The organism is Thiobacillus denitrificans DSM 12475, from assembly GCF_000376425.1.
GTDB classification, from domain to species: domain Bacteria; phylum Pseudomonadota; class Gammaproteobacteria; order Burkholderiales; family Thiobacillaceae; genus Thiobacillus; species Thiobacillus denitrificans.
In genome coordinates this window covers 109,990-164,146 of the sequence record NZ_AQWL01000005.1, presented here as the reverse complement: position 1 = coordinate 164,146, position 54,157 = coordinate 109,990, and the positions used below count along the sequence as shown (strand labels likewise).

General features: G+C 63.2%; 65 protein-coding genes and 1 pseudogene (2 of these 66 running past the window's edge). 41 read left to right on the top strand and 25 right to left on the bottom strand.

The window, feature by feature from the left end:
* Positions 1-1,018: the 5' portion of a hemolysin family protein gene (locus B059_RS0109670; RefSeq protein WP_018078049.1), read on the bottom strand. 314 nt of this gene lie to the left of the window's left edge; the window shows 1,018 of its 1,332 coding nt (coding positions 1-1,018); its start codon is at positions 1,016-1,018; its stop codon lies beyond the left edge, outside the window.
* A gap of 410 nt (positions 1,019-1,428) precedes the next feature.
* On the opposite strand from B059_RS0109670, the gene B059_RS0109665 reads away from it, so the two are divergent.
* From B059_RS0109665 to nirD, 3 genes are all read left to right on the top strand, one after another.
* Complete coding sequence (locus tag B059_RS0109665; protein ID WP_018078048.1) at positions 1,429-4,110, top strand: nitrate reductase; 2,682 nt, start codon at positions 1,429-1,431, stop codon at positions 4,108-4,110.
* 223 nt (positions 4,111-4,333) lie between these two features.
* Complete coding sequence (gene nirB / locus B059_RS0109660) at positions 4,334-6,790, top strand: nitrite reductase large subunit NirB (protein WP_018078047.1); 2,457 nt, start codon at positions 4,334-4,336, stop codon at positions 6,788-6,790.
* 9 nt (positions 6,791-6,799) lie between these two features.
* Positions 6,800-7,132, top strand: a complete 333-nt coding sequence (nirD, locus tag B059_RS0109655) for a nitrite reductase small subunit NirD (RefSeq protein ID WP_018078046.1) — start codon at positions 6,800-6,802, stop codon at positions 7,130-7,132.
* A gap of 48 nt (positions 7,133-7,180) precedes the next feature.
* Here the strand turns inward: nirD and B059_RS0109650 are convergent, their stop codons facing one another.
* Positions 7,181-8,170, bottom strand: a complete 990-nt coding sequence (locus B059_RS0109650) for a universal stress protein (protein WP_169333076.1) — start codon at positions 8,168-8,170, stop codon at positions 7,181-7,183.
* Positions 8,171-8,336: 166 nt separating this feature from the next.
* Here B059_RS0109650 and B059_RS21105 point away from each other — a divergent pair, with 166 nt between their 5' ends.
* The 4 genes from B059_RS21105 to B059_RS0109630 all read left to right on the top strand — a co-directional run bounded on the left by B059_RS21105 (position 8,337) and on the right by B059_RS0109630 (position 11,417).
* Positions 8,337-8,525: a DUF2238 domain-containing protein gene (locus B059_RS21105; RefSeq protein ID WP_169333075.1), complete on the top strand. Its 189-nt coding sequence runs from the start codon at positions 8,337-8,339 to the stop codon at positions 8,523-8,525.
* Positions 8,526-8,586: 61 nt separating this feature from the next.
* On the top strand, positions 8,587-8,739 hold the full coding sequence (locus B059_RS20790) for a hypothetical protein (RefSeq protein ID WP_018078043.1): 153 nt from the start codon (positions 8,587-8,589) through the stop codon (positions 8,737-8,739).
* 480 nt (positions 8,740-9,219) lie between these two features.
* The gene (locus B059_RS0109635; RefSeq protein ID WP_157273664.1) at positions 9,220-9,744 is read left to right on the top strand and encodes a gluconate 2-dehydrogenase subunit 3 family protein; all 525 of its coding nucleotides are present in this window, start codon (positions 9,220-9,222) and stop codon (positions 9,742-9,744) included.
* On the top strand, positions 9,741-11,417 hold the full coding sequence (locus B059_RS0109630) for a GMC family oxidoreductase (protein ID WP_038058485.1): 1,677 nt from the start codon (positions 9,741-9,743) through the stop codon (positions 11,415-11,417). The genes B059_RS0109635 and B059_RS0109630 overlap by 4 nt, the downstream gene beginning before the upstream one ends.
* 46 nt (positions 11,418-11,463) lie before the next feature.
* Here the strand turns inward: B059_RS0109630 and B059_RS20335 are convergent, their stop codons facing one another.
* On the bottom strand, positions 11,464-11,619 hold the full coding sequence (locus tag B059_RS20335) for a PEP-CTERM sorting domain-containing protein (protein WP_081601602.1): 156 nt from the start codon (positions 11,617-11,619) through the stop codon (positions 11,464-11,466).
* Between the two features lie 300 nt (positions 11,620-11,919).
* Here B059_RS20335 and B059_RS0109625 point away from each other — a divergent pair, with 300 nt between their 5' ends.
* From B059_RS0109625 to B059_RS0109565, 13 genes are all read left to right on the top strand, one after another.
* Entirely contained in the window at positions 11,920-12,216 is a 297-nt protein-coding gene (locus tag B059_RS0109625; protein WP_018078040.1) for a transposase, read from the top strand.
* Entirely contained in the window at positions 12,213-13,067 is an 855-nt protein-coding gene (locus B059_RS0109620) for an IS3 family transposase (protein ID WP_018078039.1), read from the top strand. The genes B059_RS0109625 and B059_RS0109620 overlap by 4 nt, the downstream gene beginning before the upstream one ends.
* A gap of 400 nt (positions 13,068-13,467) precedes the next feature.
* Positions 13,468-13,899: a YciI family protein gene (locus tag B059_RS0109615; protein ID WP_018078038.1), complete on the top strand. Its 432-nt coding sequence runs from the start codon at positions 13,468-13,470 to the stop codon at positions 13,897-13,899.
* A 25-nt stretch (positions 13,900-13,924) separates the two neighbouring features.
* On the top strand, positions 13,925-14,305 hold the full coding sequence (locus B059_RS0109610) for a VOC family protein (protein WP_018078037.1): 381 nt from the start codon (positions 13,925-13,927) through the stop codon (positions 14,303-14,305).
* 7 nt (positions 14,306-14,312) lie between these two features.
* Positions 14,313-14,711 carry a YciI family protein gene (locus B059_RS0109605; RefSeq protein WP_018078036.1) on the top strand — a complete coding sequence of 133 codons (399 nt, stop codon included), beginning with the start codon at positions 14,313-14,315 and terminating at the stop codon, positions 14,709-14,711.
* Between the two features lie 70 nt (positions 14,712-14,781).
* Positions 14,782-15,267: a VOC family protein gene (locus B059_RS0109600; protein WP_018078035.1), complete on the top strand. Its 486-nt coding sequence runs from the start codon at positions 14,782-14,784 to the stop codon at positions 15,265-15,267.
* 64 nt (positions 15,268-15,331) lie between these two features.
* Positions 15,332-15,736 (top strand): SRPBCC family protein, encoded by a 405-nt coding sequence (locus tag B059_RS0109595; protein WP_018078034.1) that lies wholly within the window; start codon positions 15,332-15,334, stop codon positions 15,734-15,736.
* Positions 15,737-15,754: 18 nt separating this feature from the next.
* Positions 15,755-16,867 (top strand): WD40/YVTN/BNR-like repeat-containing protein, encoded by a 1,113-nt coding sequence (locus B059_RS0109590; RefSeq protein ID WP_018078033.1) that lies wholly within the window; start codon positions 15,755-15,757, stop codon positions 16,865-16,867.
* Positions 16,868-16,869: 2 nt separating this feature from the next.
* The gene (locus tag B059_RS0109585) at positions 16,870-17,172 is read left to right on the top strand and encodes a MoaD/ThiS family protein (protein WP_018078032.1); all 303 of its coding nucleotides are present in this window, start codon (positions 16,870-16,872) and stop codon (positions 17,170-17,172) included.
* A 137-nt stretch (positions 17,173-17,309) separates the two neighbouring features.
* The gene (locus B059_RS0109580; RefSeq protein WP_018078031.1) at positions 17,310-17,684 is read left to right on the top strand and encodes a YciI family protein; all 375 of its coding nucleotides are present in this window, start codon (positions 17,310-17,312) and stop codon (positions 17,682-17,684) included.
* 116 nt (positions 17,685-17,800) lie between these two features.
* Positions 17,801-18,289: a VOC family protein gene (locus B059_RS0109575; protein WP_018078030.1), complete on the top strand. Its 489-nt coding sequence runs from the start codon at positions 17,801-17,803 to the stop codon at positions 18,287-18,289.
* Positions 18,290-18,308: 19 nt separating this feature from the next.
* The gene (locus tag B059_RS0109570; RefSeq protein WP_018078029.1) at positions 18,309-18,710 is read left to right on the top strand and encodes a VOC family protein; all 402 of its coding nucleotides are present in this window, start codon (positions 18,309-18,311) and stop codon (positions 18,708-18,710) included.
* 100 nt (positions 18,711-18,810) lie between these two features.
* Positions 18,811-20,097 (top strand): RNA polymerase sigma factor, encoded by a 1,287-nt coding sequence (locus B059_RS0109565; protein WP_018078028.1) that lies wholly within the window; start codon positions 18,811-18,813, stop codon positions 20,095-20,097.
* A 259-nt stretch (positions 20,098-20,356) separates the two neighbouring features.
* On the opposite strand, the gene minE is transcribed toward B059_RS0109565, so the two are convergent.
* The 9 genes from minE to B059_RS0109515 form a co-directional block, all read right to left on the bottom strand.
* Positions 20,357-20,611 (bottom strand): cell division topological specificity factor MinE, encoded by a 255-nt coding sequence (gene minE, locus B059_RS0109560; protein WP_018078027.1) that lies wholly within the window; start codon positions 20,609-20,611, stop codon positions 20,357-20,359.
* A gap of 1 nt (position 20,612) precedes the next feature.
* Positions 20,613-21,428, bottom strand: a complete 816-nt coding sequence (gene minD / locus B059_RS0109555; RefSeq protein ID WP_018078026.1) for a septum site-determining protein MinD — start codon at positions 21,426-21,428, stop codon at positions 20,613-20,615.
* A gap of 24 nt (positions 21,429-21,452) precedes the next feature.
* Entirely contained in the window at positions 21,453-22,202 is a 750-nt protein-coding gene (gene minC / locus B059_RS0109550; protein ID WP_018078025.1) for a septum site-determining protein MinC, read from the bottom strand.
* 148 nt (positions 22,203-22,350) lie between these two features.
* Entirely contained in the window at positions 22,351-22,914 is a 564-nt protein-coding gene (locus tag B059_RS0109545) for a universal stress protein (protein ID WP_245538770.1), read from the bottom strand.
* Between the two features lie 79 nt (positions 22,915-22,993).
* Entirely contained in the window at positions 22,994-23,791 is a 798-nt protein-coding gene (locus tag B059_RS0109540) for an ABC transporter ATP-binding protein (protein WP_018078023.1), read from the bottom strand.
* Between the two features lie 82 nt (positions 23,792-23,873).
* On the bottom strand, positions 23,874-24,779 hold the full coding sequence (ntrB, locus tag B059_RS0109535; RefSeq protein WP_038058482.1) for a nitrate ABC transporter permease: 906 nt from the start codon (positions 24,777-24,779) through the stop codon (positions 23,874-23,876).
* A gap of 45 nt (positions 24,780-24,824) precedes the next feature.
* Entirely contained in the window at positions 24,825-26,042 is a 1,218-nt protein-coding gene (locus B059_RS0109530) for a CmpA/NrtA family ABC transporter substrate-binding protein (protein WP_211206895.1), read from the bottom strand.
* A 308-nt stretch (positions 26,043-26,350) separates the two neighbouring features.
* Complete coding sequence (locus tag B059_RS0109520; RefSeq protein ID WP_018078019.1) at positions 26,351-26,935, bottom strand: ANTAR domain-containing response regulator; 585 nt, start codon at positions 26,933-26,935, stop codon at positions 26,351-26,353.
* Between the two features lie 442 nt (positions 26,936-27,377).
* Positions 27,378-28,172, bottom strand: coding sequence for a dienelactone hydrolase family protein (locus B059_RS0109515; protein WP_018078018.1), 795 nt, complete (start codon positions 28,170-28,172; stop codon positions 27,378-27,380).
* Between the two features lie 141 nt (positions 28,173-28,313).
* On the opposite strand from B059_RS0109515, the gene B059_RS0109510 reads away from it, so the two are divergent.
* Positions 28,314-29,066, top strand: coding sequence for an energy transducer TonB (locus tag B059_RS0109510; protein ID WP_018078017.1), 753 nt, complete (start codon positions 28,314-28,316; stop codon positions 29,064-29,066).
* Between the two features lie 17 nt (positions 29,067-29,083).
* Here the strand turns inward: B059_RS0109510 and cueR are convergent, their stop codons facing one another.
* The 3 genes from cueR to B059_RS0109495 form a co-directional block, all read right to left on the bottom strand.
* Positions 29,084-29,476: a Cu(I)-responsive transcriptional regulator gene (gene cueR, locus B059_RS0109505; RefSeq protein WP_018078016.1), complete on the bottom strand. Its 393-nt coding sequence runs from the start codon at positions 29,474-29,476 to the stop codon at positions 29,084-29,086.
* On the bottom strand, positions 29,473-31,860 hold the full coding sequence (locus B059_RS0109500; protein ID WP_018078015.1) for a heavy metal translocating P-type ATPase: 2,388 nt from the start codon (positions 31,858-31,860) through the stop codon (positions 29,473-29,475). Before B059_RS0109500 ends, cueR begins: the two co-directional genes overlap by 4 nt.
* Before the next feature lie 174 nt (positions 31,861-32,034).
* On the bottom strand, positions 32,035-32,769 hold the full coding sequence (locus B059_RS0109495; protein ID WP_018078014.1) for a Crp/Fnr family transcriptional regulator: 735 nt from the start codon (positions 32,767-32,769) through the stop codon (positions 32,035-32,037).
* Between the two features lie 124 nt (positions 32,770-32,893).
* Between B059_RS0109495 and B059_RS0109490 the strand changes: the two genes are divergently transcribed.
* The 4 genes from B059_RS0109490 to B059_RS0109475 all read left to right on the top strand — a co-directional run bounded on the left by B059_RS0109490 (position 32,894) and on the right by B059_RS0109475 (position 35,039).
* Positions 32,894-33,310: a BLUF domain-containing protein gene (locus B059_RS0109490; protein ID WP_018078013.1), complete on the top strand. Its 417-nt coding sequence runs from the start codon at positions 32,894-32,896 to the stop codon at positions 33,308-33,310.
* A gap of 199 nt (positions 33,311-33,509) precedes the next feature.
* Complete coding sequence (locus B059_RS0109485) at positions 33,510-33,824, top strand: hypothetical protein (RefSeq protein ID WP_018078012.1); 315 nt, start codon at positions 33,510-33,512, stop codon at positions 33,822-33,824.
* A 68-nt stretch (positions 33,825-33,892) separates the two neighbouring features.
* On the top strand, positions 33,893-34,255 hold the full coding sequence (locus B059_RS0109480; RefSeq protein ID WP_018078011.1) for a PRC-barrel domain-containing protein: 363 nt from the start codon (positions 33,893-33,895) through the stop codon (positions 34,253-34,255).
* A gap of 355 nt (positions 34,256-34,610) precedes the next feature.
* Positions 34,611-35,039 carry a hypothetical protein gene (locus tag B059_RS0109475; protein ID WP_018078009.1) on the top strand — a complete coding sequence of 143 codons (429 nt, stop codon included), beginning with the start codon at positions 34,611-34,613 and terminating at the stop codon, positions 35,037-35,039.
* A 292-nt stretch (positions 35,040-35,331) separates the two neighbouring features.
* On the opposite strand, the gene B059_RS21435 is transcribed toward B059_RS0109475, so the two are convergent.
* Positions 35,332-35,586: a BON domain-containing protein gene (locus B059_RS21435; RefSeq protein ID WP_018078008.1), complete on the bottom strand. Its 255-nt coding sequence runs from the start codon at positions 35,584-35,586 to the stop codon at positions 35,332-35,334.
* A gap of 15 nt (positions 35,587-35,601) precedes the next feature.
* Entirely contained in the window at positions 35,602-35,742 is a 141-nt protein-coding gene (locus B059_RS21430) for a hypothetical protein (RefSeq protein ID WP_018078007.1), read from the bottom strand.
* A gap of 545 nt (positions 35,743-36,287) precedes the next feature.
* Between B059_RS21430 and B059_RS0109460 the strand changes: the two genes are divergently transcribed.
* The 11 genes and pseudogenes from B059_RS0109460 (at position 36,288) to B059_RS0109415 (ending at position 45,983) form a co-directional block, all read left to right on the top strand.
* Positions 36,288-36,680, top strand: a complete 393-nt coding sequence (locus B059_RS0109460; RefSeq protein ID WP_018078006.1) for a hypothetical protein — start codon at positions 36,288-36,290, stop codon at positions 36,678-36,680.
* 149 nt (positions 36,681-36,829) lie between these two features.
* Positions 36,830-38,080: pseudogene (locus B059_RS21425) on the top strand (catalase); the annotation flags it as partial.
* Positions 38,081-38,185: 105 nt separating this feature from the next.
* Entirely contained in the window at positions 38,186-38,923 is a 738-nt protein-coding gene (locus tag B059_RS21420; RefSeq protein WP_272867462.1) for a catalase-related domain-containing protein, read from the top strand.
* Between the two features lie 150 nt (positions 38,924-39,073).
* Positions 39,074-39,457, top strand: a complete 384-nt coding sequence (locus B059_RS0109450; RefSeq protein WP_018078003.1) for a hypothetical protein — start codon at positions 39,074-39,076, stop codon at positions 39,455-39,457.
* 40 nt (positions 39,458-39,497) lie between these two features.
* Positions 39,498-41,423 (top strand): AsmA family protein, encoded by a 1,926-nt coding sequence (locus tag B059_RS0109445; protein WP_018078002.1) that lies wholly within the window; start codon positions 39,498-39,500, stop codon positions 41,421-41,423.
* 179 nt (positions 41,424-41,602) lie between these two features.
* Positions 41,603-42,703: an AI-2E family transporter gene (locus B059_RS0109440; RefSeq protein ID WP_245538769.1), complete on the top strand. Its 1,101-nt coding sequence runs from the start codon at positions 41,603-41,605 to the stop codon at positions 42,701-42,703.
* A 271-nt stretch (positions 42,704-42,974) separates the two neighbouring features.
* Positions 42,975-43,289, top strand: a complete 315-nt coding sequence (locus B059_RS0109435) for a BON domain-containing protein (protein ID WP_026177417.1) — start codon at positions 42,975-42,977, stop codon at positions 43,287-43,289.
* A gap of 74 nt (positions 43,290-43,363) precedes the next feature.
* Positions 43,364-43,579, top strand: a complete 216-nt coding sequence (locus B059_RS0109430) for a CsbD family protein (protein WP_018077999.1) — start codon at positions 43,364-43,366, stop codon at positions 43,577-43,579.
* Positions 43,580-43,708: 129 nt separating this feature from the next.
* The gene (locus B059_RS0109425) at positions 43,709-44,779 is read left to right on the top strand and encodes a flavodoxin family protein (RefSeq protein ID WP_018077998.1); all 1,071 of its coding nucleotides are present in this window, start codon (positions 43,709-43,711) and stop codon (positions 44,777-44,779) included.
* A gap of 86 nt (positions 44,780-44,865) precedes the next feature.
* Positions 44,866-45,417, top strand: a complete 552-nt coding sequence (locus tag B059_RS0109420; RefSeq protein WP_018077997.1) for a hypothetical protein — start codon at positions 44,866-44,868, stop codon at positions 45,415-45,417.
* Between the two features lie 59 nt (positions 45,418-45,476).
* On the top strand, positions 45,477-45,983 hold the full coding sequence (locus B059_RS0109415) for a DUF421 domain-containing protein (RefSeq protein WP_038058479.1): 507 nt from the start codon (positions 45,477-45,479) through the stop codon (positions 45,981-45,983).
* Between the two features lie 146 nt (positions 45,984-46,129).
* On the opposite strand, the gene B059_RS21235 is transcribed toward B059_RS0109415, so the two are convergent.
* From B059_RS21235 to B059_RS0109390, 6 genes are all read right to left on the bottom strand, one after another.
* Entirely contained in the window at positions 46,130-46,447 is a 318-nt protein-coding gene (locus tag B059_RS21235; protein ID WP_018077995.1) for a hypothetical protein, read from the bottom strand.
* A 38-nt stretch (positions 46,448-46,485) separates the two neighbouring features.
* Positions 46,486-46,782 carry a hypothetical protein gene (locus tag B059_RS21230; protein ID WP_018077994.1) on the bottom strand — a complete coding sequence of 99 codons (297 nt, stop codon included), beginning with the start codon at positions 46,780-46,782 and terminating at the stop codon, positions 46,486-46,488.
* Positions 46,783-46,833: 51 nt separating this feature from the next.
* A complete protein-coding gene (locus B059_RS0109405) occupies positions 46,834-48,114 on the bottom strand; it encodes a phospholipase D-like domain-containing protein (protein ID WP_018077993.1) in 1,281 nt (426 codons plus the stop codon).
* Between the two features lie 211 nt (positions 48,115-48,325).
* Positions 48,326-48,712, bottom strand: coding sequence for a hypothetical protein (locus B059_RS0109400; RefSeq protein WP_157273662.1), 387 nt, complete (start codon positions 48,710-48,712; stop codon positions 48,326-48,328).
* The gene (locus tag B059_RS0109395; RefSeq protein WP_018077991.1) at positions 48,696-49,085 is read right to left on the bottom strand and encodes a hypothetical protein; all 390 of its coding nucleotides are present in this window, start codon (positions 49,083-49,085) and stop codon (positions 48,696-48,698) included. Before B059_RS0109395 ends, B059_RS0109400 begins: the two co-directional genes overlap by 17 nt.
* Before the next feature lie 39 nt (positions 49,086-49,124).
* On the bottom strand, positions 49,125-49,418 hold the full coding sequence (locus B059_RS0109390; protein WP_018077990.1) for a hypothetical protein: 294 nt from the start codon (positions 49,416-49,418) through the stop codon (positions 49,125-49,127).
* Positions 49,419-49,861: 443 nt separating this feature from the next.
* Here B059_RS0109390 and B059_RS20325 point away from each other — a divergent pair, with 443 nt between their 5' ends.
* From B059_RS20325 to B059_RS0109365, 4 genes are all read left to right on the top strand, one after another.
* Positions 49,862-50,035, top strand: coding sequence for a DUF1328 family protein (locus B059_RS20325; RefSeq protein ID WP_018077989.1), 174 nt, complete (start codon positions 49,862-49,864; stop codon positions 50,033-50,035).
* A gap of 139 nt (positions 50,036-50,174) precedes the next feature.
* Positions 50,175-50,339 carry a DUF1328 domain-containing protein gene (locus B059_RS20320; protein ID WP_018077988.1) on the top strand — a complete coding sequence of 55 codons (165 nt, stop codon included), beginning with the start codon at positions 50,175-50,177 and terminating at the stop codon, positions 50,337-50,339.
* Between the two features lie 49 nt (positions 50,340-50,388).
* Positions 50,389-51,024 carry a response regulator gene (locus tag B059_RS0109370; protein WP_018077987.1) on the top strand — a complete coding sequence of 212 codons (636 nt, stop codon included), beginning with the start codon at positions 50,389-50,391 and terminating at the stop codon, positions 51,022-51,024.
* Positions 50,993-51,460, top strand: coding sequence for a response regulator (locus B059_RS0109365; protein WP_245538768.1), 468 nt, complete (start codon positions 50,993-50,995; stop codon positions 51,458-51,460). Before B059_RS0109370 ends, B059_RS0109365 begins: the two co-directional genes overlap by 32 nt.
* Before the next feature lie 32 nt (positions 51,461-51,492).
* On the opposite strand, the gene B059_RS0109360 is transcribed toward B059_RS0109365, so the two are convergent.
* Complete coding sequence (locus tag B059_RS0109360; protein WP_038058476.1) at positions 51,493-52,869, bottom strand: sensor histidine kinase; 1,377 nt, start codon at positions 52,867-52,869, stop codon at positions 51,493-51,495.
* Positions 52,870-53,047: 178 nt separating this feature from the next.
* Here B059_RS0109360 and B059_RS0109355 point away from each other — a divergent pair, with 178 nt between their 5' ends.
* Positions 53,048-53,191, top strand: a complete 144-nt coding sequence (locus B059_RS0109355) for an entericidin A/B family lipoprotein (protein WP_018077984.1) — start codon at positions 53,048-53,050, stop codon at positions 53,189-53,191.
* Between the two features lie 228 nt (positions 53,192-53,419).
* Here B059_RS0109355 and mltA read toward each other — a convergent pair whose 3' ends face one another.
* On the bottom strand, positions 53,420-54,157 hold the 3' portion of the coding sequence (gene mltA, locus B059_RS18895) for a murein transglycosylase A (RefSeq protein ID WP_018077982.1). 522 nt of this gene lie beyond the right edge of the window; 738 of the gene's 1,260 nt are visible here — the last part of the coding sequence; its start codon lies beyond the right edge, outside the window; it ends in the stop codon at positions 53,420-53,422.

Sequence of the window (54,157 nt, the reverse complement as noted above, 5' to 3'; positions counted from 1 at the left end):
CGGCCTGATTGCGCGGCTTGAATTCGCCGGTCACCGCTTCCAGTACGTCCTGCATGGTGACCAGGCCATTGATCTCGCCGTATTCGTCGATCACCAGCACCATGTAGGTGTCCGACGCGCGGAACTGTTCCAGCAGATCCATGCCGGTCAGGCTTTCCGGCACGTACACCACCGGCATCAGCTGCGCGGCGAGGTCGGGGCGGCCGCCCCGTAGCGTCTGGTTGAGCAGCTGCTTGGCGCCGACGATGCCGAGCACCTCGTCGAGCCCGCCCCTGCAGACCGGAAAGCGCGAGTGTTCCGATTCGGTCAGGCGGCGCAGGTTTTCCTCCGGCGGCAGCGTGATATCGAGATAGATGATGTCGGCGCGCGGGATCATCAGCGAATGGATGTGGCGTTCGTCGAGGCGGAACACGTTGCGCACCATCTCGCGTTCCTGCTGCTCGATCACGCCGCTCTCCGAGCCTTCCTCCAGCAAGGCGTGGATTTCCTCCTCGATCACGCCTTCCTGACTGGACGGCTGCTTGCCCAGCAAGCGCAGGATCGCGTCGGTCGACCCCGCCAGCAGGCGCACGAAGGGGCGCGCCAGAATCGCCAGCAGATGCATCGGGCGCGCCACCCGGCGGGCGATGCCCTCGGGGTTGAACTGGCCGATGCGCTTCGGCACCAGTTCGCCGACGACGATCGAGACATAGGTGATGACGATGACCACCAATGCGGTCGCGGCGATGTGGCTGGTTTCCGTTTCCAGCCCGAGCGACTGCAGCCACTGCGCCAGCGGCTGCGCCAGCGCCGCTTCGCCGACGATCCCGCTGAGAATGCCGATCGAGGTGATGCCGATCTGCACCGTCGACAAAAAACGCGTCGGGTCGTCGTGCAGTTTCATCGCGACCGCTGCCGAGGCGTCGCCGTCCTCGGCCAGCCGTGCCAGGCGGGCGCGGCGCGCCGTCACCAGGGCGATTTCCGACATGGCGAACATGCCGTTGAGAATGATCAGAGCGGTCAAGAACAGGATTTCCATGGATGATCCAGTGGGGTTTGACGGGCCGGGCCGGCCGGAGCGGAAAAATCAGGCCGGGCTGCGCAGATGCGGTTCATTCAGGGGCGTCCAGATTTCTTCGGGTATCCGCTGTTGGTTCGGATTGGCGCCGTTGCGCCCATTTTAAATGAATTGACGTTAATCGGCCCCGGCTGCGCCGCCATGCCTCAGCGCGCACATTTCCTTTCATTGCCGGCCGGTTTTCCTGGCAATGGTCCGGCTGTCCTCGCGGGTTGAGCGCTGCACCAAATTGCAGCACCGCATCCCTCCCGTGCACCTAGGTTGCGCGCATCTCCGGCTTCGCGCGCCTCATCGCCCCGCCAACCGATTGAATTCATTACGTCGATACGCACTGGCACAGACCCTGCTGACAGACCAGGAAAGGAGCCATCATGTCCGATGTTTCATCTGTCTGCTGTTATTGCGGCACCGGCTGCGGGGTGCTGATCGAGGCCGGCGCCGGGAAGATCGCCGGCGTGCGCGGCGATCCGGCGCACCCGGCCAACCGCGGCAAGTTATGCACCAAGGGCGCGACGCTGGCGCTGTCGGCGCAGGCATCGGGACGCGCCCTGCATCCCGCGCTGCGTAGCGGCAAGGCCTTGCCGCGCCAGCGCGTGAGCTGGGATGTGGCGCTCGATCATGTCGCCGGGAAATTCGGCGCTGTCATGCGCGAACACGGTCCCGACGCGGTGGCGTTCTACCTGTCCGGCCAGCTCACCACCGAGGCCTATTACGTCTTCAACAAGCTGGCCCGGGGGCTGATCGGCACCAACAACATCGACACCAATTCGCGCCTCTGCATGTCGTCGGCGGTGGCTGGCTACAAGGCCACGTTGGGCGCCGATTCGCCGCCGGGCTGCTACGACGATATCGATCACGCCGGGACGATTTTCATCGCCGGCTCGAACACGGCGTATGCGCACCCGGTCCTGTTCCGCCGCATCGAGGCTGCGCGCCGCGCCAATCCGGATCTGAAGCTCGTCGTGGTCGATCCGCGCCGCACCGACACGGCGACGGATGCCGACCTGCATCTCGCCCTCCTGCCCGGCACCGACGTCGCGCTGTATCACGCCATGCTCAATGTGATGCTGTGGGAGGAACTGATCGACCGCGCGGCCATCGCCGCGCACACCGAAGGCTGGGAGGCGCTGCGCGACCTGGTGCGCGACTACACGCCGGAAAAGGTGGCGCCGATCTGCGGCGTGGCGGCGACCGACATCGTGCAGGCGGCGCGCTGGTTCGCCGCCGGGCCGACGCTGTCGCTGTATTGCCAGGGGCTGAATCAATCCACCTGCGGTGTCGACAAGAACACCGCGCTGATCAACCTGCATCTGGCCACGGGGCAGATCGGCAGGCCGGGTGCCGCGCCGCTGTCGCTTACCGGCCAGCCCAATGCGATGGGCGGGCGCGAGGTCGGCGGACTGGCGAATCTGCTGTCGGCGCACCGCGATCTGGCCAACTCCGAACACCGCGCCGAGGTGGCGCGGCTGTGGGGGGTGGACACCGTGCCGGCGACGCCAGGCAAGACCGCGGTGGAAATGTTCGAGGCGGTGCGGCGCGGCGAAATCAAGGCGATCTGGATCGCCTGCACCAACCCCGCGCAATCGCTGCCTGACCAGAACAAGGTTCAGGAAGCGCTGCTGGCGGCCGAATGCGTGGTCCTGCAAGAGGCCTTCGCCGACACCGAAACCGCGGCCTTCGCCGACGTGCTGCTGCCGGCCGCCAGCTGGGGCGAGACCGACGGCACGATGACCAACTCCGAGCGCCGCATTTCGCGCGTGCGCGCGGCGGTGCCGCCGCCAGGCGAGGCGCGCGCCGACTGGGATATCGTGTGCGACTTCGCCCGGCGGCTGCTGCCGGAGCCGGGTGCGCGCCTGTTTCCCTATGCCGGCGCCGAGGAAATATTCAACGAGCACCGCGAGACCACGCGCGGGCGCGATCTCGACATCACCGGCCTGAGCTACGCGCGGCTCGATGCCAGCCCGCAGCAATGGCCGTTTCCAGAGGGCGCGGCGACGGGCACTGCGCGCCTGTATGTCGACGGCATCTATCCCACCGCCAGCGGCCGCGCGCGCTTCCATGTCGCACCCTACCGCCCGCTGGCCGAGGCGATCGACGCGCGTTACCCGCTGCATCTCAACACCGGCCGCCTGCGTGACCAGTGGCACGCGATGAGCCGCAGCGGCCGCGTGGCGCGGCTGTTTGCGCACGCCGACACCCCGGCGCTGGCGATGAACGTACGCGATCTCGAATTGCGGCGACTGAAAGCCGGCGACCTGGTGCGCGTGAAAAGCCGCCGTGGCGAGGTGATCGTCGCGGCCGAGGCGAGCGACAGCGTGCGTCCCGGCCAGTGTTTCCTGCCAATGCACTGGGGCGCGCGCTTCATGGCGGGGCGCGGGATCAACGCGTTGACCCTGCCGCTGTTCGACGCGGTGTCGAAGCAGCCCGAGCTCAAGCATGCCGCGGTACAGGTGACCCGGGCCGAGCTGCCGTGGCGCATGGCCGTGCTGGCAACGGGCGACGGCACGCTGCTGCTCGATACGGTACAGCCCTTGCTGCGGGCGTGCGACTACGCCGCAGCCGGGCTGGCCGGGCGCGACCGCGATGTACTGACGCTGCGCCTGGCCCATGCGCAGGCGTTGCCCGAACCCTTGCTGGCGGCGCTCGACGCCGCGCTGGGGCTCGACGATCCGCTCGCGGTGATGCATTACCAGGACAGTCCGCGCGGCATCTCCAAGCGCGTGCGGGTCGATGCCGGCAAGGTGACCGCGGTGCGGCTTAGCGGTGAAACGGCAGCCTTCGAGTGGCTGCGCGACGCCATGGTCGAGGGCGTGGGGGTGGCCGCGCTGCGCAGCTGGATGCTGGCGCCGGTGACGCGCCCGCCGGCAGACGGGGCGGGGCGCGGCCGTATCGTGTGCAATTGCCTGAATGTGGCCGAGCCCGCCATCGTCGCCGCGATTGCATCGGGTGCCGGTCTGGCCGCGCTGCAATCGAACTTGAAGTGCGGCAGCGAATGCGGTTCCTGCATCCCGGAACTGAAGCGGTTGATCGCCGGGAGCCGGGCGGCGGCGTAGGTCTGGTGCGTCGCGGCACCGCAGTGGTGCGTACGCGCAGGGTGGCGTTCCGGGCGGAGGAATCAAAGGCAATGAAAACAGGGCGTTGCGGCGATCGGGCTGGATGGCATGGTGCTTGCTGAACCTGACAATGAGGACGCCGTCATTGCGGCGAAGCGTGGCACCGGGCAATAGCGGCCGGCACTTCGTTCCTCGCATTGGGTCTTTCGTTTGGAGTGGTGAGATGGATATGAGTACGCCCGTGGGCCGCGGCCCCAAGATGAAGCTCGTGATGATCGGCAACGGCATGGCCGGGGTGCGCACGCTGGAGGAACTGCTGAAACTCGCACCCGATCTCTACGACATCACCGTGTTCGGTGCCGAACCGCACCCCAATTACAACCGCATCCTGCTGTCGCCGGTGCTGGCCGGAGAGCAGACGGTCGACGATATCGTGCTGAATCCGCTCGACTGGTACGCGGACCACGGCATCACCTTGCACCTGGGCAAAAAGGTGGTGAAGATCGACCGCAGCGCACGCGAGGTGGAGGCCGAAGACGGCACCCGCGCCGGCTATGACCGCCTGCTGCTCGCCACCGGCTCGAATCCCTTCATCCTGCCGGTGCCGGGTGCCGACCTGCCCGGTGTCATCAGCTTTCGCGACATCGCCGACGTCGACGCGATGATCCGCGCGTCCAGCCAGTACCGCCACGCCGTCGTCGTCGGCGGCGGCCTGCTGGGCCTGGAGGCCGCCAACGGCCTGATGAAGCGCGGCATGGACGTGACCGTCGTGCACCTCGCGCCGTGGCTGATGGAGCGCCAACTCGACGAACCCGCTGCGCGCCTGCTGCAGCAGAGCCTCGAAGAAAAAGGCATGCGGTTCCTGCTGCAGAAGCAGACCGCAGAACTCATGCAGGGTGGCAGCGGGCGCGTCGCCGCGGTTAAGTTCGCCGATGGCGAAATCATCCCTGCCGACCTCGTCGTGATGGCGGTCGGCATCCGCCCCAACACCGAACTCGCCGAATCCACCGGGCTGCACTGCAAGCGCGGCATTGTCGTCAACGACACGATGCAGACCTTCGACCCGCGCATCTATTCCATCGGCGAATGCGCCGCGCACCGCGGCGTCGCCTATGGACTGGTCGCGCCCCTGTTCGAGCAGGCCCGCGTGTGCGCCAACCATCTGGCGCATTACGGCATCGGTCGCTACCTGGGGTCGGTGACCTCGACCAAGCTCAAGGTCACCGGCATTGACCTGTTTTCCGCCGGCGACTTCAGCGGCGGCGAGGGCAGCGAATCGATCCTCTATTCCGACCCCATCGGCGGCGTCTACAAGAGGCTCGTCATCAAGGACAACAAGCTGGTCGGCGGCGTGATGATCGGCGACACCGTCGACGGCGCCTGGTATTTCTCGCTGCTGCGCGACGGCAAGGACGTGTCCGAATTGCGCGACCACCTGATGTTCGGCCAGGACCACTGCGGCAACCTCGGCCACCAGGGACACAACCGCGCCACGACGATGACCGACGACATGGAGGTGTGCGGCTGCAACGGCGTGTGCAAGGGCGACATCGTCAAGGCGATCCGCGAGAAGGGCCTGTTCACGCTGGAGGATGTGCGCAGGCACACCAAGGCGTCCGCCTCGTGCGGCTCGTGCACCGGCCTGGTCGAACAGATTCTCGCGGTGACCGCGGGCGGCGATTACTCCGACGCGCCGAAGGCCCGATCGGTATGCGGCTGCACCGACTACACCCATGAAGCCGTGCGGGCGGCGATCCGGCAGAACAGGCTGCTGACGATTCCGCAGGTGATGGCCTTCATGGAATGGCGCACGCCCAATGGCTGCGCCTCCTGCCGCCCGGCGCTCAACTATTACCTGATCTCGACCTGGCCGGGCGAAGCGGAGGACGATCCGCAGTCGCGCTTCATCAACGAGCGCGCCCACGCCAACATCCAGAAGGACGGCAGCTATTCGGTGATCCCGCGCATGTGGGGCGGGCAGACCACGCCGGCCGAGCTGCGCCGCATCGCCGACGTTGCCGAGAAATACGCCATTCCCTCGGTGAAGGTCACCGGCGGCCAGCGCATCGACCTGCTGGGGGTGAAAAAAGACGATCTGCCGAAAGTGTGGGCCGACCTCGACATGCCGTCGGGGCACGCCTATGGCAAGGCGCTGCGCACGGTGAAGACCTGCGTCGGCTCCGAGTGGTGCCGCTTCGGCACCCAGGACTCGACGCAGATGGGCATCGACCTCGAGAAGGTGTTCTTCAAGATGTGGGCGCCGCACAAGGTCAAGCTCGCGGTATCGGGTTGCCCGCGCAACTGCGCCGAGGTCGCGATCAAGGACGTCGGCATCATCGGCGTCGATTCCGGCTGGGAGATCTATGTCGGCGGCAACGGCGGCATCAGGACCGAGGTCGCGCAGTTCCTGGTCAAGGTGAAAACCGCCGACGAAGTGCTCGAATACACGGGGGCGTTCCTGCAGCTGTATCGCGAGGAGGCGCGCTATCTCGACCGCACCGTGCACTACATCGAGCGCGTCGGCCTCGACACGGTGAAAAAGAAAATCCTCGATGACGCCGAAGGCCGGCGCGCGCTGTACGAACGCCTGCTGTTCGCACTGTCGGTCGAGCGCGACCCGTGGGTCGAGCGCGCCAGGGAAGGCAAGCTGAAGCATGAATTCGAAACCGTCGCTGCATAAGGAGCCGACATGAACCAATGGACCGACATCCTGGATGTGAACGACATCCCCAAACTCGGCGCGCGCGTGGTGCGCCATGGCAGCCTCGACATCGCGGTGTTCCGCACCGCCGACGATGAAGTCTTCGCGCTCGAAGACCGCTGCCCGCACAGGGGCGGGCCGCTGTCGCAGGGCATCGTGCACGGCAGGCGGGTGGCCTGCCCGATGCACGGCTGGAACGTCGAACTGGATTCCGGCTGTGCGGTAGCGCCGGATCAAGGCTGCGCGCGCGAGTTCCCGGTCAGGGTCGAGGGCGGCCGGGTGTGGCTGGAGCGGGCGGCCGTCGGCCTCGCCGCTGTCTGACCGCGCCTGCCGGCCTGGCGGCGCCCGCTTGCAGCGATGAAACGTCGCTCACCCGATCATGATGACGTCGCAAACGCTGTTGCGCAGGGCGTGCCGGGCCACGCTGCCCAGTCGGCCGCCGTTCTTTCCCATCACGATGAGATCGAAATGGAGCTTCTCCGTCCATCTTCGTATCATGGCCGGCGGGTAATCCATTTCGACCGCCCGCGAAATGCGGCCGTCTTTCCATTCGGCGACCAGCTTGTCGATTTCCCTGACGGCGTGGTCGTGAAAGTCTGAACGCAAACGCCTGATTTGTTCCTCAGGCACACCGAGTTGCCGGAGTCGATCGTGATCCGGCACCTGGAATGCATGCAACAGAAGGATCGTCGCATTGGGTGCCAGCGCGCTTGCCTCGCGAACCGTGGCGGCTGACCGCTCGGTCAAATCAACGGCGACACCGATCTTGCCATAGGGCGCGTCGGCTTTCTGCTTGACGATCAAAACCGGCCGCTTTCCCCTGGCGAGGACGTTTTCCGCCGTGGTGCCGACAAACAGTTCATCGGCAAAATGTTCGCCGTGGCTTCCGAGAACAATCAGATCCGCATCGTACGACTCCGCCGCTTCGATGATGCCGGCCTCGACTTCGGCGATCTGGACACGGGGCCGGATCGTGATGGACGGCGCCGGCTCCAGCCGATCGACAAAATCGTAAAGCTGCGAAAAAAAGGAATTGATGAGATTTTCTTCGACGACGGGCCGGGGATCGGGCAGGAGCGCGCAGAGTGCGTCCACTGATGCTGGGGTGATGACATGCAGGATATCGAGTGCCGCCTGATGTTCAGTGGCCAGCAGAACGGCCCGGTCGAGCGCCTGGGTCGCATATTGAGAGAAGTCTGTTGCCACCAAAATCTGTTTCATTTTCTGATGACCCATTTCCTCACGTCGAATGGCGGGCGGTCGCGGATGCGCCCGCCTGACGTACAAGGCGAGTATGGAATGATTGCGCAGATCCGGCAACCCGCAATGCGGCAAACCCACTGGCCAGGGTTGCAGCATCGTGATTGCCGATACACCATCGCGGCTTGACCGGGTTGCGGATTTTCGCGACTCGCAGAAATCACGGCGAACAGGTAACGAGCAGAATGGACAGCAGTTCCCGCTCCCCAGCCCCCGAGAAAAACACGGCCGATCTGGCCACCCGCGTCCAATCGTCTGAACCACCATGCAAAAGCCCATGCTCGGCGATCCATCGGGGCTGACCGACACGATGTGGGACATGATCGTCAATGCGCTGGGTGCCCTGACCCTCAGCGCGCTGGGCGGGTGGTATATGAAGCGGCGCGAGCGCTCTTTCATCGAAGCCTGGATTCGAAGGCTCATCGAACGCCCTCCGCGCCTGTTCCGCCATTGACTCCTTCACCGGCCTGGCCACCCTGCGCGACCCCGCGCAACACTTCGAAACCGCCGAGGAAATGCTGCTCGCGCTGGAGCGCGGCGAAGCCAGCCCGCTGCTGCGCCGCCGCGCGCCGCTGATTGAACGTTCTCCAGCCGGCGCCTGGCCGCTCCTCGCGGCGATCTCGATTGCGTTGAATCTGATGTTGCTGTTTCTGCTGCTGGCGAGCTGAGAGGGGCTGCTTGATGCGCCGTGCAAGCAATGCACGCGCGGTGGACGCGCAATGTTGCAGTGGTGGACGTGGAGTGGGGGGAGGCTCTGGGCTTTCCGGCGGTTGTCTCTTGTTCGGCCAATGCTGCCGGTGGCTATAGCTCAGTTGAGTGGCAGGAGTAGCGCAGGTTGCAGACGTTGGTGCGGAACGCGGTCTGAATGACCGCTTGCGCCATCGATGACAGATGGCACTCGACCCTGAAGAGACTGTCATGGTGCGTTGTCGAACGTCCATTCAGCGCCAAACAGCGGCCATCTGCAATCGGACGCCACCTGGTTTCAAGCTTTAGAATGTGGGGGCGCAGTCAGTTCAATTTTTGCCTAAACGGTGCAATATGGGCCCAGGAAAGATGCGTGGGGGTTTTTGGCGTCGTCGAGCTCTACCAGGCTGCTTTACGAATGGAGCCAAGCCAGTTTCGCTGCTAAATAAGGGGTGACAGGCATGGGCGTATCACGCAGGTTGGTATTGAAAGCCCTGGGACTGGGGGGGCTGATGACCTTGGCGGGAGGGATCGCGTGGAAATTCAGGCATAGGCTGACTCCCTTTTCAGAAAGGGATGAGAAAATCCTTTCGCGCTATATCGATCTTTTCATCCCGGCGGATGAGTCACCCGGGGCACTGGATTTGAAATTGGATGCAAGCATCATCAATAAGGCTCGCGGCAATTCCGAGTATGCGTGGCTCATGCGGCAGGGGTGTGCATGGTTGGAGCAAGAGGCGCAGTCTGTTTTCCGGGTCGCGTTCCTGGGGTTGCCCGAGGATCGGCAGATCATTTTGATCGAACGCCTTTCCTTGCAGAAACGCGGCAGTGCAGGCCTGAGGTTTTTCCAGACGCTCCGGGAAGACCTGTTTGGGGAATTTTACGCCCGGCCGGAAAGCTGGATTTCCCTGGGTTTTAACGGCCCCCCCCAGCCGCTGGGCTTCACGGATCAGGCCTTGCCTGTTCGACGGGACGGTCGGTTGTGAGCGATCAGAATCACGATGTAGTCATTATCGGAGCCGGGGCGGGTGGTGCTGCTGCGGCTTGGGCATTCGCCTCGAAAGGCATACGGGTGCTGGTGCTTGAAGCCGGTCCCGCGTTCAATCCCTTGACTGATTACAAGCTGAATGAGGCCACTTGGGAGTTGTCCCGCTTTCCCGAGGAAAAGGTCAGGCACAAGGCAGTCTATGGCTTTGGCGAAATGCAGCCACTTGAATCGCGCTGGGATACCCTGCGTTCCTGGAACCGCGTCCAAGGCAGGCTGAATGCGACCAACAGACGCCATGGCTGGAAATATCACCATGTGCGGGGTGTGGGGGGCAGCACCCTGCATTTCACCGGAGAGGCGCACCGACTCAATCCGCAGGCCATGAAAATGTATACCCGCTTCGACGTGGCAGCAGATTGGCCGCTCGATTACTCCGAGTTGGAGCCCTATTACGAAATCGCAGAACATATCGTCGGCGTCGCCGGTAGTCGGGCGAACTCCCTCGTTTCGCGTCGGGCGGATTTCCCCCTGCCCGCTCATCCCCTGAGTTATGCCAGCCAAGTGCTCGCCAGCAGCGGTGAAAAGCTGGGCTTGCACTGGGAGCCCAACGCTCGCGCGGCGCTGTCGCGGCCTTATGACGGCCGGCCTGCCTGCAACTATTGTGCAAACTGCAACCGCGGCTGCCCGCGCATGGACAAGGGCAGCGTTGACGTCACCTTCATGCGCAAGGCTTTGGAGACGGGAAAATGCACCCTCCTAACCAATGCCCCGGTCCAGCGGATCAACGCTGGATCCCATGGCCGGATACATTCCGTCGAATATACCCAGGGAGATGTGCGGCACAAGATCAACACCCGTGTCCTGGTGATGGCCTGCGGTGCCGTGGAAACGCCGAGGTTGCTCCTGCATTCCAGAAACAAGTTCGCTCCCGAAGGGTTGGCCAACGAAAATGGTCTCGTCGGGCGCCATTTCATGGAAACGGTTGCCTGGCATAGCAGTGGGCTCCATCCGGATAATCTGGGCAGTTTTCGGGGCTTGCCGGCGGATGTCATTTGCTGGAGCCATAATGCACCGGATGCCATCCCGGGGGTGATAGGCGGTTGCCGTTTTGCATCGGGGGTGGCCGAGGCGGATCTGGTGGGGCCCGTCAACTACGCCAGGCGCGTGGTATCCGGCTGGGGGCGAAGTCACAAGCAGGCCATGCGGCAGGACTTTGGGCGCGTGCTATCGGTGGGCGCCATTGGCGAGTCGCTGCCGAATGAACGCTCGTTTGTGGATCTCGATCCGGAGCTGAGCGACGAGTTTGGCAACCCGGCGGCGCGCATCCACAGCTTTTTGCCAGAGAGCGAGTTGCGGCGCATGGCGTTCATGGCCACGACATGCCGGAATATTCTTCAGGCGACAGGCGCTGAAGAATTGGTGGAGGAGTATGGAACCCACGATTTCTTCAGTGCCACCCATGTATTCGGGACTTGCCGCATGGGGCACGACGCCCGGAATTCGGTGGTTGATGCAACCGGGCGCGCTCATGGCTGGAAAAATTTGTATGTCGCCGATGCCAGCGTGTTTCCAAGCTCAGGCGGCGGGGAATCTCCCTCTCTTACCATCGAGGCCTTGGCCCTGCGCACCGCCGATCACATCCGGGCTGCGTTTGCGCAGCGGGATCTCTAGCAAAAAAGCCGCGGAATACCGCGGCTTTTTCTTGCAGGGAGTGGGCCTATTTCTTGCGGATGCGGGACAAGGCCAGCCCCAGCACACCGATGGCCAGCAAGGCCAAGGTTTCCGGCTCGGGAATGGGATTTGGTGCTGGTATATTTCCAGCGAAGGCTGTTAAGGTGAGTGCCCACAAAGCTACAGCAGATAATGCACGCATATCGGTCTCCTTTGATTCTGGCTACAGGAAAACATAACCTGCAAACTTTCCAAAGCAAGCAACGCGCCAATTTTATAGATTGTGTGGACTATCAATACGTTACGTTTTACTGGTGGATGGGGCTTCGCCCGGGCGGGGGGGGCTGTAAAAAAAACCGACATCATTTGCGTTTCAATATGGGTCAAGCGGTATGCAAAGAACCGCGAGCAACCACCGTACAGGACTGCATGACCTCTCCTGATCCTACCCACGTTTTGTGGGCAGTCTGGAGAGGGCATACTTGCTCTGAAGGGGTATGTCATGGAACGCAAGGAACGCAGGCACCACACGCGGGAATTCAAGCTTGAGGCAGTACGGCTGGTGGGTATGGGTGACAAGACCAAGGCGCAGGTAGCGCGGGAACTGGGGATTCGGGTCAACCAGTTGCGCCAGTGGCGTTTGGAATTCGAGGAAGCGGAACGCAACGGGACGATACGGCCTGAGTTGGCGACCGCCGAGCACGACGTCGAGAAGCTTCGCAAAGAGAATGCCCGACTCCGTGAGGAGATTCAGATTTTAAAAAAAGCGGCCATCTACTTCGCGAAGGCATCGGTGTGAAGTACGCCTTCATCGAAACACAGCGCAACGATCATTGTGTACGCACGCTGTGCAAGGCGTTGCGGGTCTCGGCAAGCGGGTACTATGCCGCCAGGAACCGGCCGCCCAGCGCGAGAACACAACGTCAGTCGGCGTTGGTCCTCAAGATTCAGGAAGCGCACGTCGCCAGCCGCCAGTCCTACGGGGCACCCCGGGTGCATGCCGAACTTGCCGCCCAGGGTGTGGCCTGTTGCCGCAACACCGTCGCCAAATTGATGCGCCAGGAGCAGATTGTCCCACGGACGATCCTGAAGTTCAGGGTTACGACCAACTCGGGTAATACAAAGGCGGTCTCGCCCAATCTCCTCCGGCGCCGCTTCAAGGTCAAACGCCCCAATGCCTGCTGGCTGAGCGACATCACGTACATTCCGACACGCGAAGGTTGGCTGTATCTGGCAGCGGTGATGGACTTGTATTCACGGGCCATTGTGGGTTGGGGAATGAGTCCATCCCTCGACAGCAAACTGGCAACGGATGCTTTGCAGATGGCGATTGCCCGGCGCGGCGTTCCCGAGATCGTCCACTCGGACCGGGGTTCGACCTACGCGACCTGGCTATACCGGGATCTCATCCGCAAGCACCTGATCCGACAGAGCATGAGCCGCAAAGCCAATTGCTGGGACAATGCGCCAATGGAAAGCTTCTTTCATTCCCTGAAGACCGACCTGGTCATGCACTGCGACTACCAAACCCGGGATGAAGCGCGTGCCAGTCTGTTTGAGTACATGGAAGTGTTTTATAACCGTCAGCGACACCACTCAACCATCAACTACGCAGCTCCGCTGGCTTTCAAGGAATTAACAATCGCCTGATCCGACTGTCCATCGTCTGTGGGTAAGATCACGACCGGCCGATCAACACATTGGACGCGAATGACGGAAACGAGCCGGTTTCTGCCGGCCAAGTTTGATCCAGTAAGCGGCTTCTCACCCAAATTGGCATAAGAAGCCGAGAGACGGCTTCGGCTGATCAAGAAACACCCACCGCAACCCATATTGACCTCCGATTCGGGTCGAACGCGTTCATAAACTCCGCTTTCAGCATGGCTCCGACCGCAAGGACCGGGGAACAGGGCTGGCTTCGCGCCCCCTTTTTGGACCCCGGTATTTATTTTCAGTCCGCATGTCGATTCCGGCGGGGCTGGCTCGTCGTGGAGACAGCCCCCGGAATTCCACGGCGGTTGCATCGTATATATAGATACAGGAGAAGCCCATGCGTTACATGATCATCGTCAAGGCCACGCCTGAAACGGAGGCCGAAACCATCCCGGTCAAGGCCGATCCGGGATTACTGGCCGAGATGGCCGACTACCATGAACAATTGATGAAGGCCGGCGTGCTGCTCGACGGCTCCGGCCTCAAGCCGAGTTCGCAGGGCTGGCGCATCCGCTATGACGGCGCTACGCGCACCGTCATCGACGGTCCTTTCGCCGAAACCAAGGAGCTGATTGCGGGCTATACCCTCATCCAGGTGAAATCGCGCGCGGAGGCGATGGAATGGGCACGCCGCTTTCCCAATCCCGCCGGTCGTGGAAAACCGGCTGAAATCGAGGTGCGGCCGCTGTATGAACTCGACGACTTCGGGCTGTCGCCGGAGATCGATCGCATGAAAAAAATGGCGCTGGACGGCGGGAATGCCGCCTGAGCCAGCTATTTCAAGGAGAAAAGACATGAACAATCCCGTCATCTGGTTCGAACTCTATGTCGACGACATGCCACGTGCGCGTGCCTTCTACGAGCGCATGCTGGGCGTGACGCTGGAAAAACTGAATAGCCCGGATAGCCTCGCCGGTATCGAGCTGTGGGCCTTTCCCATGGCCATGGATCGCGGCGGTGCCGGCGGCGCGTTGGTGAAGATGGCGGGCGTGCGCCCGGGCGGCGGCGGTACGCGCGTCTATTTCGCCTGCACGGATTGCGCGGTCGAGGCACAACGCGCCGTCGAAGCCGGCGGTACCCTGTTCCGCGCAAAAATGTCCATTAGCGAATACGGCCACATCGCGCTCGTCCACGACATCGAGGGCAACCTAGTCGGCCTGCACTCGATGCAATGAGCGCGCCATGTGGTGGAAATCCCTGTCGATGCGAAACGAGGACACTGCGATGCGTTACATGTTGATGATCGTCGAGCCACGCGGCCAGCGCGACACCCGCAGCGAGGACGAAGGCCGCGCGCTCTACGCCGAGATGGTCGAATTCGGTCAGGGGCTCGCTGCACGCGGCCAGCTCGTCGCCAGCGAATCGCTGCGCCCGGACAGCCACGGCGTGCGCGTGCAGCGGCGCGGCGAAGCGTCTGCGCTGGTCGACGGTCCTTTCGCCGAAGCGCGCGAAATGGTCGGCGGCTTCTATCTGATCGAATGCGCGAACCGCGACGAGGCCGTGCGGATCGCCGAGAACTGCCCCGCCGCGCGCTTCGCCACCGTCGAGGTGCGCGAGTGCGCGCCGTGCTACGTGAACTGAAACCCGTGAAACGAGGCAATGCCCCGGCTCCTGAAAGCGCTGCATGCCTTGGTCTCAAAGGAGAAATGCCATGACTGGGATCGCCAAGAACACGATTTGTCTCTGGTTCGATGGAACCGCCGAGGACGCGGCACGCTTTTACGCCGCCACCTTTCCGGACTCTTCGGTCGACGCGGTGTATCGCGCACCGGGGGATTTCCCCTCCGGGAAGCAGGGGGACGTGTTGACGGTCAGTTTCACCGTGCTGGGCATTCCCTGCCTCGGGCTCAACGGCGGTCCCGCGTTCAGCCACAGCGAGGCGTTCTCGTTTCAGGTCGCAACCGACGACCAGGCCGAAACGGACCGCTACTGGAACGCGATCGTCGGCAATGGCGGCGAGGAGAGTGCGTGCGGCTGGTGCAAGGACAAATGGGGAGTGTCCTGGCAAATTACGCCGCGGGCGCTGACGGACGCGATCGCCGACCCCGATCCTGCTGCCGCCAAGCGCGCGTTCGATTCGATGATGACGATGCGAAAGATCAACATCGCCACGATCGAGGCGGCGCGCCGCGGCTGAGATGTCCGGATTCGAGCCGAGCCGCGATCCCGGACGAAACGCCATCATCCCTGAGGAGCCCTTCATGAAAGTGACCGTTGAAACCACCGTGGCCGCGCCGGTCGATGCCGTCTGGCGCGCCTACACCACCCCCGAGGCCATCGTGCAGTGGAACGCTGCCTCGGACGACTGGCACACCACCGCTGCCAGCGTGGATCTGCGCGAAGGCGGCGCCTTCTCCTCGCGCATGGAAGCGAAGGACGGCAGCGAAGGATTCAATTTCGCCGGGACCTACACCCGCATCGTGCCCGGGCGCCTGATCGAGTATGCCTTCGGCGACCGCAACGCGCGGGTCGAGTTCGACGCGCTGGACGAGGGCGTGCGTGTGCGCGTCACCTTCGATGCCGAGACCACGCATCCGGTCGAGCAGCAGCGGGCCGGCTGGCAGGCCATCCTCGACAATTTCGCGCGCCACGTGATGGCGCGCTGACGCAACAAGGAGCGATTCATGAGCCGTATCCGTGTGCTGGTGGGGACGCGCAAGGGCGCGTTCATTCTGATGTCCGACGCGGCGCGTCGCGACTGGCAGGTGAGCGGGCCGTTCTTCGGCGGTTGGGAAATCTTCCACATCGCCGGTTCGCCGGCGAATCCGGACCGGCTCTACGCCTCGCAGACGTCAAGCTGGTTCGGCCAGGTGATCCAGCGTTCCGACGACGGCGGGCTCACCTGGAACCCGGTCGGCAACGACTTCGCCTACATCGGCGACCCGGGCACGCATCTCTATTACGACGGCACGCCGAAACCCTGGACGTTCAAGCGCGTGTGGCATCTGGAGCCTTCGCCGAGCGACCCGGACACGGTCTACGCCGGCGTCGAGGACGCCGCGCTGTTCCGCTCGACCGACGGCGGCCAGAGCTGGCAAGAGCTGCCCGGCCTGCGCGAACAGCAGGGCGCGAAATGGATGCCGGGCGCCGGCGGCATGTGCCTGCACACCATCCTGCTAGACCCTGTGAACCCTGCGCGCCTGGTTGTGGCGATCTCGGCGGCGGGCGCATTCCGCAGCGACGACGGCGGCGTGAGCTGGAAGCCGATCAACCGAGGCCTGCACTCGCAGTACATTCCCGACCCGGACGCCGAAGTCGGCCACTGCGTCCATCGCATCGCGCAACACCCGGCGCGCCCCGGGACGCTCTTCATGCAGAAGCACTGGGACGTGATGCGCAGCGACGACGCCGGCGAGTCGTGGTTCGAGGTGAGCGGCAACCTGCCGAGCGACTTCGGCTTCGCCATGGCGGTGCACGCGCACGATCCGGACACGGTCTACGTCGTGCCGATCCAGAGCGACTCCGAGCACTATCCGCCCGAGGGCAAGCTGCGCGTCTATCGAAGCAGGAAAGGCGGCAACGACTGGGATGCGCTGACCGACGGCCTGCCGCAGGAACACTGCTATGTGAACGTGCTGCGCGACGCGATGGCGGTCGACACGCTCGACTCCTGCGGCGTGTATTTCGGCACCACGGGAGGCCAGGTCTACGTCTCGGCCGATGCGGGGGACCACTGGCAGGCGATCGTGCGCGACCTGCCGGCCGTACTCTCGGTCAGCGTGCAGACGCTGCCCTGATCATGGCCACGGTGCGCGTCATCCTGCCGTATCACCTGTACACGCTGGCGCATAGCGATGCCGAGCTCGACCTCGACGTCGCTGGCCCGGTGACGCTTGCCGCCGTACTCGATGCACTCGAAGCGGCCTACCCCATGCTCGCCGGTGCCGTGCGCGACCGCGCGACGGGACAGCGCCGTCCGCTGGTGCGTTTCTATGCCTGCCAGGACGATTGCTCGAACCTGGCGATGAAGGCGCTGCTGCCCGAAGCCGTCGCCACAGGCAGAGAGCCGCTGGTCATCGTCGGCGCCATTGCGGGCGGATAAGACAGGGAACCTGCCTTGTTGCGTCGGGAAAGAAAGAAATGAAACCGCGATCCAACCCATCCGAAATGCTGCCGATCCAGCTTTTCGAGCAATAGAAAGACTGGGCCGATTGGCTGACTGAAAACCACGGAGCGAGCATGAAATTCATTTGCCTGATCTGCGCCGAGCAGATGATGGAAGACCTGGAGCCCGCCGACCGGGCGGCGCATTTCGGCGACTACCTGGCCTTCACCGAGGCGATCAAACGCGAGGGCCATTTCGTTTCCGGCAACCGCTTGCTGCCCGCCGCGACCGCGAAAACCGTGCGCGTGCGCGAAGGCCGCGTAAGCGTGACCGACGGCCCTTTCGCAGAAACCCGCGAGCTGCTGGGTGGCTACTACCTGATCGACGCGCCTGACATGGACGCCGCGCTCGCCATCGCCGCGCGCATCCCGGGTGCGCAGCGCGGCTGCGTCGAAGTCCGCCCCGTCGCGGACGATCCGCAGACGCAGGCGCTGGGGCTGGAGGCCTGACGGCCGGCGGCGGGCCGGAAATATTCCAGGTCGGGCCGGAGCGCCATGTCGATCTGCGGGCCCGCCAGCCGTCGTATAGTTGACGGGCTGTTCCGTCGCCTTCTTCAGGAGCCCCCATGCCAACCATCACGCCCTTTCTCTGGTTCGACGGCGCGGCCGAGGCAGCCGCCGAGCACTACGTTTCAATCTTCCCCAACTCGCGCATCGTCCAGATCACGCGCTACAGCGAAGCGGGCCGGGAACAGCACGGTCAACCCCCCGGGACGGCGATGACGGTCGAATTCGAACTCGACGGCCAGCGTTTCACCGCGCTCAACGGCGGGCTGCATTTCAAGTTCAGCCCGGCGGTGTCTTTCGTCGTACATTGCAAGACGCAGGCCGAGGTCGATCATTATTGGGAAGAATTCGGCGCAGACGGGCCGGTGGAAGCGCAGCAGTGCGGCTGGCTCACCGACCGCTACGGCCTGTCGTGGCAGATCGTGCCGGATCGGCTGATCGACCTCATCACCGATCCGGACCCCGGCCGTGCCGACCGCGCAATGGTGGCGATGATGGGCATGAAGAAACTCGACATCGCCGCGCTCGAACGCGCGGCGGCAGGCTGAGCACTGAGGCGCGCACATCATGGTCAAGCAAATCTTCGTCAACCTGCCTGTCGCCGATCTGAACGCATCCATCGCCTTCTTCACCCGGCTGGGCTTTACCTTCAATCCGGAATTCACCGACGACACCGCCACCTGCATGATCGTCGGCGAGAACATCTACGCCATGCTGCTCACGAATGAACGCTTTGCCGGCTTCGCCCCGAATCCGCCTGCCGACGCGCGTGCCGCCACCGAGGTGCTGCTGGCGCTGCAACTCGACAGCCGCGCGGCGGTGGATGCGATGGTCAAGGAAGCCGTGGCCGCCGGCGGCAACACCTACAGCGTGCCGCAGGATCACGGCTTCATGTACCAGCATGGCTTCCAGGACCGGGACGGACACGTCTGGGAGGTGTTTCAGATGAATTCCCCGCCGGAAGGCTGAGATGGCCGGGAGCGATGGCGATGACACCTCTCGGCTCAGGACGGACGGATTTCCGGCACATGCTTTGGCGAGCCGTTGACCCCATGGCGAGCGCGGCACGATGAGCGCACCCCGCAGCGCGGTCGGCGACACGCTCGCGGCGATCTGGCACATCGAATCGGCCAGGGTCGTCGCCGCCGTCGCGCGGATCACGCGCGACCTGGGGCTGGCGGAGGAATGCGCGCAGGATGCGCTGGTGGTGGCGCTGGAACACTGGCCGACTGGGGGCTTGCCCGACAATCCCGCGGCCTGGCTGACCACGGCGGCGAAACGGCGCGCGCTGGACGTGCTGCGCCATCGCGCGCAGGCCGCGCCCAAGCACGCGGAACTCGCCGTCGAAATCGACACGCAGCATGCGATCTGCGAAGCCGACTTCGCCGAAGCGGTGGACGCTGCGCTCGACGACGACATCGGCGATGGCCTGCTTGCACTCGTCTTCACTGCCTGCCATCCCCTGTTGTCGCCCGAGGCGCGCGCGGCGCTGACCCTGAAGGTGGTCGGCGGCCTGTCGGTGGAGGAGATCGCGCGCGCCTATCTCAAGCCACCCGCCACCATCGCGCAGCGCATCGTGCGCGCCAAGCGCACGCTGGCCGAAGCGCGCGTGCCCTTCGAGATGCCGCGCGGCACCGAACTGCACGCGCGGTTGCCGTCGGTGCTGGAGGTGCTCTACCTGATTTTCAACGAGGGCTACGCCGCCACGGCTGGCGACGACTGGACGCGCCCCGCGCTGTGCGAGGAGGCGCAGCGTCTGGCGCGTGCACTCGCGAGCCGGCTGCCCGGGGTCGCCGAGGTGCATGGCCTGCTCGCCCTGATGGAAATCCAGGCTTCGCGGCTCGCCGCGCGCGTCGACGCCCACGGCGATCCTGTCCTGCTGCTGGAGCAGGATCGCAGCCACTGGGACCGGCTGCTGATCCGGCGCGGGCTGGCGGCGCTGGATCACGCGCGGTCCTTGCCGGGGCCGCTGGGCGCCTACACCCTGCAGGCCGCCATCGCTGCCTGCCATGCCCAGGCCGGCACCGCCGCCGATACCGACTGGACACGCATCGCCGCGCTTTACGACGCCCTGGCGCAGGTCGCGCCTTCGCCTGTGGTGGCGCTCAACCGCGCCGTCGCCGTCGGCATGGCCTTCGGCCCGGCGGCGGGGCTGGAACTGGTCGAGATGCTCGTTGGCGAACCCGCGCTCAAGGACTATCACCTCCTGCCGGCGGTGCGCGGCGATTTGCTGGCGAAGCTGGATCGGATCGAGGAGGCGCGCGCCGAATTCGCGCGTGCCGCGCAGTTGGCGCAGAACGCGCGGGAGCGGGCGCTGCTGCTGGTCCGGGCGGCAGGGGGGAAGGGTAAGCAGTGAACAATATTTCCAGCAGCACGAACATGCGATCGTCCGCTTGCACGAAGGCGTGCATCCTGGAATGGGCTCTGGCGTGGCCGATGCCGGCGTTGGTGAGCGAGTCGGACGCGAAAACCAGTCCGCTGTCGGTCTTGTGGCGACGCAGTAAGCCATGGCATGGGGAATTTCCATGAGCCGGCCTTTATCCTGCCTGCATTCCGCTCCCGACTCGGGCGCCGCCGGAACGGGCGCCCCGCGAGGGCGCCCGGGTAGCGCGGGCTCAGTGTCCCTCGGGCAGCACGATGTTGACTTCCAGTACTTCGTAATTGCCCTGTTTCTCGAGCCCCACCTTGATGTCGTCGGGGTTGACCGGGAAGTATTTGGAAATCACCGCGACCAGATCCTTCTGCAGGTCGGGCAGGAAATCCGGTCCGGACAGGCTCGCGCGCTCGTGCGCGATGATGAGTTGTAGGCGCTCTTTGGCGACCGAGGCGGTGGCTTTCTTTTCGCCGAATATGAGGGAGAGCCAGGACATGTCACTTGCCTCCGAACAGACGTTTGATCAGGCCCGGCTTTTCGTACTCGACGAAACGCAGTGGGTGTTCCTCGCCGAGAAAACGGCCGATCGTATCCTGGTAGGCGTCGGCGACCGGCGTGTCTTTCTGATGGATGGCCGGGATGCCCTGGTTGGACGCCTGCAGCACCGCCTCGGATTCGGGGATCACGCCCAACAGCGGAATCCGCAGCAGTTCCTGGATGTCGGTGTAGGTCAGCATCTCGCCATCGTGCGCGCGCTTGGGCGAATAGCGCGTGACCAGCAGGTGTTCCTGCACCGGTTCGCGGCCTTCGATGGCGCGGCGGCTCTTCGACTGGATGATGCCGAGGATGCGGTCGGAGTCGCGCACCGACGAGACTTCCGGGTTGGTGACGACGATCGCCACGTCGGCGAAGGTCAGCGCCACCACCGCGCCGTGTTCGATGCCGGCGGGCGAGTCGCAGACGACGTAGTCGAATCCCTGATGCGCCAGTTCCTGCAGTACCTTTTCCACGCCCTCCTCGGTCAGGGCGTCCTTGTCGCGCGTCTGCGAGGCGGGCAGCACGAACAGGTTGTCGGCGTGCTTGTCCTTGATCAGCGCCTGGTGCAGGTTGGCGTCGCCCTGGATGACGTTGACGAAGTCGTACACCACGCGGCGCTCGCAGCCCATGATGAGGTCGAGATTCCTCAGGCCGACGTCGAAATCGATCACGGCCGTCTTGAAGCCGCGCAGGGCCAGGCCGCTGGCGATCGAGGCGCTGGTGGTGGTCTTGCCGACGCCGCCCTTGCCTGAGGTGACAGTGATGATGGTGGTCACGGAGCTTCCTTTTTTGCTGGGGGGTTAGAGAGGTTCGATGACGATCTGGCTGGCATCGGCCAGGCGGATTTGCGCGGGTTTGCACGCCACGGCGGCATCCGGCGCAGATTCAAAGGTGCGGTAGACGCCGGCGATCGAGACCAGTTCGGCCTCGAGATGGGTGGTGAAGATGCGCGCCGAGGTGTCGCCGCGCGCGCCGGCGAGGGCCCGGCCCTTGAGCGGCGCATAGACGTGGATGCTGCCGTCGGCGATCACTTCCGCGCCGGGGTTGACCGCGGCCAGCACCACGATGTCGCCGCCCGCCGCATACACCCGCTGGCCCGAGCGCAGCGGCTTGTCGATGATGCGGGTGGGGGCGGTGGCAGAAACGGCGGCGGGTTCCGGGGTGGCCTCGGGTTGCGGCGCGGACGGCGCGTCGACCGGCGCAGCCGCCGGCGTGGGCGCGACATCGTTGAGCACCAGCAACCCGGCCTGCGCGGCGGCGGCGGCCAGTTCGGGCGACGCATTCTGCACTGCGAACGGGTTCAGTCCCCGGTTTTTCAGTTCCTGCGCCAGCCAGGTCCAGTCGGGCGATGCCGCATCGGCCGGCAGACGGCCGCACTCGAATACCGCCGCCTCGCCACCGAAGAAATCCGGCGTCGCGGCGAACAGCGTGGTGAGGTGCGTGTTCAGCGCAGCATGTTCGGCGCTGTTGAGGATGACTTGTATCCCGGCAAGCCGCGTGGTTTTCAGTTCCAGCGCGGGCGCAGGGCGGGGCTCACGTCGGCGCGGCATGGCAGGCAGGGCGGGGAGAATTCACGAAACAGGCGGATAGAAAGCAACCCCGAGAGTCTAGCCGCACCTGCATGGCGGGGCAAGGCGCGCTGCCCCGCCCGCGTGTTCGGGCGGTTCGGCAAGCCGGCCGCCAGGCGATGGGAAACGCCTATTTGCCAGGGATCAGCAAAACAGGTTTGACGGCAAGACGTGCGGTCCCCTCGGCAACGCTGCCGAGTAACAGGCGCGTCAGTCCGCGGCGGCCATGGGTACCGATGACGATGAGATCGGCCGGCCAGGCTTCCGCATCGTTGGCAATCGCCTCGGATACCCGCTGATTCATGGTCTCGATCTGGATGAGATGCGTTTCAACCGCAACCCCGGCAGCCGTCGCGGCCGTTTCTGCCCGGCCCAGGATAGACTGCCCGTTTCTGGCGATGCCCTCCAGCATGGCGGGCTGGTCGATAAATTCGGCGCCAAAATTGTTGATGTTCGTGGCATCGATCACGTGCACGATCCGCAGGCTGGCGTGCTGTTCGGATGCAAGCCCGATGGCAGCCTGCAGCGCAAGATCGCTGGTTTCGCTCGCATCCACTGCCACCAGAATTCGATTGAACATGATGTCTCCTTGAAAAGATGCCACGCCGGGAAGCCGTGCCGGCAACCGGACGTCAATTGAAATATAGACGCTGGCGCCGGAGTGAGGCGGCAAGATGAACGCCATGCCGTTCATACGGCGCCGCCGGGGCAGTGCGGAATCGATCTGTTCACGACGCAGCGGGTAGCCGCGACGAGCGCAGGCGTACAGGGGTTCAGGCTGCTTCTTGCGGCCGCATCTGCCGGCGGTAGAGGAATTCCAGCACCTGGCTGCGCAGTGCGGAGTAGTGCGGGTCGTGCGCCAGCTGCAGGCGCTCGCGCGGCCGTGGCAGATCGACGCCGAGGATTTCGCCGATGGTGGCGGCCGGGCCGTTGGTCATCATCACGATGCGGTCGGACAGCAATACCGCCTCGTCGACATCGTGGGTCACCATGATGACGGTACTTTCTGTCGCCGCGACGATCTTCATCAGTTCGTCCTGCAGGTGGGCGCGGGTCAGCGCGTCGAGCGCGCCGAAGGGCTCGTCCATCAACAGCACTTTCGGTTCCATCGCCAGCGCGCGGGCAATGCCGACGCGCTGCTTCATGCCGCCGGAGATCTCGCCCGGCAGCTTGGCCGCGGCATGGCCCAGACCCACCAGATCGAGTGCGGCGCGGGTACGCGCCTTCAGTTGCGCGCGGGTTTCGCGGCCGCCGAACACTTTTTCCACCGCCAGATGGACGTTCTCGAATGCGGTGAGCCATGGCAGCAGCGAATGATTCTGGAATACCACCGCGCGTTCCGGTCCCGGCCCCTTGATCTCCTTGTTGGCGAGCAGCAGCACGCCGTCGCTGGCGTCGAGCAGGCCCGCCACCAGATTGAGTAGGGTCGACTTGCCGCAGCCGGAGTGGCCGATCAGTGTGATGAATTCGCCCTGCCCGACGTTGAGGTTGATGCCGGTCAGTGCGGTGAAGCGGCCTTTCCTGGTGCTGAACACCATGCCGGCGTTTTCGATCTGGACGTAGTTTTGCATGTTGAATTCTCCTTAGGATCTAGGGGCCAGGAGTTAGGGATTAAGGGGGGTGCGGCTACGCCGCGCCACATCCCCTGGCCCCTTACTCGTAGCTAAACCGCTTCGCGACCAGCATCAGCCCCTGCTCCAGCAGCAGCCCGACGATACCGACGACGAAGATGGCGATGATGATGTGAGCGACGTTGAGGTTGTTCCATTCGTCCCACACCCAGAAGCCGATGCCGACGCCGCCGGTGAGCATCTCGGCGGCGACGATGACCAGCCAGGCGACGCCGATCGACAGGCGCACGCCGGTCAGTACGTAGGGCAGCACGGCCGGGAACAGGATGCGGGTGAAGACCTTCAGCTCCGACAGGTTGAGCACACGCGCGACGTTCATGTAGTCCTGCGGGATGCGCTGCACCCCGGCGGCGGTGTTCAGGACCATCGGCCAGATACTGGAAATGAAAATCACCCAGATCGATGCCGGCTCGGCTTTCTGCAGAACCAGCAGGCCGATCGGCAGCCAGGCCAGCGGCGACACCGGCCGCAGGATGCCGATGATGGGCGAGAGCATCTGGTTGAGGAAGGCAAAGCGGCCGATCATGAAACCGAGCGGAATGCCGGCGGCGGCCGCAAGGCCGAAGCCGATGCCGACGCGGGTCAGCGAATTGAGGATGTTCCAGCCGATCCCCTGATCGTTGGGGCCGTTGTCGTAGAAGGGGTCGGAAAACAGCGCGATTGCCGCCCCCCAGGTTTCGGCCGGGCCGGGTATCTTGCCGCCGGTATTGGCGATCAGCGCCCACAATGCGACGAACAGCGCGATGCCGAGCACGGGCGGGATGGCGTTCCTGAACAGATTCAGCGTGCCTTCGAGGAAGCGCTTGCCCGATTCGGTTTCGAAATAGGGCGTGCGCCGGGTGGGTGCTGCCGGCGTGGGGATGACCTCGGTTTCCGGGGCATCCATCACCACGGATAGACTTCGGTCATTCAATGTGACTGTGTTCATGCAGGTTCTCCTTGTGCCCCGGCCATGCCGGGGTGCGCATACTGATTAGGCTTTGATCTTGAAACTGTCGGCGTAGGCCTTGGGATTCCTGCCGTCCCACACCACGCCGTCGATCAGCTTCGAGGTGCGCATGCCGGACTCCGGCAGCGGCGTCTTCGTCATCGCAGCGGCCTGCTTGTACACGTCGATGCGGTTGACCTTCTTCGCCACCGCCAGATAGTCAGGATGCGCCTTCAGCAGGCCCCAGCGCTTGTGCTGGGTGAGGAACCACATGCCGTCGGACAGGTAGGGGAAACCGACCTGACCGCCGTTGAAGAACTTCATGTGGTTCGGGTCGGCCCACTTCCTGCCGTTGCCGTTGTCGTAGCGGCCGAGCATGCGGTCCTCGATCGAGTCGAAATCGGTGTTGACGTAGGACTTGGCGGCGATCACCTTCGCGACTTCGGAGCGGTTCCTCATGTCGTCGATGTACTTCGACGCATCGAGGATCGCGGCGACCATCGCCCGCGCCGTGTTGGGGTATTTCTCGACGAAGTCGGCGGTGGTACCGAGCACCTTCTCCGGATGGTCTTTCCAGATGTCCTGCGTGGTGACCGCGGTGAAGCCGATGTTGTCGCGGATCGCGCGTGCACCCCAGGGCTCGCCGACGCAGAAACCGTCCATGTTGCCGACCCGCATGTTGGCGACCATCTGCGGCGGCGGCACGACGATGTTCCTGACGTCGCGGAACGGATCGATACCGTGGGCGGCCAGCCAGTAGTACAGCCACATCGCATGGGTGCCGGTAGGGAAGGTCTGGGCGAAGGTGTATTGGCGCGGCTCGACCTTCACCAGCCTGGCGAGCGAGGCGCCGTCGCTCACCCCCTTGTCCTTCAGTTGTTTCGACAGCGTGATCGCCTGGCCGTTGTGGTTGATCGTGGCGAGCACCGCCATGTCCTTCTTCGGCCCGCCGATGCCGAGCTGCACGCCGTAGATCAGGCCGTACAGCACATGGGAAGCGTCGAGTTCGCCGTTCACCAGCTTGTCGCGCACCGCTGCCCACGAGGCTTCCTTGCTGGGCGTGATGGTGAGGCCGTATTTCCGGTCGAAGCCCTTCACCGAGGCCATCACCACCGACGCGCAATCGGTCAGCGGGATGAAGCCGACGCTGAGCCTGGGTTTCTCCGGCGCGTCGGAGCCGGCGGCCCAGGCGCCGCTGCGCACGCCGGGCGGCAGCATGGCCATGAGAGCGGCGGCGACGGAAAGCCCGGTGGTTTTTTTCATGAAATCACGCCTGCCCGGGTCCTGTATGAGTGGCTTGTCCTGGGTGTCGCTCACGGTGCGTTCTCCAAATAAAAAAAGGCGTCGCCTTCGGGGCGGACGCCTTTGTCCAAGAATGAATACATCACGGTCACGTTGAAAGCCACATCGTTGCGACTGTTCAGTCGGGGTATAGCAACCGCTGTGCCAGAGCCACGGATGCCTTGCGTTTTCTGGCTGGGAGGGCTTTCCGTTGTCTGGCGGCCTGACCGGCACGTTGCGAGTGCGCACCTATGCAGTGCACATTCGCGCCGCCCTGCACCAAACAGGCCCTAGGTTTTTTGCAGGATCTGGCGCGCGATGTCTGCCAGCTTCATGCCGCGATCCATCGCCGCGCGCCGCATCTCGCGATACACCTCGGGTTCCGCTGCGCCGGTCTGCCTGATCAGCCGTGCCTTGGCCTGATCGATCAGCCTGCGTTCGGCCAGCTCGAGGCGGGTCTGCTCAAGTTCGCCGTGCAATGCCTGGAAGGCTTCGAAGCGCGATACCGCGACGTCGAGGATGGGACGGATGCGTGCCGGGTCGAGCCCGTCGACCACGTAGGAGGTCACCCCGGCCTGGGTTGCCGCGCGGATCGATTCCGCGCTGCCGTCGCCGGTGAACATCACGATCGGCCGTGGACAGTCCCGGTTCGCCACGCAGAGGTGCGCCAGCGTGTCGCGGCCGGGCGAGTCCTGCACGATGAGCACCACGTCCGGGCGCAGGCTCCGGATCTGCGCATCCAGGTTGTGCACCGAATCGAGGGTGGCCGCGACCACGCAGCCCGCCGCCTCGAGCGCCGGTACCAGCATCGCCAGTCGCTCGGACTGGTTTTCGATAATCAGTACACGCAGGGTCTTGATTTTCCGTCCCCTCAAAAAAAGGCGACCTCCGCAGAGGCCGCAATGCCGGAGGAGACTGCCTGGGTGTGGCTGTGGCCGGCAGGTCGGCTTGAGCGCGTGGTTGTTGCCGTATCCGCAGATTGACAACCATGGCCTGCTCTCTACGCGGAGAGCGCCCCGGTCTTGCGATCTGGATAGACAATCGGGATAGAGCAGGGGGCGTGCCAGTTGATGGAACGCTTGATAATCAGACGCCTGCCGGTTTTCCGGCCGCGTGGCGCCGGGCCGGGCGCCACACTTGTGGTGCATGGAACGGGAAATCGGGACCAAAACGGGGCGTCACCCCCTGGTGAATTTCCCCGGCAAGACAGGAAAAGTGACGGACCACCGGGCTCCTCCCGGCCAGCGGTCAGCCGTTCGGCAAAGGTTTAACCATCGGGCGTGTTTGTCGTCATGTGCCTCGCAACGACGGCAGGGTTCACTTGCACTCCATCTGCGGCGTCAGCTTCATCCACTGCGCCAGCCAGGTCTTCGCCCGTTCGCGCGCATGGCGCGTTGCAATCTTTTCCTCCGGCGTCTGGTCGGGGCGGAAGTCGAACGCGCGCCGCGCCATCGGGTATTCCTGCCATTCCACCGGCACGCCGCGCTCCCACAGCGCATAGAACGCGCGTCCGCCGTTCATGCGGCGCAGTTCGTAATCGTCGTCGCCGATCAGGAACAGCATGGGGGTGGTGAGCTGCGTGATCTCGGGCGCGATGCGGAACAGCTGGTCGGGTTCCGGTGCATTGGGGTTCTGCATATGGCCGTAGTAGCTGACGATGGCAGCGATGTCGGGACCGCGCCTGGCGGCGAGACGAATGGCATAGTAGGGGCCGCGCGACAGGCCGACGATGCCGACCGGCTGCTTGCAGGCGTTGGGCAGCGACTTCAGATAGTCGAGTCCCGCTTCCACATCCATTTCGGTTTCCGGGTTGTGTGCGGAGGGCCAGCGCTCGATGAAACGGCCGCTCTGCCAGTCGGGCGCGACGACCAGGAAGCCCTGCTCGGCGAGTTCGCGCACGTGCGCGCGCTCGTCGCCTTCGTAGCCGCGCTTGGCGTGGATGAACAGCACCGGCGGGAACGGGCCCTTGCCGGCGGGGGTGGCGATTTCGACCGGCACGTCGGAACCGTCGGCGGCCTGGATGGTGGTCTTACTCAGTTCGACGGCGTTGGCGAAGGCCGGCGCGCCCAGCGCCGATGCTAAGATGGCGCCCGCGATGACGAGTCTTTTCATGGTCTTCTCCTGGTGTTTTTCTGGCCACCATTCTAGGCCAGTGCCCCCGGTTTGCCGGGCGGTCAAAAAGTACCCGGGGGGGGGTGCACACCCCCCCGGGCATGAATACCCCGAAGGGCATGAATACCCTGGCAGGTTCCGATGCCGGTGAACGCTTCCTTCGACGAACCGGTGATCCCGCCCCGGCTGCAGCGGCCGCTGGTGGCGGTGTGGATTTCGCTGGGCCTGCATGCGGCGCTGATTGCGCTGGTACAGGTGGCGCCGCCGTCTGCGGTGAGCCTGGGCGAGCCGGTGATCGAGGCGCGGCTGGAGTCGCCGCACACCGCATTGCCTGCCGCGGAGGTGCCGCAACGCACGCCTGCAGCGGAAACGCCGGGCGACTCCGCGCCGGATGCGCCCCCGCTTGCGCCGGGCGAGACGGCGCAGGCGCTGCCGGTGGCCGAGCCGGCAGCGCCGCCTCCGGTGCCTCCCGCGCCGACTGCCGCCGAAGTGCCGCCGGCCGCGCCCGCCACGCTCCAGCCTGATCCGGCGTCGCCGGCCACTTCCGCGCCGCTGCCGGGCGTGACGATCACCAGTCCGGTCGATCTCACCTACTACGGCGCGCGCGACGTCGATGTGCCTCCGCGTGCCTTGCGCGAGATCGTGCCGGATTATCCTGACGCCGCCGACCGTCAGCGGCTGTCCGGCAAGGTGCGGCTGCAACTGAAGCTGGAAGCCGATGGCCGCGTCAGCGATGTCGATGTCGTGAGCGCCGTCCCGCCCGGCACATTCGAAGCGTCTGCGTTGAAGGCGTTCAGCGACGCCCGCTTTGCCCCGGCGCAAAAGGACGGCCGCCCGGTGCGCGCGCGGGTGCTGATCGAGGTGGAGTACGACTGGGAAGGGCGGCCGCGGTAATCAGCGGCACGGCGCGTTCAGGTGGCGTCGGCGATGCCCTGCAGAATGGGGCAGTCGGGGCGGTGGTCGCCATGGCAGGCCTGCGCGAGCGTGGTCAGGGTGGTGCGCATCTCGCTCAGCGCCGCGATGCGGGTGTCGAGATCGGCGATATGCGCTTCGGCCAGGCGCTTGACGTCGGCGCTGGCACGCCCGGGATCGTCCCATAGCGACAGCAGCTGACCGATCTGGTCGAGCGAAAACCCGAGATCGCGCGCGCGGCGGATGAAGCGCAGCAAGTGGACGTCGCGTTCGTGATATTGCCGGTAGCCCGCCTGGGTGCGGCTGCTGGTGCGGATGAGGCCGATGCGCTCGTAATGGCGGATCATCTTGGCCGACACGTCGCTGGCCCGGGCGGCGTCGCCTATGTTCATCGCGCGTCCCCGGCAGGGCGCCAGCGCCGCAGCAGCAGCGCGTTGCTCACTACGCTGACGCTGGAGAATGCCATCGCCGCGCCGGCGATGACCGGGTTCAGCAGGCCCGCCGCGGCGAGCGGAATGCCGACCACGTTGTAGACGAAGGCCCAGAACAGGTTCTGCCGGATCTTGCTGTAGGTGCGTCGGGAAATGTCGATGGCGTCGGACACCAGCGCCGGGTTGCCACGCATCAGGGTGATGCCGGCGGTATGCATGGCGACGTCGCTGCCGGAGGACATGGCGATGCCGACGTCGGCGGCGGCGAGCGCCGGGGCGTCGTTGATGCCGTCGCCGACCATCGCCACCGTCCTGCCCGCGGTCTTGAGCTGGCCGACGTGCGCGGCCTTGTCCGCCGGCAGCACTTCGGCCAGCACGCTGTCGATGCCGAGCGCATGGGCCGCCACCCCGGCGGCGCCGTGATTGTCGCCGCTGAGCATGACGGTGGCGATGCCTTGTGCCTTGAGGCGTGCCACGCCTGCGGCGGCAGTGGGCTTGATGGCGTCGCCGAAGGCCAGCACGCCCAGTGCGCGGCGGTCGCTGGCGCGCGCCAGCCACGACACGGTGCGGCCTGCGGCCTGCAGTTCGGCCGCGGCGGCATCGAGCGCTGCGGTGGCGACCTCGTTCTCGGTCATCAGGCGGCGATTGCCCAGCCAGTATTCCGTGCCGCCGACTTCGCCGGCAATGCCGCGCCCCGGCAGCGCCTGCTGTGCGCGCGCCAGCAGGGGTGTACCAGCGGAAGCGGCGTGCTTCGCCAGCACCGCGCGCGCCAGCGGGTGCTCGCTGCCTGCCTGCAGCCCGGCGGCGATGGCCAATACCTCGCTTTCGTCGTGGCCGTCCGCAGCCAGGCAGGCCACTACGTGCGGGGTGCCGTCGGTGAGGGTGCCGGTCTTGTCGAACACCACGGTGTTGACCTTGTGCGCCAGTTCCAGCGCTTCGGCGTCCTTGATCAGGATGCCGTGGCGCGCGGCGACGCCGGTGCCTGCCATGATGGCGGTGGGGGTGGCCAGGCCGAGCGCGCAGGGACAGGCGATCACCAGCACCGCGACGGCGTTGAGGATGGCCTGTTCGGCGTCGCCGCCCAGCGCCCACCAGCCGGCAAAGGTGAGCAATGCGATTCCCATCACCACCGGCACGAACACCGCGCTCACCTTGTCCACCAGGCGCTGGATCGGCGCCTTGGCGGCCTGCGCGTTTTCCACCATATGGATGATGCGCGCCAGCGTGGTCTCCGTTCCCACCGCCGTGGTGCGTGCGAGCAGCACGCCGTGCGCGTTGATGGCGCCGCCGGTCACCGTATCGCCCGGCTGCTTGTCGGCCGGCAGAGACTCGCCGGTGAGCATGGATTCGTCGATCTGGCTTTCGCCTTCGATCACCTCGCCGTCGACCGGCACCCGTTCGCCGGGGCGGATCACCACCAGATCGCCCACCCGGATCGCGTCGATCGGCATGTCGCGGTCGACGCCGTCGAGGCGCACCCGCGCGGTGGCCGGGCGCAGGGCCTGCAGGGCGCGGATGGCTTCGGTGGTCTGGCGTTTGGCGCGCGCCTCCAGCCATTTGCCCAGCAGCACCAGGCTGATCACCACCGCCGAGGCTTCGAAATACAGGTGCATGGCGTCGGCCTCGGTGAGCAGCAGGTACACGCTCAAGCCATAAGCCGCGCTGGTGCCGACGGCCACCAGCAGGTCCATGTTGCCGCTGCCGGCGCGCAGCGCCTTCCAGCCGGCGCGATAGAAACGCGCGCCAAGCCAGAACTGCACCGGCGTCGCCAGCGCCATCTGCAGCCAGCCCGGCAGCATCCAGTGCACGCCGAACAGGCTGCCGAGCATGGGCGCGGCCAGTGGCAGCGATAGCGCTATCGCCAGTGCCACCGGCCACCAGTCGGGCAGGGCGCGCGCCGGGGCGGCCGGACTGGCGCTTGCCGTCTGCGGCAGTTGCGCGCCATAGCCGGCGCGCTCCACCGCGGCGATCAGCGCGGCGGCTGAGGTGCCCTGCGCCACCTCGACCACCGCCTGCTCGGTAGCCAGGTTGACGCTGGCATCGAGTACGCCGGGTACTTTGCCAAGCGCCTTTTCCACCCGCGCCGAGCAACTCGCGCAGGTCATGCCGGTGATGTCGAAGGTCAGCGACTCGGTCGGCACGCTGAAGCCGGCTTGCTCGATGGCGCGCTGAACCGAAGTTGCATCGGTCGCACCCGTGATCGTCGCGGTTTCGGTCGCCAGATTCACCGTAGCGCCCGTCACGCCTGGCAGCTGCTTGAGCACTTTTTCAACGCGTGTCGCACAACTGGCACAGGTCATGCCCTGGATGCCGACGGCAAGTGGGGAGGCGTTGGAAGTGTTCATCATGGATTACCGATTGAGACAGATGCCGACAACATAAACCTTACCATCATGGGAGAGTCAAGTGAGGCATTCAAGTTCCCGCATGAAGCAGGAGGTTCCCGGATTTCCGCCCGAATCGACCGTGGGCCGGAGCGTGAGCCCTGCAGGGTGGACAGGCTGAATGGACCGCGGCGCTCAGATCAGGGGATGGGCGCGCAGCGGCCATGCGGGGTAGTCGGCCAGGCGTGCCATCGCAGCCGGATTCACCAGCTTCAACCGGCCCTCGGCCAGGGTAAAGAATCCGCTTTTTTGCAGACGTTTCAGCGTCTTGTTGGTATGCACCAGTGAAAGACCGAGGGCGTCGGCAATGTGCTGCTGGGTAAGCGGAAAGTCCAGGTCGTCCGACCCGGCCAGACCGACACGCTCGGCGCGCTTGTACAGGTGGATCAGCAGCATCGCGATACGCTCGGTCGCCGAGCGCCGGCCCACGGACAGCAGGTTTGCGTCGACGATCCGTTCCTCGTGGGCACACAGCCGGGTGAGGTCCAATCCCAGGGCAGGATGGGTGCGATACAGATCCCATACCCCATCGCGTGGAAAAACGCATAGCGTGAGGTCGGTCAGCGCTTCGACGCCGTGCTGCGAAGCTTCCTCAAGCTGATGCTGCAGGCCGATGAAGTCGCCCGGCAGGAGGAAATTGAAAATCTGGTGCCGCCCGTCGCTCAGCGACCCGTAGCGGAACGCCCAGCCCGACAGCACGGTGTAAAGCTGCTTGCCGTCGTCGCCTTCATGCAGAAAGATGGTGCCGGCCTTGACGTTGACTTGGTGAGCCAGTATTCCCTGGATGAAGTCGATTTCCTCGTCGGAATAGGGGGAAAACGCGTGCGTGCCGCGTAACGGACACTGTCTGCAGGATATCGGCAAATTCATGGCGGCTCGCAATCAGTCACATTTCCCATAGTAGCGAACAGGTTGTGACGTTTATGTCTTTTTGCATTGTGTCAATGAGAATTTAAGACTAATTTAGCGGGTCTCAACATGGCGGGAGGCGCCGATGCCTGTGCGGGAACGCTTCCAATTGCTCTACATCAGCCGCCTTTCCCCCGCGACCACACCGGCCTGCGTGGCCGAAATTGTCCGTACTGCGCGTCAGCGCAACCAGGCGCGCGGAATTGGCAGCCTGCTTGTGTTCGACGGGTTGCGGTTCTGCCAGTATCTTGAAGGCGACGCCGTGGCAGTGGGCGCCCTGGTCGAGCGGATCCACGCAGACCCCAGGCACGACGATTTCAGTTTGCTGCATCAGGGCCCTTTGAGCGGCCCGTCGCTGCTCAAAGGGCGGAATTTCATTTACGCCCTGTGCTACGACGATAGCCTGGATAGCGTCGAGCAGACCCGCGGCACGCATGCGCTCGACCTGCTTGCCGGCTTGCTGAAGACATTCGACCAGGATCCCGCGCTCCCGGGCGAATAACGCCTGTCCCACGCTGTTTCGGATTATTCCTACGCGAATCCGCCGCTGGCTCCGACTGTAGGGTCGCTGCCGCTCACTCACAATGCTTCCCTCAGGCCCGGTCTTCGACTGCTTGGCCACCCGTCTGATCGCGGCGGATGGTGTGCCTGCCACGCAAGGCATCCGTCTCGCGTGCACCAGATAGACAGGAGCGAACCAGATGACATCCAGTACCTCTAAATCCAGGGTCCAGGGCGAAGGCGATTACGCTTCGGCCAAAAAATACAACCAGCATGTCCGTGAGTTCGCGCAATCCGGCAAGGTCGAACAGGCGGCCCGGGACGCAGCCCCGCGCAATGCTCAGGAGAAGGACGAAATGCGCAAGGCCGAGGCCGAGGGACGCGCACATGCCAGGGGCCAGAGCAAGGTCGAGCAGGACAAAGGCTCGCCCGGCCGAACCAAACCGGTCAAGAAAGCCCCCGGCAAGTACCCCCAGGGACACAACCCGATCCCGGAAAAGCTTCCGGGACGTTGAGTCTGCGTGTCCGCATGCCTTCGCGGAGGTGTCCCATCCACAGGTCCTAACAGAACCAGGAGAATCTCATGAATCCCACTACCGCCAGCCCCGTCCTCTCCTCCAGCACGATTTCAGGCGATAAGGTCGTCAATCGTAACGGGGATGATCTGGGTGATATCAAAGACTTGATGATAGACGTCGATAACGGCCGCGTCGCCTATGCCGTGCTGGAATTCGGCGGCCTGTTCGGCCTGGGCAGCAAGCTGTTTGCGGTCCCGTTGTCGGCGATGGAGCTAGACGCAGAGAACCACCGCTTCATTTTCGATCAGAGCAAGGAGAGCCTCGAAAACGCGCCGGGCTTCGACAAGGATCACTGGCCGAACTTCTCCGATCGCGCCTGGGGGTCCTCCGTACATTCCCATTACGACGTGCGTCCCTATTGGGAATGAAGCGGGCGCCGGGCGAGTGTGCGCCCTTCTCGATCAATGTGATTGATTGACGAAAGAGAGGACGATGGGCAGCAGGATGTCCAGCTGGGGCCTGTGCATCAACTGCACGTGGTGGCAGATCGAACCGGCGGCCACCCTGGCCAGCACCACCCATGGGCGCTGTATCGAGCAAAGCCTGCAACCCTGTCTGCTTCGTGTTTCCGGCGGCAGCGGGTGCGGGCTGTTTGTCGGGGGCGAGCCGGCCCGGGTGGAAGGGGCCGCGGCCTGCCCTCCAGCCGCTAAACCCACGCGTTGACATCGTGGCAGGCGGGAAATGGGTGGCGCCACGCAGGCGCCAAATGAATCCGCTCATCAAATGTTCGTATGTGACCAGGCCGGAAGCGGGCTGGCACGACAGCAGGCGCCGCTGATCGACCCTGCAGTCGCCGGTAGTGTTCAATTTTCCGGAGAATCCATCATGCCAAGAGGAGACAAATCGTCCTACACCGACAAGCAGAAGCGTCAGGCCAAGCATATCGAGGAGGGCTATCGGGAGCGTGGCGTTGCCCCGGATGAGGCCGAGGCGCGTGCCTGGGCCACCGTCAACAAGATGACGGGAGGCGGCAAAAAAAGCGGTTCCGGCCGGGACAAGGCGGTGAACAAGGCGCCTGCAAAAAAAGGCGGCAGGGCGGGCGGAGCGGCCGCAGCCTCGCGCACGGCCGCGGAGCGGAGCGCCTCCGCCAAAAAGGCGGCGGCGACACGCGCTAGGAAGGCGGCGAAGAAGAAGCTGGGCTCGCCGGACTGAAGGCCGAAACGCTGTGCGGGATTGGGTGCTGAAAAGAAGCCTGCCGCGCGCCACCCTGCCTGGGCGTCCTCTTCCATGCGCTCGAGCTGGCACAGAAAAAATCCGTTATGCCGTCACTGGTCGTGACCGAGAGAGGGGCTGATAGACGCACGCATCGTCGATGCCCTCTGCCAGTCGGAAAAAGCGGGCAGGGTATTGCCTTGCCAGGCGTGCCCGGCCGGCGAGCAGGCAGCCCATCAGCCGCCGCCGGTGTTACAGGGCGGATCGGGCGTGACCGGATGGTGTGCGGGATTCACTGGATCGTAAGCTGGTTGTCCACGCGCACCACGCCTTCGACACCCTGGGCAAGCTGCGTGGCGAGCGCCTTCGCGGCATCGCTTTGCACCGAACCGGTCAGCACCACCACGCCCTGGTCGGTGTCGACGGAGATCTGCAATCCCTTGAGCGTATCGTCCAACAGATACTTGCCTTTGATCGCGGCAGTGATGGTGGCGTCATCGATGGCCTGCCCTGCCTGATCAGCTTTGTTTTCCAGCGTGTCGCCCATCTGTTTGGCCTCGTTTCAGGCGTCTGTCGTGGCCTGGTCGATGGTTTCACCGGCCGTTCTGTTTTCTTCCGCGGCGCGGTCGCAACCGGTGGCGAACAGGGTCAGGCTGGATACGAGGGTGATTGCGGCAATACCGGATCGGGATACGGTTTTCATGGAATTCTCCTTGCTTATGCAGGTGGGGGGCTAGAAAAAATGCAGCTTCACAAGTGCCAAACATGCCGAACATTTCGCGTCGCCGGAAGGGTGTCTCCGAACCTGCACGCTGAAGGCTGCGTAGCAGGTACGAATTTATTCGCGTAAAGGGGGCGCTCGTATAGGCGAAGTACGCGCGGTCTTGTAGGACAACCGCAACAAATCCCGTCCGTCGTCAGAAAAAGGCGCCGCACCGGCTTGCCTGCCCCATGCCTGCATGGATTGCCGATGCCGCCGCCCGGCGCAGTGAGCGGCGCGCAGGGGGCACTGTTGTCCAATAGGCACCCGGATTGTCCGGGCCGGTCCCGCAGCCCTGCCCGTTTCCGCGATGCGGGAAGGCTGCGTCAAGCGGATTGGCGTCAGCATTGACCTACAGTTCCTGTCGTCAAAACCTACATGTTTCTCAGTGACGGCGGATATCGACCCTGGAGCCGGAGCGCTAAATTACGCACATGCTGATTGGGTCAGCGTAAGTCGTGATTTCATCCAACTCCAAGGAGAGACAAATGAAACTTCGTACAGCCCTATTTTTTGCACTGGGTCTTGCTGTCATGGGCCCCACCTACGCCGCAGACGTGAAGGATTCGATGGAAGACCGTGCTGAAGCGCGCTACGACGCCGCGAAGGACATGGCCAAACAAAACTACGAGGCGGCCAAGGAAAACTGCAAGAACATGTCCGGTAACGCAAAGGACACATGCATGAAAGACGCCAAGGCGGAATACGTCAAATCCAAGTCCCAGGCCAAGGTGGATAAGAAAACCGGCGAGGAGCAGGCGGAGGCCACCGACGACCAGCTGAAGGCTTACTACAAGGCGGCGAAAGAGAGATGCGACGCGCTTTCGGGCAACGCCAAGGACATGTGTATCAACGATGCAAAAATGAAATATCGCCAGTAATCACGCTGGCATTGAACGATGGCCATCCGCTCCAGCTCCGGCCGGGGCGAGGCTTCTCCCTTGTATCGTCTGGAGGAGCCGTTCAGCGTGACATCGACAAGTGTCATACCGGCACGATGTTCAGCAGGTCGTGCAAGGAGAAATAGCCCATGGCTAGGCAGAAGAAGAAACCCTCCCGCGCAACGGGGCATGCATTCCACGCAGGCAATGCGGGCGAGCTTCACCAGACGACGGATGAGCGGGACAACGCGTTGACGACGAATCAGGGCGTTGTGATTGCCGACAACCAGAATTCCCTGCGCAGCGGGGAGCGCGGACCGACGCTGCTCGAGGATTTCATCCTGCGGGAAAAGATCACCCACTTCGATCATGAGCGGATACCCGAGCGCATCGTGCATGCACGCGGCTCGGGCGCGCATGGCTATTTCGAGGCGTATGGCAACCTGAGTGAGCTTACGCGCGCGGCATTCCTGTGAGACCCCGGTGTCCAGACGCCTGTGTTTGCCCGCTTTTCGACGGTGGCGGGCGGCGCCGGCTCGGTCGATTTGCCGCGCGACGTGCGCGGTTTCGCCGTCAAGTTCTACACGCAGGAAGGCACATTCGACCTGGTCGGCAACAACATTCCGGTGTTCTTCATCCAGGACGCGATCAAGTTCCCCGATCTCGTCCATGCCGTCAAGATGGAGCCCGACCGCGGTTATCCGCAGGCGGCGAGCGCCCACGATACGTTCTGGGATTTCGTGTCGCTGATGCCGGAGAGCTGGCACATGATTCTGTGGGTCATGTCCGACCGTGCCATCCCGCGCTCGCTGCGCATGATGGAAGGATTCGGCGTTCACACGTTCCGACTCGTCAACGCGGAAGGGGTGTCGACTTTCGTGAAATTCCATTGGCGGCCGCGTATCGGCAGTGCATCAGTATTGTGGGACGAGGCGGTCAAGATCAGCGGGGCCGACCCCGATTTCCACCGCCGCGACTTGTTCCAGGCCATCGAACGCGGCGACTTCCCGGAATGGGAATTGTCGATCCAGGCTTTCGACCAGGCCACCGCCGACTCGTTTCCGTTCGACGTGCTGGACCCGACCAAGCTGATTCCGGAAGAAAGGGTGCCGCTGCAGCCGATCGGAAAAATGGTGCTGAATCGCAATCCGGACAACTTTTTCGCCGAAACCGAACAGGTCGCCTTCCATCCCGGACACATCGTGCCGGGGATCGATTTCAGCGACGATCCCTTGCTGCAGGGCCGGCTGTTTTCCTACACCGACACCCAGCTGTCGCGCCTGGGCGGGCCCAATTTCCACCAACTACCGATCAACCGGCCGCGCTGCCCGATGCACAACTTCCAGCGCGATGCCCTGATGCAGATGGAGGTTCCCGGTAGCCGTGTGAACTATGAACCGAATTCGCTCGACCCTGCTTCGCCGAGGGAAAACACCTCTGCCGGTTTCGCCACGCATCCCGTCACGCAGAGCGGTGACAAGCTGCGGGTGAGATCGGAAACCTTCATGGACCACTACAGCCAGGCCCGATTGTTTTACCGTTCGATGACCGTCCCTGAACAGGACCACATCGTCAGCGCATTCGCCTTCGAACTCGGCAAGGTGGAAACGCCGGAAGTGCGCTGCCGGGTGCTCGGACACATCAAGAACGTGGATGCCGGGCTCTGCGATCGGGTGGAGCAGGCATTGGGGATGCAGGGCCAGGTGGACAGCATTCCTCCAGCTGTCGAGCCGATCGACATGCAGCCTTCTCCGGCACTGAGCCTGCTGGCGAAAGCTCAACCCACGCTCGAAGGCCGCAAGATCGGCGTGCTGGTCAGCGAAGGCTGCGAACTGTCCATCGTGGATCAATTGCAGGCGTCCGCGGAAGCGGAGGGCGCAGTGCTCGAACTGATCGGCCCGCATATCGGCGCAGTCGGATCGAACAGTCACATCGCGATCAAACCCCATCATGCGATTGCCGGCGCACCGTCCGTGTTCTTCGATGCCGTGGTGGTGGCGGTTTCTGCCGAGGGGGCCGAGGCCCTCAAGCAGCAAGCGGCGGCGCTGAATTTCATACACGATGCCTTCGCCCACCTCAAAATCATCGGCTTTACCGCGGCGTCGATGCCGCTGCTGGACCGCGCCGGAATCGATATCGACGACGGCGTCGTCGAGATGGAAACCAGCCAGGACATGGCCGCCTACATCGAAGCCGCCAAAAACGGCAGGTTCTGGCCGCGTGCGGCGACCATCAAAGCGTAAACAGGCACAAGCCTGATGCTTTCACATGGAGACCCGAATGAATTCCTTGCCCGCCAGACATCCACTGCAACGGGGGGCTCGCGGCAAGCAATCGTGCCTGAATGATTTCCCTTCGACAAACCTGTCCCAATCAATCTGTGAGGAACCCGCATGAACAACAGCGAAAGCGTGATTCACGACGGTGAAATCCCGATTTACGACGCAGTCAGGTATCTGACCCGAGAAGAGGTGGAAGAAACGGTCAGCAGAAATGCGGCCGCCATGAACTTCGCCGTCAACGATGAACACATGAGCGTGATCCATTCCCTGATCGAGCACTACAAGCAGGATTGCACGTCGCGCGATTGCCTGGCCGCGCACGAGCATATGCGTTTCCTGGAAGAGACCTATGAATTCAAGGGCGGCAGCAAGTACCTGTACATGCTGTTCGATGCCGTTCCGGATACGCGCGGCGTATTGGTGCCGATCCACAAGCTCGCCAGCTTGCCTTCCCTGCGGCTGGATACGGACAAGGGCTTCGGTACGGCGTTCTGAACGAAGCCTGCCGTGATGCCCGCTGTGTTCCTGCTGAATCATGCGCGCACCTCTCACGCTGCCACGCCAGCTGAAATGGGTCGGAGTCGCACTGGGGCTCGTCACCATTCTCGGCGTGATCCTCGCCAGCCTGCCGAACTGGAATGCGCTGCGGGGCCCTCTCGCTCGCGTCGTTGGCGACAAGACGGGCCGTGAGCTGAACATCGGCGGAGACCTGAAGATCAGTCCCGGATGGCCGATCCTGCACGTTCATGCGTCGGATGTTACATTTTCAAACCCGGCCTGGGCGCGGGAAAAAAACATGATCGAAGTGAGGGAGGTGACGCTGGGCGTGGCCATCCCATCCCTGTTCCACCGCAGGCTGGCATTTGACGAGGTTCACCTCGATCGTGCCGGGGTCTATCTGGAAAAAAGCCCGGACGGCAGGAAAAACTGGCTGCTGGACCGGAATCAGCGCGATGACAAGGCGCGTGTCGTCATCCGACGGTTGGCGGTCCGCGACGGCCGGATTGACTATCGCGATCCGGCGCAGCGGACCCATCTGATCGCCCGGGTCTCGACGCCGGGCAGAATGGTGGGCAAGTCGGTCCTCCCTTTGCAGTTCAGGGTCGAAGGGCATTACAAGGGACAGCCGCTTACTGCCGCGGGCGCAGGCGATAGCGTGCTGGCCCTGCGCGATGACGGGAAACGCTATCGACTGAGCCTCGGCGGCCGGATCGGACCTACAGCGGTGCGTGCCTACGGCCATGTCACCGACCTGCTCAAGCTGTCTGCGGTCGACCTGCAGATTGCGCTGCGTGGAGGCAGCCTCGCGCAACTCTATCCGGTACTGGGGATCGTCTTCCCCGATACGCCACCCTATGCGACCCGAGGCCGCCTGGTGCGCAGCGGCAAGCTGTGGCGTTATGAAAAATTCCAGGGCCGGATTGGCAGAAGCGACATTGCCGGCACGCTGCAGGTCGATACCGGCGCACCCCGCCCTTTTCTGACGGCGACCCTCGATTCAACCCGACTGACTTTTTCCGACCTCGGCCCATTGGTCGGCACCCGGGACACGCAGCAAGCGGCGACGCGCGATGCCTCGACGCGGAATCGCGTGCTGCCAGCCGTCGCGTTTCGCACCGGACGCTGGCCGCGGATGGACGCCGATGTCACGCTGAATGCACAGTCGATCGAACGCCCGGATGCACTGCCCATCGACCATCTGTCCACCCGCTTGCGCCTGAACGACGCCGTGTTGCGGCTGGATCCGCTGAAATTCGACGTCGCCGGCGGCACGCTGGCCGGAACGGTGAAACTGGATGGACGCCAGGACCCGATCAAGGCGGCGGTCGACCTGAAGGCGCGCAGCCTGAGAATTGCCCGCCTATTCCCGACCGCCGATCTCAATCAAACGAGCATCGGCGAATTCAACGGGAACATCGAGCTGGCGGGCGAGGGAGACAGCGTGGCAGCCATGCTGGGCAATGCCGACGGGCAGGTGGCCATGGTGGTGGATGGCGGCATCATCAGCAAACTGATGATGGAGACGGTCAGCCTGCATCTGCTTGAAATGCTGCAGCTCAAGCTTGCCGGCGACGAAGTCATCCGCATCCGCTGCGGTGTCGCGGATTTCGGCGTGAAGGAGGGAATCATGCAGGCGCGTGCACTGATACTCGACACCGACATTGTCCGCATCGATGGCAGTGGCCGCATCGATCTGCGGCAGGAAAAACTCGACCTCCGCATTGTGCCCCGGTCCAAGAAATTGAGCCTGGTGGCGTTGCGCACCCCCATCCATCTCGAAGGCCGATTCTCCGGGCCGGAGGTGAGTCTGGACAAAGGCAAGCTGGCGATGCGCGGTCTGGCTGCGGTGGCGCTGGGTGCGGTCAATCCCGCATTGGGCCTCATCCCGTTGATTGAAACCCGCACCGGGGTGGACAGCGAATGCAGACGATTGATTGCTGAAACGGACGCGCGGACCTGACGTGTCCCGGCTTGACGAGCAGGTCTCTGGCATGCGGAAGCGGACCTGCGGCAGGCAAGCCCGGAGTTCGAGGCGCCTGAAATCATACACAGCGGAGGTGATGCATGGAAAACGGGAGCGAGAGGATAGCCGGTCCCGGCAAGGCCGTGGAAAAACCATTCGATCAAGGTGCACCAGATTTGGCCAGGATTCCGACCGAAGCCCATAACGTCCCCCTGATTCTACTGACCGTGTTTGCGGGCATTTTCATTCTGGATTGGGCCCAAACGGTATTCATTCCCCTGATGCTGGGCGTGATCCTGAGCTATGCGCTGTCTCCGCTGGTCAGCCTGATGAGCAAGTGGCACATCCCGCGTGCGGTAGGTGCCGCGTCATTGCTGCTGCTGATCGTGGGGGGCGTGGGGTCGATGGCTTATTCGCTGCAGGACGAAACCGCGAGCATGATTCAAACCCTGCCCGACGCAGCCCGGAAATTCCGGCAGACCCTGCGCACGGAATGGGGAAGTTCGAAGGGTGCCATCGAGAACGTGCAGAAGGCTGCAGACCAGATCGAGCATGCGGCGAGCGAGACGGCGGCCATTCCGAAGCCGGTGCCGCGTGGAGTGACGCGGGTCCAGATCGAGGAGCCGAAGTTCAACATCCGGGATTATCTGTGGAATGGCACGATCGGTGCACTGTCCTTCATCAGTCTGGCAGTGATGGTGTTGTTCCTCGCCTATTTTCTGATGGTGTCGGGCGATACGTTCCGGCGCAAGCTGGTCAGACTGTCCGGCCCGACCCTCGGCAAGAAGAAAATAACCGTGCAGATGCTGAATGAAATCAGCACCCAGATTCAGCATTACTTGCTGGTCCAGGTGTTGACCAGCGTGCTCGTGGGAGTCGCAACCTGGCTTGCATTCATCTGGGTCGGCCTGGAACACGCTGCAGTGTGGGGCGTGGCGGCGGCGGTACTCAATCTCATCCCCTATCTGGGTGCGATCATCATCACCGTCGGATCGGCATTGGTGGCCTTTCTTCAATTCGGCAGCACAGGCATGGCGCTCACGGTGGGCACGCTTTCGCTGGTCATCAACAGCCTGGAAGGCTACCTGCTGTCGCCCTGGCTCATCGGACGGGCAGGCCGCATGAATGCAGTGGTGGTGTTTGCTGGAATCTTGTTCTGGGGATGGCTGTGGGGGGCGTGGGGACTCCTGCTCGGCATGCCGATCATGATGGGAATCAAGTCCGTGTGCGACCGTGTCGAAGAGTTCAAACCCGTCGGCGAATTCATGGGTGACTGAGCCCTCGGCGGAGCATTGGCTCCGCTGCAAGGCCACGCGCCGGCTTTTCAGGTCACGCCACTGCCCAGCGGGCTTCATCAAATCCTACACGCAGAAGCGCAGCTTGCTTATACAAGTGCCAGCCCGCATCCCTTACAGTGATTTCATGGCTGGGCACGACGCATCAGGCTGCTTACACAGCAGTGTGGTGTTTCCCCGTTCCTGTCTCGTTGTTGAAGCAGACGCTGGTCCAGAAGTTAAACCCCGAAGTCAGATCAGAAAGGACTCCAAAATGAATACGACCCGGTTTTTAGGCGCAAGCCTCCTGACGGCAAGTCTCCTGGCGATGGGAGGGTGCACGGTCATGCGCGAGCAATCCACGGTTGGGCAAGCTGTCGACGATACGGCCATCACGACGCAGGTGAAAGCCCGTTTTGCAGAAAGCCCTGCCGTCAGTGCGCTGGCGATCAATGTTGAAACGCTCCATGGCACTGTCCAGTTATCCGGCTTTGCCAAGAGCGAAAGCGAGCGGAGTGCGGCCGAATCAATCGCCCGCAAGGTGCCGAACGTGAAGGCCGTCAAGAACGACATTGTCGTCCGCCCGTAATCGTCGCGCATGCCGGGCGGCCTGCCTGGATGTGCGTTTTTCCGTAGTGCTGCACGAGTGAAAAGGAGAGAAACATGAACTGGGACATCATCGCAGGCAACTGGAAGCAAGCCAAAGGTAAGGTCAAGGCGCAATGGGGCAAGCTTACCGACGACGATTTCGACGTGATCAACGGCCGCCGCGAACAGCTCAGCGGGAAAATCCAGGAACGCTACGGGCTGTCCAGGGACGACGTGGAGAAGCAGATCAACGACTGGCAAAACAAGGCCAGTAACGACTGGTTCCATTAAGCCTGAAGCCAGGCAACCCGCATGACGCGGGTTGCGGATCTCCGGCCGGCCAGGGGCCGGCTTGCTGCGAGCTCGCCATGCCGGTACGAACCCTCCACGACTGCGCTCGCAAGACGAATGGAGCGAAAAATGACAGACGTCCGCACGGGTCAGGCGCCGGCGATGCTGACACGCGAAGAGTTCGGGAAGCGATTTCGCATGTCGTTCATCGATCCCCTGTTCGAATCCGCGTCGGATGCCATCGACCGGATCGAGGACATTGCGTGGCAGGCATACAGCAAGGGCCGCAAGTCTCCGCTCAGCCGGCAGGCGGGTGCGGGGTTTGCCGATCCGGCTTTCGAGTTGTCGAGCGAATGGCTGGACACCCGGCAGCGTCTGATCCGGGCACAGGATGCGTGGGCCCGGCCCGAAACTCCGACACGCGTTTTACTGATCTGTGGCGCCGCCCGGAACGATGGCACCTGTCCGGGCGAGATGTCGAAGACTTTCCGGCTTCTCGAACAGATTCGCGGGGTGTTCGCGACGACAGGCATGCACGCCGATGTTCTCGACCTCAGCTTGCTGGCATCCGAATACGGGCGCCGCATCCATCCGTGCAAGGGTTGCGTGTCGACCGCGATGCCGCTGTGCAACTGGCCCTGCTCCTGTTATCCCAACCATGCCCTGGGCCAGACCAGCGACTGGATGGCTGAAATCTACGAGCGCTGGACGGCCGCCCATGCGGTGGTCATTGTGGCGCCGGTTTACTGGTACCAGAGTCCGAGCCCGCTGAAATTGATGATCGACCGCCTGGTCTGCGCCGACGGTGGCAATCCCGATCCCACCCGCACATCCGGAAAAAACCCGGTCAAGGCCAAGGCCCTGGAAATGGCGGGGTGGGATTATCCCAAGCATCTGGCGGGGCGCGTGTATGGCCTCATGGTGCATGGCGATGTGGCCGGCGTGGAAAATTCGCGCCGGGCGCTATCCGACTGGCTCGACTGGATGGGGCTGATCGATGCCGGGCCGCAGGCTCGCCTGGACCGCTATATCGGTTATTACGAGCCCTATGCCACCAGCCATGAAGCCCTGGATCGAGACGATGCCGTCCAGGAAGAGGCTCGCAACGTCGGTCGCGCGGTCGCACAGACGGTGAGCGCATTGCGTAGCGGACGATGGCAGCCTGATCATCCGGACCTGCGCAATCCCAGACCCAAATAAGCGGCAGGCTGCCGGAATGGGAGGCATGCCGTCCGGCATGGAGTCTTCCCGCTAAGGGCGAGCCAGTGAGATGGAAAGGAGTGGCGATGAGAATCAAGAGGCTCATCTTCGGCGAACGATCGCTGACCAAGGTGGCCGGGCTCTTTTCTAGCAAGAGCCTGGCAGAAAGCGTTGCCCGGCAGGTAAAAGAGACGGCCGGCCTGGATGACCCCCAGGTCTATCTGGTGGGACCGCCCGATGGAACAGCCTTCAATAGCGTTGCGTTTTCCCGCAAACTGGAACCGGAGTCGGCAGGTATCTGGCGTACCCTGACCCGGGCGCACGTGTTTGCCGGCACGGTCGGCGTGATCGCCGGCATCCTGATTTATGTCGGCTTCATCGCGGCGGACAACGCCGCCGTCAAGAGCACACCCGGCATGAGTCTGGTGGCCATGGTCTTCTTCGGCGGTTTGATCGGACTGCTGCTGGGCGGCTTGCTGACCGCTCGCCCCGATCACGCACGCGTCATCACCATCGTGCGACGTGCCATCCGGCAGGGACGCTGGGCGGTAGTCATCCACCCCCTGACGCAGCGGCAGCTCGACGTGTCCATGCGCGAGTTGCGTGAACGTAGCGATCGTGTGGTACGCAGCCTGTAGATACGCAGGTAGGCGCGTGCCGCGCATGAGGTCTCCGGCTGACCGGAGAAAGGCGTGAGATGGGTGTTCCGATCGACTGGAGTGCGCTCCTTGTACCGTCCATGCATCTCGGCGAAGTCATGCTGCGTGGCACGGCTGTTTACCTCTTCCTGTTTGTCCTGCTGCGCATACTGCGGCGCGAGGCAGGACAGGTCGGCATTTCCGATTTGCTGGTGGTCGTGCTTATCGCCGATGCGGCCCAGAACGCCATGGCCAGTGAATACCGTTCCATCACCGAAGGCGCCATCCTGGTTGCGACGATTGCCTTCTGGGATTACTTTCTGGACTGGCTCAGCTTCAGGGTGCCAGTCCTGCAGCGCCTGCTTCGCCCGGCGCCCCTGCTGCTGATCAAGAACGGACGCCTGCAGCGGGAGAACATGAAGCGGGAAATGCTTCAGGAGGACGAATTGCTGGCGCAATTGCGTGAAAACGGGGTGCGCAGCGTGGGCGAAGTGAAGACGTGCTACCTGGAAGGGGATGGCCGCATCAGTGTCATTGCCAGGACCTCGAAGGGAAAGAAGACTTGAGTTGCGGGTGAGCCTGCGGTCCGGCATTGAGCAGACCGCAGGCGTTTTTCTGTCTTGCAGTGGCCATGGTGTTTCCTTTCGCATATCGGATTTAACAAGCGGTCAGGGATATCCAACCCAGGGCTTCAAGCGTTCGGGCTGTCCCGTCATTTGACGGCCACCCGGTATCCGCCACAATAAAACCTGTCCCGAATTGCTGTCAGACGATGCCCATGATTCGCCTCTTCTTCCGCGCCCCGGGCGCTGCTGCCTAGCGGATCGAAATCGATCCAGTCTCCGTCCTGCAGCGTTCCTTCCGTTTCTTCCAATACCTGTGCGCGCCCACCGAGAATCTTGGTTGCGTCTTCGCGTTCTGCGGGTGTCTCCACAGCGACGGCCAGCACGAGGCTCGCCTTGGGGAGCTCGTCAGCAGGAGGCGCGCTGCTTTCGTGAACGGGATCGGCCTTGGGGCCGGGTTCATCCATGTTGCTCAGCGCACCGACCAGTGACCCGGTATAAGCGCCTACGGCGGCACCCAGCAGCGGACTGGCAGAGGACCCAGGACAGGCATCGTGGCCACGCCGATCAGGGCTCCCGCACCCATGCCGCCCGCAGCCCCTCGCATCGCACCGAATTTGGCGTCGTGGGTTCCCGGTGACTCGTCTTCATCTCCGCCCACCGGGTAAATGGCATGCTGGCCTCCCGGATTGACATAAAACATGCTCACTTCGGCCGCCGGGAATCCTGCGTGCAACAATTCCCGCCTGGCGCTTTCTGCCTCACCCTGCTGGCTGAAACGACCGACAATGATTGTTTTCATAAGCAACGCTCCTGTGGTGGGTGGAAAAACAGTCTGCCCAATGCGGTATTCCTAGAGCCAGTATTCGAAGCGCCGCGCCAGCCATTCCTGCACTCGCAGGAACAGGGAACGTTGCTTCCACTGTTCGTAATCGATGAGGCTGGAGGCAGCCTGGTCCCTGGCGAACATGGCCTCCATCTGGCGAGCAAAGTCCGCGCCGAGAATCACCGCATTCAGTTCGTCGTTGTGCAGAAAACTCCGCCAGTCCAGATTGGTTGATCCGATGGTGGACCAGACACCGTCGATCGTCGCCGTTTTGGAGTGCAGCACCGCGTCGCGCCGTTCATACAATACGACCCCTGCGCGCAGCAGTTCGTCATAGTGCGCACGCCCGGCTTGAAACACCGCCCAGGAATCCGTTTTGCCTGGCAGGATGATCCGTACGTCGACACCACGCTGCGCGGCATCGGTGAGCGCCTTGCGCAATTGAGGGTCGGGCACGAAATACGCGTTGGTGAGATGGATTTTTCGTTCCGCGTGACTCACGGCCGAGAGCAGGGTGAGATAGATCGGATGATCTTCCGAGTCGGATTCGCTGCCGATCGCACGCACGATCGCGTCGCCCTGGGCCTGGAGTTTGGGGAAATACTGCCTGCTGGCCAGGGAGGGCCCATGCTGCCGTGCCCAGGTATCGAGAAAATATTTCTGGAATTCGGCCACTACGGGGCCATCGATTTGCAGGTGGGTGTCACGCCACCCGGCCTCTGGCGCTTTTCCCTTGTTTTTTCTGGAACGGGAAAAGGGGCCGCTCGAATAGGACTCGCTGATGTTGATTCCGCCCAGAAACGCGGTTTTCCCATCGACCACCAGCAGCTTCCGATGGTCGCGGTTGTTCAGTATCCATTCCGGTTTTTTGACGTTGACCGGATTGATCGGGTTGAATTCAAGCGTCTGGATGCCGGCGTTCCGCAAGCGGTCGAAAAATTCTTTCGGCGTGTCGATGCAGCCGACACTGTCATAGATGATGTTGACCTGCACCCCCGCCGCCTGTTTTTCAAGCAGTAGCCGGGCGAACCGGTCTCCGATTTCGCCCTCTTCGAAAATGTAGGTCTCAAGATTGATGTGGTCACGCGCGCCGTGTATGGCCGCAAACATGGCTTTATAGGTGGCCGGCCCGTCCTCCAGCAAGACCAGCCGGTTGCCCAGTACCAGCGGGCTGTCGCGATAGATCGCCTCTTCCAGCGCCAGATGTCTGCGGAGAATGTCGCTGGGGCTGGCTTCTTTCCTGAGCTCGTTGAGGATGGCGGCATTCCTGCCCGGCGAAACCGGACCTCGGGCCGTTTCGAATTCCACGGGAGGACGTGGCCTTTTATCGGGTGTGACCTGTGACTTCTCTGGCGGCATGACATGTGAGGCATCCGGCAGTGTGGCGCAGGCTGATAACGAAAGGATTCCGCACAGCGCCATGTATCTGAGCGCTGCATACGGCCTCATCCGGAATCCCGGATTGACACCCGCAGGCACGAAAGGATTCTGCATCGCCCATCTCCCGGATCTTCGTGGACTATGCCTGGCGGTGCGTACCCGGCTTTTCATCGGTGGCAGACCAGCGGCTGAGCCACCTGCTGCCCGACGACAGCGAAAGAGACAGCGCACGATGGGCAAGCAATCCGCCCAGAATGGATCCGCCAAGTGCCCGCCAGGGTTTCCTGCGGACCAGCCAGACACCGGCGAGGGCGGCGGCGGCCAGGCTGGCGTAGGGATGCTCGCGTACCGTTTGCCGGGCAAGCGGTCCCGCCATGCGGGCGATGCGTGCAAGCGTATCGTTATTCTCCCGTTCCAGCCTCTGGCACAGTGTCTCGCGATGCATTTCAAGCCGGCTTTCGGCGTCGGCGAGCGCCGCTGCCGCTGGCCCGAGGCTCATCGGGCGGTCGTCAAGTCCTGAGTTCATCGTTCTGTTCCTTAATGTCGAATAACTGCCTGTCCTGCGCGACCTGCGCGCGCACGCGCGGAAAAGCAGATAAGGCCGGGAGTGTGTGGCGTGCCTTCCAGCTGGCCGCAATCGCTACTGTCAGCGGCAGGACGGGGACCACCCACAACAGCCAGTGCCCGCTGCCTGTGGCCGCGGCGAGCGTCAGAGCGAAGCCGGCGAACAGGATCGCCAGCACGATGCTGACGACAGCGGCCAGCAGATGGCCAAGCCGTCGCATTTGCTGCGCTTTCCACCCGGCGACATCCACCTTCAGTAGAGCGGCATAGGCACTGGCGTATTCGATGGCCAGGCGAGGCTCGCCGAGCAATACGCGTAGCAGCGGTGGCAACATGGGCGTGGGCGCGCCGTGCGGTTCGGTCAGGAACGCATATCAGCGGTGATGCCTGCCGAGCACGCCGGCCAGCAAGGCAATAGCAGCACCCGCAGCGACGGCCATCGTCATGGATTTCAGGGGCTGTGCCTGAACGTATTGAGCGACCTGGTCGGTGGTGTGGCTCAGGGTCTCGCGTGTTCGTGCGGCACCGCTGCGGATAGCGTCGCTGCCGCGCGTCGCGATTTCCTTGGTGCTTGCGCGTGCTTCGTCGAGAGAACGACGCGCATGCTCGGCAGCTGCAGAATCACCGGGGGAACCGGTCTGGGGTTGTGCGTTCGGAAATGTTTCCATCGGGCGTCTCCTTGAAAATCTGTGGAAAAAACAGCTGAGCCAGCAGCAGTATTGCAAGCACGGACTTGAAGCTTAGACAGACCATGGGGTGGGCTGTAGGGGAGAAGGTCGCATCCGGCTGTCCGCCGATATGGCGGCCGAATGTAGGTGGCCGCTGACACAATTCGACGACCCTCATCGGAGAATGCTTACATGTCATCGTGCTGGCCGCCGAGCCGAATCGAGGCATCGTCCGACAGATAAACCTGGATGGCTGGGCCATGATGCATTATCCGCTGCACACCGGTGATGCAAGCAAAACAGGGACATATTGCTGCCGGTATGGCCGACGCGATCGGAGCGCCGGGTGTTGCGACGGACCGGGGCCGCAAGCCCGATGCGATGGGAGTTCTGTACGGGAAGTCCTCGCGCCTTTTTAACTTCGAATGCAAGGAGACGATGTCATGCTTAAGTGGGCATTGGTTTTTTTCATCGTATCGCTGATTGCCGGCGTGTTTGGGTTCACCGGGATTGCTGCAGGCGCGGCCGTCGTCGCCAGGCTCCTGTTCTACATTGCCGTCGTCCTGTTCCTGCTGTTCCTCGTGCTCGGCGTATTCGCAGTGAAAGCCGTCAAGTAGGTACAGTTTCCCAATGGGCTTTCTGTCAGCCCCGTCTTACAAAAACGTAGGCGATCGCTGATGGCTTTGTCACCTTGTCCGTTTAGGCTATATGTCCAATGAGGCAAGTCCGGCTTGCCTGGCTGTAAAGGAGAAACTCATGCTGCATTACGCTATCGTATTTTTCATCATTGCCATCATTGCTGCGGTGCTCGGGTTTTCCGGACTTGCGGCGGGCGCAGCCGAGATTGCAAAGATTCTTTTTGTCGTGTTTCTGGTAATCGCGATTGCCACCTTCGTGGTCAATTTGCTGCGCGGCCGCTAGCAGGCCGCTGCTAGAATCCGGATGCTCATCTACTCAAGCAGGAGCTGACATGATTCAGGTTGCCATCGTGGATGACCATCAGATCGTCCGGACTGGCTTTCGCGAGTTGTTGAGTGAGGATTCCGGAATCAGCATCAGCTTCGAAGCTGCCAATGGCGACGAAGTACTCGAGAAGTTGCGTACTGAGCAGTGCGATGTCCTGTTGCTCGATATTTCCTTGCCGGGCAAGAGCGGTGTGGATGTGCTGCGTGCAGTGCGCCAGCGCCATCCGGAAATCAGGGTGTTGATCCTGAGCGGCTTTCCCGAGGAAAGCTATGCACTCGCCATGATCAAGAACGGTGCGAGCGGCTATCTATGCAAGGACTGCGAGCGCGATGAACTGCTGCGGGCGATCCACATGGTATTTGCCGGACGCCGCTATGTATCGGCGCGCACCGCGGAATTGCTGGCCGATGAAATGAGTGGCGAACGCAGCGGCGTGCTGCACGAAGCCTTGTCGGACCGGGAACTCCAGGTGTTCCTGCGACTGGCGCGCGGCGAATCCGTATCGGATATTGCCGGACATCTGCATCTGAGTGTCAAGACCATCAGTACCTATCGTTCGCGCGTGACCGAGAAACTCAATGTTTCAAGCAACGCCGAATTGGCTACTTATGCATTACGACACGGACTCATTACGGAATAAGCTTCGCTCTCATGAGGCACGGGCAAACCAGATGGTGCACAATGCCTCATCGTTGAAAGTTTTTTTGATCGAAGATTCCGCTCTTCTTCAGGAATTGCTCGCCGGCATACTGGGTGAGCTGGACGGCGTGCAGTTCTGCGGGAGTGCGGAAGGCGAGGCCGAGGCACTGCGGAAACTGGCGGAAAACCCGGTGGATCTGGTCATCATCGACATCGAGCTCAGGCAGGGAAGCGGTATCGGGGTGCTGGATGCGCTACAGACCGATTCGGATCTCTACGGCAATCCGCGCAAAGCGGTGCTGACCAACTATGCGCATGCCTCCATGCGGCAGCGCTGCGAGCGATTCGGAATGGACGCCTTCTTTGACAAGTCCCTGCATCTCAATCAACTGATCGACTACGTGATCGACACGGAGCGGCAGAAATCCGGATCCTGAAGTGCTGCATTGAAACACGCGCTGTTCGGGCTTCAGGCCGGCAGGATTGCGCGTAGCTTGACGCCGGCGCCTGGCGCAGTGTGGATATCGAGTTTCCCTCCATGGGTAAAAACCCGATGCTTGATTCCTGCAAGCCCGTGCCGCGCGATCTTGGGCGAGTTGATGTCGAAGCCGACCCCATCATCCTCGATCGATAGCTCGAGGGCTGTCGGCGTGGCGCGGAGCGATACGCGGACATGGCGAGCCTGGGCATATTTGCGGATATTGGTGAGACCTTCCTGAACGATACGGAACAGGCTGAGCGAAACCCCCTCAGGGAGTTCGGGCTCAGTCTCGGGAAGTTCGACCTGGATCTCGATCGCCTCCTCCCCTTGCCGGAATTCCTCGATCAGCGCCCTGAGCGCTTCGATCAGTCCCAGGTCGTATAGCAGCGCCGGCCGCAGGTTGTTGGCGATCCGGCGCTTGAGCGTGATTCCCCCAACCAGGCTCTGGCGCAGGCGCGACAGGCGTTGGGCAATCAGTGAGCGCGATTCAGGCGGCAGCGTGCGCTCGATCCAGTCGGCGTCGAGCTTGGCGGCCGTCAGCAGCGCGCCAAGTTCGTCGTGCATCTCGCGGGCCAGATCGAGTTTTTCGGTTTCGCGTATTTCGGTCAGATAGGTCGCGAGACTCGTCAACTCTTCCGTACGATGGCGCACTTCGAGCTCGAGCCGTTCATTTTTGGCTTCCAGCATTTCGTGCATCTTGTCCTGCAGTTCCTGTTTCTTCTGCTTCTGGGAAACGGCCGTCACCAGCAGCAGCAGTGAAGCGATGGTCAGCAGGACCGAGGTGATGCGAGCGCTCTTGAAACCGTCTATCGAGTCGACGATGTGGTTCATGTTTCGCGACAGCATTTCGCTCTTCATTCGATCGTGCTGGCGCTTGAAATCCTCCATCTCCAGCGAACCCTGTTCAAACCATGCATTGTCCGGCGGTTCTCCGCGTTCCAGGTGCCCGATCATGATGTCCATGCGGGCCGCCATGCCATGCGCCATCTTGATGAGCTCCTTCGCTTCGGGGCGTAATTCATCCTGGTAGTCCTGTTCGACGACCTGCAGGCTGTCATGGATTTTCACCACAGCCTCCCGGTAGGAATCGAGATAGGCCGGCTCGCGTGTCAGCGCGTAGCCGCGAACCGTGGACTGCATTTCCAGGAACAGCAGATGGAGCTGGTCCAGATGGGACGTGTGCTGACTCGAAATCCCGAATCGCTTCATGGCGTCGAGACCGGACGAAGCCTGCATGTAGCTGGCCACCAGTATGCTGATCAGGATCGCCATGCCGGCTGCAAGGAAAAGATGGGTGCTGCGGTGCCAGCTTTCATGCCATTGCGGGGAGGCACGATTCGAAGTGGAAGAGGGTCCGTTCGGCATGTCGGCTCCGTCAGGGAGGGGGCTGGAACAGGTTATTGCAGGAATTCTCCGACAGGTCAATCCGCGACAGCTGACAGACTGAGCGCCAACCCCGTCCTACGATGCGTTTACGATCCGGCAATATCCGATGGCCGCGCCGGATCGTGATTCGTCCAATTTTTGGGCATCAGGAGATCCCATGAAAACGCTACTCGCACTTGTCATGTCTTCATTTTTTGTCGTGGTGGTCGGTTGCAATACGGTGGCTGGAGCCGGCAAGGATATCGAACAGGGCGGCGAAAAAATCCAGGACACGGCCAAGGACGTCCAGCAGAAGATGTAAGCGTCTGTCTCCGGCGACTACCGGTTGAACGCGGAAGCGGCAGCCAGGATTTTGAATGATGCGTTCGCGCCCAAGCTGGTTTGCCCCTGCGCTGCCGTCACCCTGCCTTCATCGCCCGCGGGAGCCATTCCGGACCGATCGCGCAGGAATTTCTTGCGCACCCGAACGGTCGGATCCGTTGCAGTGGAAGCGATGCGTCTGGCCGGCTCACCAGGCAGCGTCGATCTGCTAGTTTTTCGGGTTCTTGCCGTTGGGCGTCGAGGCCATCTCCGGCCATGTCCTGGGCAGCAGCACCCACATGCGGCCGCGCTGTTTCATGCGGCCGGCGAGTTCCCCCGCGGTGTTGCCGAAGCCCCAGAAGAAATCGGCGCGCACGCCGCCGCGGATGGCGCCGCCAGTATCCTGCGCCATCACCAGTTTGTTCAGCGGCAGCGGTGAATTGGGCTGGGTGGTGGCGAGAAAGACCGGTGCACCGAGCGGTATGAAGCGCGGGTCGACGGCAATCGAGCGGCCGTCGGTGAGCGGCACACCGAGCGCGCCGAGCGGGCCGGGCAGGCCGTTGGGCAGTTCGCGGAAAAATACGAAACTGGGGTTGCTGGCGAGCAGTTCCGGCAGCTTGTCGGGATTCTTTGCCCCCCAGTCCTTGATGCCTTGCATCGAGGCCTGTTCGAGCTTTAGTTCGCCGCGCTCGACCAGCAGCTTGCCGATCGATTGATAGGGGTGGCCATTCTGGTCCGCGTAGCCGACGCGCAAATGCGAACCGTCCGGCAGCTCGATGCGGCCCGAGCCCTGGATCTGCAGGAAAAAGAGCTCCACCGGGTCTTCCGCCCAGGCAATCGGCCTGCCCTTGAAGCCGTTGCCGTTGACCGTCTCGATTTCCTTGCGGGTGGGGTAGGGGACCAGCTTGTTGCCGGCCAGCCGCCCGCGCAGGCGCAGGTTTTTCAATTCAGGGTAGACACTGGCGAG

Bases quoted from the DNA above. Each gene is read 5' to 3' on its own strand.
- B059_RS0109605 (WP_018078036.1), top strand. From the start codon at position 14,313: ATGTGGTGGAAATCCCTGTCGATGCGAAACGAGGACACTGCGATGCGT.
- B059_RS0109495 (WP_018078014.1), bottom strand. From the start codon at position 32,769: ATGAATTTGCCGATATCCTGCAGACAGTGTCCGTTACGCGGCACGCAC.
- B059_RS0109400 (WP_157273662.1), bottom strand. From the start codon at position 48,712: ATGAACTCAGGACTTGACGACCGCCCGATGAGCCTCGGGCCAGCGGCA.
- B059_RS0109635 (WP_157273664.1), top strand. From the start codon at position 9,220: ATGGGCGTATCACGCAGGTTGGTATTGAAAGCCCTGGGACTGGGGGGG.
- B059_RS0109475 (WP_018078009.1), top strand. From the start codon at position 34,611: ATGTTCGTATGTGACCAGGCCGGAAGCGGGCTGGCACGACAGCAGGCG.
- B059_RS0109590 (WP_018078033.1), top strand. From the start codon at position 15,755: ATGAGCCGTATCCGTGTGCTGGTGGGGACGCGCAAGGGCGCGTTCATT.
- nirD (WP_018078046.1), top strand. From the start codon at position 6,800: ATGAACCAATGGACCGACATCCTGGATGTGAACGACATCCCCAAACTC.
- B059_RS0109370 (WP_018077987.1), top strand. From the start codon at position 50,389: ATGATTCAGGTTGCCATCGTGGATGACCATCAGATCGTCCGGACTGGC.
- B059_RS20335 (WP_081601602.1), bottom strand. From the start codon at position 11,619: ATGCGTGCATTATCTGCTGTAGCTTTGTGGGCACTCACCTTAACAGCC.
- B059_RS0109360 (WP_038058476.1), bottom strand. From the start codon at position 52,869: ATGCCGAACGGACCCTCTTCCACTTCGAATCGTGCCTCCCCGCAATGG.
- B059_RS0109355 (WP_018077984.1), top strand. From the start codon at position 53,048: ATGAAAACGCTACTCGCACTTGTCATGTCTTCATTTTTTGTCGTGGTG.
- B059_RS0109625 (WP_018078040.1), top strand. From the start codon at position 11,920: ATGGAACGCAAGGAACGCAGGCACCACACGCGGGAATTCAAGCTTGAG.
- minC (WP_018078025.1), bottom strand. From the start codon at position 22,202: ATGCCGCGCCGACGTGAGCCCCGCCCTGCGCCCGCGCTGGAACTGAAA.
- B059_RS0109615 (WP_018078038.1), top strand. From the start codon at position 13,468: ATGCGTTACATGATCATCGTCAAGGCCACGCCTGAAACGGAGGCCGAA.
- ntrB (WP_038058482.1), bottom strand. From the start codon at position 24,779: ATGAACACAGTCACATTGAATGACCGAAGTCTATCCGTGGTGATGGAT.
- B059_RS0109585 (WP_018078032.1), top strand. From the start codon at position 16,870: ATGGCCACGGTGCGCGTCATCCTGCCGTATCACCTGTACACGCTGGCG.
- B059_RS0109545 (WP_245538770.1), bottom strand. From the start codon at position 22,914: ATGAACGGCATGGCGTTCATCTTGCCGCCTCACTCCGGCGCCAGCGTC.
- B059_RS0109575 (WP_018078030.1), top strand. From the start codon at position 17,801: ATGCCAACCATCACGCCCTTTCTCTGGTTCGACGGCGCGGCCGAGGCA.
- B059_RS0109390 (WP_018077990.1), bottom strand. From the start codon at position 49,418: ATGGAAACATTTCCGAACGCACAACCCCAGACCGGTTCCCCCGGTGAT.
- B059_RS21420 (WP_272867462.1), top strand. From the start codon at position 38,186: ATGGACCACTACAGCCAGGCCCGATTGTTTTACCGTTCGATGACCGTC.
- B059_RS0109450 (WP_018078003.1), top strand. From the start codon at position 39,074: ATGAACAACAGCGAAAGCGTGATTCACGACGGTGAAATCCCGATTTAC.
- cueR (WP_018078016.1), bottom strand. From the start codon at position 29,476: ATGAACATAGGCGACGCCGCCCGGGCCAGCGACGTGTCGGCCAAGATG.
- B059_RS0109530 (WP_211206895.1), bottom strand. From the start codon at position 26,042: ATGAAAAAAACCACCGGGCTTTCCGTCGCCGCCGCTCTCATGGCCATG.
- B059_RS0109395 (WP_018077991.1), bottom strand. From the start codon at position 49,085: ATGTTGCCACCGCTGCTACGCGTATTGCTCGGCGAGCCTCGCCTGGCC.
- B059_RS0109600 (WP_018078035.1), top strand. From the start codon at position 14,782: ATGACTGGGATCGCCAAGAACACGATTTGTCTCTGGTTCGATGGAACC.
- B059_RS0109515 (WP_018078018.1), bottom strand. From the start codon at position 28,172: ATGAAAAGACTCGTCATCGCGGGCGCCATCTTAGCATCGGCGCTGGGC.
- B059_RS0109650 (WP_169333076.1), bottom strand. From the start codon at position 8,170: ATGCTGCAACCCTGGCCAGTGGGTTTGCCGCATTGCGGGTTGCCGGAT.
- nirB (WP_018078047.1), top strand. From the start codon at position 4,334: ATGGATATGAGTACGCCCGTGGGCCGCGGCCCCAAGATGAAGCTCGTG.
- B059_RS21105 (WP_169333075.1), top strand. From the start codon at position 8,337: ATGCAAAAGCCCATGCTCGGCGATCCATCGGGGCTGACCGACACGATG.
- B059_RS0109460 (WP_018078006.1), top strand. From the start codon at position 36,288: ATGAAACTTCGTACAGCCCTATTTTTTGCACTGGGTCTTGCTGTCATG.
- B059_RS0109425 (WP_018077998.1), top strand. From the start codon at position 43,709: ATGACAGACGTCCGCACGGGTCAGGCGCCGGCGATGCTGACACGCGAA.
- B059_RS21235 (WP_018077995.1), bottom strand. From the start codon at position 46,447: ATGGATGAACCCGGCCCCAAGGCCGATCCCGTTCACGAAAGCAGCGCG.
- B059_RS0109610 (WP_018078037.1), top strand. From the start codon at position 13,925: ATGAACAATCCCGTCATCTGGTTCGAACTCTATGTCGACGACATGCCA.
- B059_RS20320 (WP_018077988.1), top strand. From the start codon at position 50,175: ATGCTGCATTACGCTATCGTATTTTTCATCATTGCCATCATTGCTGCG.
- B059_RS0109415 (WP_038058479.1), top strand. From the start codon at position 45,477: ATGGGTGTTCCGATCGACTGGAGTGCGCTCCTTGTACCGTCCATGCAT.
- B059_RS0109420 (WP_018077997.1), top strand. From the start codon at position 44,866: ATGAGAATCAAGAGGCTCATCTTCGGCGAACGATCGCTGACCAAGGTG.
- B059_RS0109435 (WP_026177417.1), top strand. From the start codon at position 42,975: ATGAATACGACCCGGTTTTTAGGCGCAAGCCTCCTGACGGCAAGTCTC.
- B059_RS21435 (WP_018078008.1), bottom strand. From the start codon at position 35,586: ATGGGCGACACGCTGGAAAACAAAGCTGATCAGGCAGGGCAGGCCATC.
- B059_RS0109445 (WP_018078002.1), top strand. From the start codon at position 39,498: ATGCGCGCACCTCTCACGCTGCCACGCCAGCTGAAATGGGTCGGAGTC.
- B059_RS20325 (WP_018077989.1), top strand. From the start codon at position 49,862: ATGCTTAAGTGGGCATTGGTTTTTTTCATCGTATCGCTGATTGCCGGC.
- B059_RS0109565 (WP_018078028.1), top strand. From the start codon at position 18,811: ATGAGCGCACCCCGCAGCGCGGTCGGCGACACGCTCGCGGCGATCTGG.
- B059_RS20790 (WP_018078043.1), top strand. From the start codon at position 8,587: ATGCTGCTCGCGCTGGAGCGCGGCGAAGCCAGCCCGCTGCTGCGCCGC.
- B059_RS0109430 (WP_018077999.1), top strand. From the start codon at position 43,364: ATGAACTGGGACATCATCGCAGGCAACTGGAAGCAAGCCAAAGGTAAG.
- minE (WP_018078027.1), bottom strand. From the start codon at position 20,611: ATGTCCTGGCTCTCCCTCATATTCGGCGAAAAGAAAGCCACCGCCTCG.
- B059_RS0109485 (WP_018078012.1), top strand. From the start codon at position 33,510: ATGACATCCAGTACCTCTAAATCCAGGGTCCAGGGCGAAGGCGATTAC.
- B059_RS0109480 (WP_018078011.1), top strand. From the start codon at position 33,893: ATGAATCCCACTACCGCCAGCCCCGTCCTCTCCTCCAGCACGATTTCA.
- B059_RS0109510 (WP_018078017.1), top strand. From the start codon at position 28,314: ATGCCGGTGAACGCTTCCTTCGACGAACCGGTGATCCCGCCCCGGCTG.
- B059_RS0109500 (WP_018078015.1), bottom strand. From the start codon at position 31,860: ATGAACACTTCCAACGCCTCCCCACTTGCCGTCGGCATCCAGGGCATG.
- B059_RS0109595 (WP_018078034.1), top strand. From the start codon at position 15,332: ATGAAAGTGACCGTTGAAACCACCGTGGCCGCGCCGGTCGATGCCGTC.
- B059_RS0109570 (WP_018078029.1), top strand. From the start codon at position 18,309: ATGGTCAAGCAAATCTTCGTCAACCTGCCTGTCGCCGATCTGAACGCA.
- B059_RS0109580 (WP_018078031.1), top strand. From the start codon at position 17,310: ATGAAATTCATTTGCCTGATCTGCGCCGAGCAGATGATGGAAGACCTG.
- B059_RS21230 (WP_018077994.1), bottom strand. From the start codon at position 46,782: ATGAAAACAATCATTGTCGGTCGTTTCAGCCAGCAGGGTGAGGCAGAA.
- B059_RS0109365 (WP_245538768.1), top strand. From the start codon at position 50,993: ATGCATTACGACACGGACTCATTACGGAATAAGCTTCGCTCTCATGAG.
- B059_RS21430 (WP_018078007.1), bottom strand. From the start codon at position 35,742: ATGAAAACCGTATCCCGATCCGGTATTGCCGCAATCACCCTCGTATCC.
- B059_RS0109665 (WP_018078048.1), top strand. From the start codon at position 1,429: ATGTCCGATGTTTCATCTGTCTGCTGTTATTGCGGCACCGGCTGCGGG.
- B059_RS0109490 (WP_018078013.1), top strand. From the start codon at position 32,894: ATGCCTGTGCGGGAACGCTTCCAATTGCTCTACATCAGCCGCCTTTCC.
- B059_RS0109540 (WP_018078023.1), bottom strand. From the start codon at position 23,791: ATGCAAAACTACGTCCAGATCGAAAACGCCGGCATGGTGTTCAGCACC.